General features: G+C 55.4%; 55 protein-coding genes and 4 pseudogenes. 22 read left to right on the top strand and 37 right to left on the bottom strand.

Annotation, left to right across the window (positions count from 1 at the left end; translation table 11 throughout):
* Positions 1-95 precede the first annotated feature (95 nt).
* Entirely contained in the window at positions 96-1,406 is a 1,311-nt protein-coding gene (locus L1047_RS08160; RefSeq protein WP_235278378.1) for a metallophosphoesterase family protein, read from the bottom strand.
* Between the two features lie 172 nt (positions 1,407-1,578).
* Here L1047_RS08160 and L1047_RS08155 point away from each other — a divergent pair, with 172 nt between their 5' ends.
* From L1047_RS08155 to L1047_RS08140, 4 genes are all read left to right on the top strand, one after another.
* Positions 1,579-2,661 carry a hypothetical protein gene (locus L1047_RS08155; RefSeq protein WP_235278377.1) on the top strand — a complete coding sequence of 361 codons (1,083 nt, stop codon included), beginning with the start codon at positions 1,579-1,581 and terminating at the stop codon, positions 2,659-2,661.
* A gap of 213 nt (positions 2,662-2,874) precedes the next feature.
* Positions 2,875-7,470, top strand: a complete 4,596-nt coding sequence (gene gltB, locus L1047_RS08150) for a glutamate synthase large subunit (protein WP_235278376.1) — start codon at positions 2,875-2,877, stop codon at positions 7,468-7,470.
* Between the two features lie 219 nt (positions 7,471-7,689).
* Positions 7,690-7,812 carry a helix-turn-helix domain-containing protein gene (locus L1047_RS08145; protein WP_235278375.1) on the top strand — a complete coding sequence of 41 codons (123 nt, stop codon included), beginning with the start codon at positions 7,690-7,692 and terminating at the stop codon, positions 7,810-7,812.
* 114 nt (positions 7,813-7,926) lie between these two features.
* The gene (locus L1047_RS08140) at positions 7,927-8,832 is read left to right on the top strand and encodes a transposase (RefSeq protein ID WP_328286061.1); all 906 of its coding nucleotides are present in this window, start codon (positions 7,927-7,929) and stop codon (positions 8,830-8,832) included.
* A 111-nt stretch (positions 8,833-8,943) separates the two neighbouring features.
* Here the strand turns inward: L1047_RS08140 and ndhI are convergent, their stop codons facing one another.
* From ndhI to L1047_RS08120, 4 genes are all read right to left on the bottom strand, one after another.
* Positions 8,944-9,570 carry an NAD(P)H-quinone oxidoreductase subunit I gene (gene ndhI / locus L1047_RS08135; protein ID WP_235278374.1) on the bottom strand — a complete coding sequence of 209 codons (627 nt, stop codon included), beginning with the start codon at positions 9,568-9,570 and terminating at the stop codon, positions 8,944-8,946.
* 42 nt (positions 9,571-9,612) lie between these two features.
* Positions 9,613-10,731, bottom strand: coding sequence for an NADH-quinone oxidoreductase subunit NuoH (nuoH, locus tag L1047_RS08130; protein ID WP_235278908.1), 1,119 nt, complete (start codon positions 10,729-10,731; stop codon positions 9,613-9,615).
* 73 nt (positions 10,732-10,804) lie between these two features.
* On the bottom strand, positions 10,805-11,008 hold the full coding sequence (locus tag L1047_RS08125; RefSeq protein WP_235278373.1) for a hypothetical protein: 204 nt from the start codon (positions 11,006-11,008) through the stop codon (positions 10,805-10,807).
* Between the two features lie 30 nt (positions 11,009-11,038).
* Complete coding sequence (locus L1047_RS08120; protein ID WP_235278907.1) at positions 11,039-12,223, bottom strand: NAD(P)H-quinone oxidoreductase subunit H; 1,185 nt, start codon at positions 12,221-12,223, stop codon at positions 11,039-11,041.
* Positions 12,224-12,408: 185 nt separating this feature from the next.
* Between L1047_RS08120 and L1047_RS08115 the strand changes: the two genes are divergently transcribed.
* Entirely contained in the window at positions 12,409-12,738 is a 330-nt protein-coding gene (locus tag L1047_RS08115) for a DUF3288 family protein (protein WP_235278372.1), read from the top strand.
* A 40-nt stretch (positions 12,739-12,778) separates the two neighbouring features.
* Here L1047_RS08115 and L1047_RS08110 read toward each other — a convergent pair whose 3' ends face one another.
* Together L1047_RS08110 and L1047_RS08105 are read right to left on the bottom strand one after the other, a co-directional pair.
* On the bottom strand, positions 12,779-13,336 hold the full coding sequence (locus tag L1047_RS08110; protein ID WP_235278371.1) for a carboxymuconolactone decarboxylase family protein: 558 nt from the start codon (positions 13,334-13,336) through the stop codon (positions 12,779-12,781).
* A 139-nt stretch (positions 13,337-13,475) separates the two neighbouring features.
* The gene (locus L1047_RS08105; RefSeq protein ID WP_235278370.1) at positions 13,476-13,730 is read right to left on the bottom strand and encodes a hypothetical protein; all 255 of its coding nucleotides are present in this window, start codon (positions 13,728-13,730) and stop codon (positions 13,476-13,478) included.
* A gap of 60 nt (positions 13,731-13,790) precedes the next feature.
* Between L1047_RS08105 and ureG the strand changes: the two genes are divergently transcribed.
* Both ureG and L1047_RS08095 read left to right on the top strand, forming a co-directional pair.
* Positions 13,791-14,453, top strand: a complete 663-nt coding sequence (ureG, locus tag L1047_RS08100) for an urease accessory protein UreG (RefSeq protein WP_235278369.1) — start codon at positions 13,791-13,793, stop codon at positions 14,451-14,453.
* Complete coding sequence (locus L1047_RS08095; RefSeq protein WP_235278368.1) at positions 14,450-15,235, top strand: urease accessory protein UreD; 786 nt, start codon at positions 14,450-14,452, stop codon at positions 15,233-15,235. The genes ureG and L1047_RS08095 overlap by 4 nt, the downstream gene beginning before the upstream one ends.
* Here L1047_RS08095 and L1047_RS08090 read toward each other — a convergent pair.
* Positions 15,232-15,450, bottom strand: coding sequence for a hypothetical protein (locus L1047_RS08090; RefSeq protein ID WP_235278367.1), 219 nt, complete (start codon positions 15,448-15,450; stop codon positions 15,232-15,234). The genes L1047_RS08095 and L1047_RS08090 overlap by 4 nt on opposite strands.
* Positions 15,451-15,467: 17 nt before the next feature.
* Complete coding sequence (locus L1047_RS08085) at positions 15,468-17,405, bottom strand: choice-of-anchor Q domain-containing protein (protein WP_235278366.1); 1,938 nt, start codon at positions 17,403-17,405, stop codon at positions 15,468-15,470.
* Between the two features lie 315 nt (positions 17,406-17,720).
* Here L1047_RS08085 and L1047_RS08080 point away from each other — a divergent pair, with 315 nt between their 5' ends.
* Together L1047_RS08080 and L1047_RS08075 are read left to right on the top strand one after the other, a co-directional pair.
* Positions 17,721-18,410, top strand: a complete 690-nt coding sequence (locus L1047_RS08080; RefSeq protein WP_235278365.1) for a hypothetical protein — start codon at positions 17,721-17,723, stop codon at positions 18,408-18,410.
* A gap of 282 nt (positions 18,411-18,692) precedes the next feature.
* Positions 18,693-20,006, top strand: a pseudogene (locus L1047_RS08075) (AAA family ATPase); the annotation flags it as partial.
* A 184-nt stretch (positions 20,007-20,190) separates the two neighbouring features.
* Here L1047_RS08075 and L1047_RS08070 read toward each other — a convergent pair.
* The 6 genes from L1047_RS08070 to ebsA form a co-directional block, all read right to left on the bottom strand.
* The gene (locus tag L1047_RS08070; protein WP_235278364.1) at positions 20,191-22,152 is read right to left on the bottom strand and encodes a DNA polymerase III subunit gamma/tau; all 1,962 of its coding nucleotides are present in this window, start codon (positions 22,150-22,152) and stop codon (positions 20,191-20,193) included.
* Between the two features lie 67 nt (positions 22,153-22,219).
* Complete coding sequence (locus L1047_RS08065; protein WP_235278363.1) at positions 22,220-22,663, bottom strand: hypothetical protein; 444 nt, start codon at positions 22,661-22,663, stop codon at positions 22,220-22,222.
* Between the two features lie 220 nt (positions 22,664-22,883).
* Positions 22,884-23,483, bottom strand: coding sequence for a dephospho-CoA kinase (gene coaE / locus L1047_RS08060; RefSeq protein ID WP_235278362.1), 600 nt, complete (start codon positions 23,481-23,483; stop codon positions 22,884-22,886).
* Between the two features lie 20 nt (positions 23,484-23,503).
* Positions 23,504-24,127 (bottom strand): ATP-dependent Clp endopeptidase proteolytic subunit ClpP, encoded by a 624-nt coding sequence (clpP, locus tag L1047_RS08055; RefSeq protein WP_235278906.1) that lies wholly within the window; start codon positions 24,125-24,127, stop codon positions 23,504-23,506.
* 209 nt (positions 24,128-24,336) lie between these two features.
* Positions 24,337-26,025: a citramalate synthase gene (gene cimA, locus L1047_RS08050; protein ID WP_235278361.1), complete on the bottom strand. Its 1,689-nt coding sequence runs from the start codon at positions 26,023-26,025 to the stop codon at positions 24,337-24,339.
* Complete coding sequence (ebsA, locus tag L1047_RS08045) at positions 26,015-26,386, bottom strand: type IV pilus biogenesis protein EbsA (protein ID WP_235278360.1); 372 nt, start codon at positions 26,384-26,386, stop codon at positions 26,015-26,017. Before ebsA ends, cimA begins: the two co-directional genes overlap by 11 nt.
* 343 nt (positions 26,387-26,729) lie before the next feature.
* On the opposite strand from ebsA, the gene larE reads away from it, so the two are divergent.
* The 3 genes and pseudogenes from larE to L1047_RS08030 all read left to right on the top strand — a co-directional run.
* A complete protein-coding gene (gene larE, locus L1047_RS08040) occupies positions 26,730-27,590 on the top strand; it encodes an ATP-dependent sacrificial sulfur transferase LarE (protein ID WP_268836208.1) in 861 nt (286 codons plus the stop codon).
* Positions 27,591-27,642: 52 nt separating this feature from the next.
* Positions 27,643-29,517 (top strand): DUF3769 domain-containing protein, encoded by a 1,875-nt coding sequence (locus L1047_RS08035; protein WP_235278359.1) that lies wholly within the window; start codon positions 27,643-27,645, stop codon positions 29,515-29,517.
* A 299-nt stretch (positions 29,518-29,816) separates the two neighbouring features.
* Positions 29,817-30,062 (top strand): annotated as a pseudogene (locus tag L1047_RS08030) (DUF1830 domain-containing protein); the annotation flags it as partial.
* Positions 30,063-30,106: 44 nt separating this feature from the next.
* Here the strand turns inward: L1047_RS08030 and L1047_RS08025 are convergent.
* The 5 genes from L1047_RS08025 to L1047_RS08005 form a co-directional block, all read right to left on the bottom strand.
* Positions 30,107-30,409 (bottom strand): hypothetical protein, encoded by a 303-nt coding sequence (locus L1047_RS08025; RefSeq protein ID WP_235278357.1) that lies wholly within the window; start codon positions 30,407-30,409, stop codon positions 30,107-30,109.
* A gap of 112 nt (positions 30,410-30,521) precedes the next feature.
* Positions 30,522-31,223: a hypothetical protein gene (locus tag L1047_RS08020; RefSeq protein WP_235278356.1), complete on the bottom strand. Its 702-nt coding sequence runs from the start codon at positions 31,221-31,223 to the stop codon at positions 30,522-30,524.
* 66 nt (positions 31,224-31,289) lie between these two features.
* Positions 31,290-31,844: a DUF3110 domain-containing protein gene (locus L1047_RS08015; RefSeq protein ID WP_235278355.1), complete on the bottom strand. Its 555-nt coding sequence runs from the start codon at positions 31,842-31,844 to the stop codon at positions 31,290-31,292.
* A gap of 165 nt (positions 31,845-32,009) precedes the next feature.
* Positions 32,010-32,231 carry a hypothetical protein gene (locus L1047_RS08010; protein WP_235278354.1) on the bottom strand — a complete coding sequence of 74 codons (222 nt, stop codon included), beginning with the start codon at positions 32,229-32,231 and terminating at the stop codon, positions 32,010-32,012.
* A gap of 108 nt (positions 32,232-32,339) precedes the next feature.
* Positions 32,340-34,058, bottom strand: a complete 1,719-nt coding sequence (locus L1047_RS08005) for an ABC transporter ATP-binding protein (protein ID WP_235278904.1) — start codon at positions 34,056-34,058, stop codon at positions 32,340-32,342.
* Between the two features lie 305 nt (positions 34,059-34,363).
* Between L1047_RS08005 and L1047_RS08000 the strand changes: the two genes are divergently transcribed.
* A complete protein-coding gene (locus L1047_RS08000; RefSeq protein ID WP_235278353.1) occupies positions 34,364-34,684 on the top strand; it encodes a hypothetical protein in 321 nt (106 codons plus the stop codon).
* On the opposite strand, the gene L1047_RS07995 is transcribed toward L1047_RS08000, so the two are convergent.
* The 6 genes and pseudogenes from L1047_RS07995 to L1047_RS07975 all read right to left on the bottom strand — a co-directional run bounded on the left by L1047_RS07995 (position 34,673) and on the right by L1047_RS07975 (position 37,503).
* Positions 34,673-34,960 carry an ATP-binding domain-containing protein gene (locus L1047_RS07995; protein WP_235278352.1) on the bottom strand — a complete coding sequence of 96 codons (288 nt, stop codon included), beginning with the start codon at positions 34,958-34,960 and terminating at the stop codon, positions 34,673-34,675. The two genes, L1047_RS08000 and L1047_RS07995, sit on opposite strands and share 12 nt — an antisense overlap.
* A 172-nt stretch (positions 34,961-35,132) precedes the next feature.
* Positions 35,133-35,344 (bottom strand): annotated as a pseudogene (locus tag L1047_RS16645) (helix-hairpin-helix domain-containing protein).
* Positions 35,345-35,351: 7 nt separating this feature from the next.
* Complete coding sequence (locus tag L1047_RS07985) at positions 35,352-35,510, bottom strand: helix-hairpin-helix domain-containing protein (protein ID WP_235278351.1); 159 nt, start codon at positions 35,508-35,510, stop codon at positions 35,352-35,354.
* 63 nt (positions 35,511-35,573) lie between these two features.
* Positions 35,574-35,699: pseudogene (locus tag L1047_RS16770) on the bottom strand (YrrC family ATP-dependent DNA helicase); the annotation flags it as partial.
* 99 nt (positions 35,700-35,798) lie between these two features.
* Entirely contained in the window at positions 35,799-37,172 is a 1,374-nt protein-coding gene (locus L1047_RS07980; RefSeq protein ID WP_235278902.1) for an MATE family efflux transporter, read from the bottom strand.
* The gene (locus L1047_RS07975; protein WP_235278350.1) at positions 37,165-37,503 is read right to left on the bottom strand and encodes an ArsR/SmtB family transcription factor; all 339 of its coding nucleotides are present in this window, start codon (positions 37,501-37,503) and stop codon (positions 37,165-37,167) included. Before L1047_RS07975 ends, L1047_RS07980 begins: the two co-directional genes overlap by 8 nt.
* Positions 37,504-37,611: 108 nt before the next feature.
* Between L1047_RS07975 and L1047_RS07970 the strand changes: the two genes are divergently transcribed.
* A complete protein-coding gene (locus L1047_RS07970) occupies positions 37,612-37,944 on the top strand; it encodes a ribbon-helix-helix domain-containing protein (protein ID WP_235278349.1) in 333 nt (110 codons plus the stop codon).
* Between the two features lie 57 nt (positions 37,945-38,001).
* On the opposite strand, the gene L1047_RS07965 is transcribed toward L1047_RS07970, so the two are convergent.
* From L1047_RS07965 to L1047_RS07940, 6 genes are all read right to left on the bottom strand, one after another.
* On the bottom strand, positions 38,002-38,277 hold the full coding sequence (locus L1047_RS07965) for a hypothetical protein (protein ID WP_235278348.1): 276 nt from the start codon (positions 38,275-38,277) through the stop codon (positions 38,002-38,004).
* An 87-nt stretch (positions 38,278-38,364) separates the two neighbouring features.
* Positions 38,365-40,959 (bottom strand): EAL domain-containing protein, encoded by a 2,595-nt coding sequence (locus L1047_RS07960; RefSeq protein ID WP_235278347.1) that lies wholly within the window; start codon positions 40,957-40,959, stop codon positions 38,365-38,367.
* A 273-nt stretch (positions 40,960-41,232) separates the two neighbouring features.
* Complete coding sequence (gene mutY / locus L1047_RS07955) at positions 41,233-42,363, bottom strand: A/G-specific adenine glycosylase (RefSeq protein WP_235278346.1); 1,131 nt, start codon at positions 42,361-42,363, stop codon at positions 41,233-41,235.
* A 14-nt stretch (positions 42,364-42,377) separates the two neighbouring features.
* Positions 42,378-42,515: a hypothetical protein gene (locus tag L1047_RS07950; protein WP_235278345.1), complete on the bottom strand. Its 138-nt coding sequence runs from the start codon at positions 42,513-42,515 to the stop codon at positions 42,378-42,380.
* Positions 42,516-42,734: 219 nt separating this feature from the next.
* Positions 42,735-43,151: a CHRD domain-containing protein gene (locus L1047_RS07945; RefSeq protein ID WP_235278344.1), complete on the bottom strand. Its 417-nt coding sequence runs from the start codon at positions 43,149-43,151 to the stop codon at positions 42,735-42,737.
* Between the two features lie 409 nt (positions 43,152-43,560).
* Positions 43,561-44,583 (bottom strand): ABC transporter permease, encoded by a 1,023-nt coding sequence (locus L1047_RS07940; protein ID WP_235278343.1) that lies wholly within the window; start codon positions 44,581-44,583, stop codon positions 43,561-43,563.
* 211 nt (positions 44,584-44,794) lie between these two features.
* On the opposite strand from L1047_RS07940, the gene L1047_RS07935 reads away from it, so the two are divergent.
* On the top strand, positions 44,795-45,751 hold the full coding sequence (locus L1047_RS07935) for an NAD-dependent epimerase/dehydratase family protein (protein ID WP_235278342.1): 957 nt from the start codon (positions 44,795-44,797) through the stop codon (positions 45,749-45,751).
* A 13-nt stretch (positions 45,752-45,764) separates the two neighbouring features.
* Here L1047_RS07935 and cobW read toward each other — a convergent pair whose 3' ends face one another.
* The 3 genes from cobW to psbD all read right to left on the bottom strand — a co-directional run bounded on the left by cobW (position 45,765) and on the right by psbD (position 49,643).
* Positions 45,765-46,814 (bottom strand): cobalamin biosynthesis protein CobW, encoded by a 1,050-nt coding sequence (gene cobW / locus L1047_RS07930; RefSeq protein WP_235278341.1) that lies wholly within the window; start codon positions 46,812-46,814, stop codon positions 45,765-45,767.
* 234 nt (positions 46,815-47,048) lie between these two features.
* Entirely contained in the window at positions 47,049-48,398 is a 1,350-nt protein-coding gene (gene psbC, locus L1047_RS07925) for a photosystem II reaction center protein CP43 (protein ID WP_235278901.1), read from the bottom strand.
* A 186-nt stretch (positions 48,399-48,584) separates the two neighbouring features.
* A complete protein-coding gene (psbD, locus tag L1047_RS07920; RefSeq protein WP_235278340.1) occupies positions 48,585-49,643 on the bottom strand; it encodes a photosystem II D2 protein (photosystem q(a) protein) in 1,059 nt (352 codons plus the stop codon).
* 149 nt (positions 49,644-49,792) lie between these two features.
* Between psbD and L1047_RS07915 the strand changes: the two genes are divergently transcribed.
* From L1047_RS07915 to L1047_RS07905, 3 genes are all read left to right on the top strand, one after another.
* On the top strand, positions 49,793-49,939 hold the full coding sequence (locus L1047_RS07915; protein WP_235278339.1) for a hypothetical protein: 147 nt from the start codon (positions 49,793-49,795) through the stop codon (positions 49,937-49,939).
* Positions 49,940-50,123: 184 nt separating this feature from the next.
* Complete coding sequence (gene petM / locus L1047_RS07910; RefSeq protein WP_235278338.1) at positions 50,124-50,234, top strand: cytochrome b6-f complex subunit PetM; 111 nt, start codon at positions 50,124-50,126, stop codon at positions 50,232-50,234.
* 109 nt (positions 50,235-50,343) lie between these two features.
* Positions 50,344-51,348, top strand: a complete 1,005-nt coding sequence (locus tag L1047_RS07905) for a ketopantoate reductase family protein (RefSeq protein WP_235278337.1) — start codon at positions 50,344-50,346, stop codon at positions 51,346-51,348.
* Positions 51,349-51,438: 90 nt separating this feature from the next.
* Here L1047_RS07905 and L1047_RS07900 read toward each other — a convergent pair whose 3' ends face one another.
* Together L1047_RS07900 and L1047_RS07895 are read right to left on the bottom strand one after the other, a co-directional pair.
* Complete coding sequence (locus L1047_RS07900; protein ID WP_235278336.1) at positions 51,439-52,956, bottom strand: putative bifunctional diguanylate cyclase/phosphodiesterase; 1,518 nt, start codon at positions 52,954-52,956, stop codon at positions 51,439-51,441.
* Positions 52,957-53,199, bottom strand: coding sequence for a response regulator (locus tag L1047_RS07895; RefSeq protein WP_235278335.1), 243 nt, complete (start codon positions 53,197-53,199; stop codon positions 52,957-52,959).
* A 224-nt stretch (positions 53,200-53,423) separates the two neighbouring features.
* Here L1047_RS07895 and L1047_RS07890 point away from each other — a divergent pair, with 224 nt between their 5' ends.
* The 4 genes from L1047_RS07890 to L1047_RS07875 all read left to right on the top strand — a co-directional run bounded on the left by L1047_RS07890 (position 53,424) and on the right by L1047_RS07875 (position 56,312).
* Positions 53,424-54,188, top strand: a complete 765-nt coding sequence (locus L1047_RS07890; protein WP_235278334.1) for an SDR family oxidoreductase — start codon at positions 53,424-53,426, stop codon at positions 54,186-54,188.
* A gap of 92 nt (positions 54,189-54,280) precedes the next feature.
* Complete coding sequence (locus tag L1047_RS07885) at positions 54,281-55,540, top strand: sensor histidine kinase (RefSeq protein WP_235278333.1); 1,260 nt, start codon at positions 54,281-54,283, stop codon at positions 55,538-55,540.
* Between the two features lie 140 nt (positions 55,541-55,680).
* Complete coding sequence (locus L1047_RS07880; protein WP_235278332.1) at positions 55,681-55,944, top strand: helix-turn-helix domain-containing protein; 264 nt, start codon at positions 55,681-55,683, stop codon at positions 55,942-55,944.
* A gap of 92 nt (positions 55,945-56,036) precedes the next feature.
* Complete coding sequence (locus L1047_RS07875; RefSeq protein ID WP_235278331.1) at positions 56,037-56,312, top strand: hypothetical protein; 276 nt, start codon at positions 56,037-56,039, stop codon at positions 56,310-56,312.
* Positions 56,313-56,360: the final 48 nt, after the last annotated feature.

The raw sequence follows: 56,360 nt of genomic DNA, 5'->3' as shown, positions 1-56,360 counted from the left end.
TGTGGATCCTCTTTCCTTTGAAGTGACCCGGATCACTTGGGGTCGACGGCATAAGCTGGAGTTGGGATGGTCAAGGATACTCTATCGGGATCCCTTCACAACAACCGCAACTGTTGCCCTTCCGGTTGAGTCTTTTCTTCCAACCTCTCCGAGCTGGGATCCCAATCCCATTCTTGTAAAGGATCCGCCGATTCTTCCAACAATTGACGGGCGGCGGCCAGCAGATCACTGCGCAAAGGGGCTAAGTCGCTGCGGCTAGCTAAGTATTGCTCCAGGGTGGTCAGGGGTTCCAGTTGGTTGGGATCTAACCCCGGCAGGCGGGGGCGCTGGGGGCCAATCACCTCTGGGGCAATGGTGTAGCTGAAGGCGGGGGCAAGAGCGTTGTGGAGGGCACGCTCATCGATGAGCTCCAGTTGGTTCGGACGGAGGCGATAAATCAATCGCAAAATGGATCCTGTCACCGGAGCTTTGGCGATGGCTGCCAAAATTTTGGCTTGAATATCTCTGCTTTCTGGGGACTCCGCGCTCAAATCCAAACGAATGGTGTGAAAGGTGCGGGTGGGCAGGGGCAAGAACTCGTAGCTAGCCCCGGCGGCGGTGACCTCCACCAATACACAGCCTTTTTCTTCCTTTTCCTCGCCGAAATCCACCCGGTCAATGCTGCCCGGATAGATCATCAAGGGATCCCGACACACCACCTGATGGCGATGCACATGTCCCAAGGCCACGTATTGAAAAGCAGGGCGGGCCAGCAGCGAGAGGGGCACCGTAAACCCCTTACCCACGGAAAGATGTCGTTCGGCCCCATAACGAGCCGTTTCCACCATCACATGGGCCAACAAAATCGCCGGGATCCCGGGCTGCAGGGTGCGGATCTCCCCTTCCAGAGCTAGATGCAGGCGCTGTAGCAGTTGATGGGCAAGGATCTCGGCATTAAGCCCCAGGCTCTCCTGTTGGGTGAGTAGGGTGGAGCGGTTCAGCCAGGGCAGAGTGGTCACCTGGACGGGGCCGCTGCGAGTCTCGATCAGATGGGTTTGCAGCCGGTCGCCCACAATAAACCCAGACACCCCCAAAGCCCGGTAGATGGCCAGACTGGTACCCTCCTGTCCCTGCCCGTACTGGTCATGGTTACCCACCAAAAGCACCGTCGGGATCCCGGCGTCGGCCAAGCGGCGAAATTGTTGGGCAAAGAGTTCTTGATGGAGGGGTGGGGGGGTGGCATCGGGAAAGGCATCTCCGCCAAACAGCACCAGATCCACCGCCCGCTCAAGGGCATGATCGATGCAACGACTCAGGGAACCCACAAAATCTTCCAAACGGGTATTTAGGCCGGTAGCCGGGTTAATGTAGCCGTGGGCTAGGCCACTGCCCAGATGAATATCGGAAAGGTGCAGCAGCTTAATCATAGGGGCAGCCCAAATTCACTCTCATCCTAGGCGGTTAGGGAAGCGATGGGAGCCAGACTTAGGCTCACGATATAGTGGGTCAGGTGGGGTCGCGGGTGGGTTCTCAACCCTCCTTAAAAGCAATCTGTCGGGTCAGACCGTCACCAGAGTGTCTGTTGTGGAGAGGAGATGAATGGTGAAGCAAAAGCGTGCCTTCCGGCCCGTGTTTCTATGCTGTGACGGCGCAGGCAATGGCATCAAGCAGTGGCAGCCGTTCGCGGCTTTGGCAACCTTAGTTTTGGGTTTGGCAGGGTGTGGTGAGGGAACCACTCCCCTGGCCCCCCTGGAAAATGTCTTTTTGCGGGCAGATGATTTTCAGATTACTGGCGGATCTACAGCAGCAGGCGCAGTGGGAGCCTACCTGGAGTTCAACATCCGCCGGCAACGAGACAATCAAATCCTGAATCGTCCCTTCAATGTCTATGTGGATAATCTTGGTCTGGCAGAAGAACAGGATCCCCTCCTGGACAATCAGAACCGTCCTATCCTGCTGCAGCGCTCGGTCGCCTTTTTGGGCAATGGCCTCGACCTGAACGGGGACGGCCAGCCAGATCTGCCCCCCAAAGAACCTCCCAGCTTTGAAAGTGGCTCCCTGCTGCCCTATGCTCCACCCAACAATTGGCAAGCCCGCGCTGCCCTGGCCTATGTACCTGATCAAACCAATATTCCTGGACGCGGCCCCAGCGATCGCTTTGGTCTTTATTTCTCCTCGATCCTGCCTTATACCGGCCGGCTTCGCTTCCGTGCCCGCGATGAACTGGGCAATGCCCTTGGTTCCACCTTTGAAGTCACCTATCCTCCTGCCGGTAGCCGGGCCAGTGTTACGGTGACCTTAGCCAACCTCACGGCCAGTGAACAAGAACCTGTCCTCATCGCCATTTGCAATCAACTAGGAGCTGCGGCTGTGGTTGGCCTCAGAAGTGGCAGTTTCACAGAGCTAGTGGATTTGTTGCCGGCTCCTGGGCTACAGGTGACTCCCGGCTTAAGCGGCCCGATCCGCTATGTGGCAGAAGCCTATCAATTCAATCGGGATCGCTCTGTGATTCGCGTTTCCCGCAATCCGGCTGACCCGAACCGTCTGAGCGTACCCCTCCTCGGAGCAGAAGGCGCAACGGGGCGAGCCGACCTGACGATGGTGGACTCCACAGGAGATCGACTCACCTGCTTTAACGATCTGCTCTCGGATTTACAAGACACCTTTTCCAACTTCTTCTGAGTAAGGCGAGGAAGAAAAACTCAAAAAATCTGTTCATAACGAGCATTTCCTTGCCTTTCTTTGGTTGTCTGGACATCCTGAAACATTTTGTTGCAATATCGGCGAAGTCCAGCCCTGACTTGGGGTTGTCCCCTTTTCCTGTCGGATTGGATTGAGATATGCTGGTTTTCCACATCTAAACGTGTGGGTTTATTCCAGACTGCTTCTACCCCTATGAATCCTCATCATTCCCAGATTACAGTTCCCATCCTGAACGAAAGCTGGCACTTTCAAGAGCGGGATGCCTGTGGGGTGGGTTTTTTGGTGGATCAGCAGGGAAGAGCCAGCCATGAGCTGTTGCAGAAAACTCTGACGGCCCTCACCTGCATGGAACATCGGGGCGGCTGTGGCGGTGATAACGAAACCGGGGATGGGGCAGGCATTACAACGGCGATCCCCTGGCCCTTGATTCAGGCGGAAGTGGGATCCCTGGATCCCGCCCACAGTGCGGTGGGCATGGTATTTTTGCCCCAAGAGGAGGGGGAATCCCGGGCAGTTCAGGATCTGATCGATGGCTATTTGGCCAACACCGAATGGCGACAGGTGGCTTGGCGACCGGTGCCGGTGGATCCCGCCCGGTTGGGGCCAATGGCCCGGCAGACCATGCCCTCGATTTGGCAGCTGATCCTCACCCACCCCAGCTTGAGGGGAGATGCTCTGGAGCACCAACTGTATCTGTTGCGGCGGCGCATTCGGCGACAGGTGGAGGCGCAGTTTGGCTTCTACTCCCTCTACTTTGCCTCTTTATCCTGCCGGGTGATCGTCTACAAGGGCATGGTGCAATCGGCGGTCTTGGGGCAGTTTTATCGGGATCTGCAAAACCCCCTCTACACCACCGCCTACGCCACTTATCATCGCCGCTTTAGCACCAATACCCTACCCCGCTGGCCCTTGGCCCAACCTTTTCGCTACCTCTGTCACAACGGCGAGATCAACACCTACCTGGGCAATGTCAACTGGATGGCGGCCCGTCAGCAAACCCTTTCCCACCCGATTTGGGGGGAGGAGGTGGAGGATCTGAAGCCGATTATTGACCCCGGCACCAGCGACTCGGCAGGGCTGGATGCGGTGTTTGAGCTGTTGATCGAATCGGGCTACTCCACCCAGCAGGCGATGATGGTGCTGATCCCGGAAGCCTACCGCCATCAGCCAGAACTGCAGGATCACCCGGAAGTGGTGGATTTCTACGAGTTCTTTGGGGGGCTGCAGGAACCTTGGGATGGCCCGGCGATGGTGGTGTTTTGCGATGGCAAAACAATCGGGGCCACCTTGGATCGCAATGGTCTGCGCCCGGCTCGCTATGCGGTGACCCGGGATGGGGTCATCGCCGTTGGCTCGGAAGCAGGGGTGGTGGATTTTCCAGAAGCGGAGATCCTGGAAAAAGGGCGGCTAGGCCCGGGGCAAATGCTGACGGTGGATCTGCAGAGCGGGCAGCTGTGCAAGAACTGGGGAATTAAAACGCAAGTGGCGGCCCAATATCCCTACGGCGACTGGCTAAAGGCCCATCGCGTCGAGCTCAGTGCCCAAGGGTTTGAAAATACCCCCCACCTCTTGGAGGAACAACTGCTACAGGCCCAAACCGCCTTCGGTTACTCCCTAGAAGATGTGGAGATGATCATCGAAGATATGGCGGCCACGGGCAAGGAGCCCACCTTCAGCATGGGAGATGATGCGCCCCTGGCGGTGCTCTCCACCCAACCTCATCCTCTCTACGACTACTTCAAACAACGCTTTGCCCAGGTCACCAACCCGGCTATTGACCCACTGCGGGAAAGTTTGGTGATGTCCTTGGATGTCTATCTAGGGGCTAAGGGCAACCTGCTGGAGATCCGCCCAGAAAATGCCCGCCTGCTACAGTTGCGTAGCCCGGTGCTCAACGAAGCTGAGCTAGAAGCCCTCAAGCACACACCTTTCCCCTGTGAAACCCTGGGGATTCTCTACCCAGTTGCCGATGGCCCACAAGGCTCAAGAGCTCGCCTTGGATCCCTGTGTGAGGAAGCCGTAGCGGCTGTACAGTCCGGGGCAGAAATTCTGATTCTCTCTGACCGAGGTTTGAATGCCGAGCAGGCTTTGATCCCGCCCTTATTGGCGGTAGGAGCGATCCATCATCATCTCATCCAGCAGGGCCTGCGTCTAAAAACCTCGCTGGTGGTGGAAACCGCCCAATGCTGGAGTACCCATCACTTTGCCTGTTTGATCGGCTACGGGGCCAGTGCCATTTGCCCCTATTTGGCCTATGAATCGGTGCGGCAGTGGTGGCACAAACCTAAAACCCAAACCCAGATGGGATCCGGCAAGTTGCCCCGGCTTTCTTTACCGGAGGTGCAACTGAAGTACCGAGCTGGGATCGAGGCGGGGTTGCTCAAGATTCTCTCCAAAATGGGCATTTCCCTGCTGTCTAGCTATCACGGGGCGCAGATCTTTGAAGCCATCGGCCTTAGCCAAGAGGTGATTGATATCGCTTTCCGAGGTACAGTGTCGCGGGTGGGGGGCATGACCCTGGCGGATTTAGCCCGAGAAGGGATGCTCAACCACCAGCGGGCTTTCCCGGAGTTGAGCCAGAAGAAGCTGGAAAACTTTGGCTTCATTCAAGCCCGACCCAAAGGGGAATACCATATCAACAGCCCGGAAATGGCCAAGCTGCTGCACAAAGCCATCGAATCCGGTCAGCCCGCCCACTACGAAACCTACAAGGCCCATTTGCGGAGCCGCACCCCCACCGCCCTGCGGGATCTGTTGGACTTTAAGAGCGACCGGGATCCCATTCCTCTGGAGGAGGTGGAGCCCGCTTCTGAAATTTTCAAACGCTTCGCTACAGGGGGTATGTCTTTGGGTGCCCTCAGCCGCGAGGCCCACGAAACCTTGGCTATTGCCATGAACCGCATCGGTGGTAAATCCAACTCCGGCGAGGGCGGCGAGGATCCGGAGCGGTATCTCACCATCACGGATGTCGTTGCCGACGGAACTTCCATTCGCTTTCCCCATCTGAAGGGCCTGAAGGCAGGGGACAACGCCAGTTCGGCCATCAAGCAGGTGGCTTCCGGTCGCTTCGGGGTGACGCCAGAATATCTGATCAATGCCCAGCAGATTGAAATCAAAGTGGCTCAGGGGGCTAAACCGGGGGAAGGGGGGCAACTGCCGGGCAAAAAGGTTAGCCCCTACATCGCCAAGCTGCGGCGCTCCAAACCGGGGGTGACCTTGATCTCGCCGCCACCCCACCACGATATTTATTCGATCGAGGATTTGGCCCAACTGATTTTTGATCTACACCAAGTGAATCCCCAGGCTAAAGTTTCGGTGAAGCTGGTCTCGGAAATTGGCATCGGTACGGTGGCTGCTGGGGTGGCCAAAGCCAACGCCGATATCATCCAAATCTCTGGGCATGAAGGGGGGACAGGCGCTTCACCCTTGAGTTCCATCAAGCATGCCGGGGTGCCCTGGGAGCTGGGTCTGGCAGAGGTTCACAGTGCGCTCCTAGAAAATGGCCTGCGGCATCGTTCGATTTTGCGGGTGGATGGCGGCATTCGCACCGGCTGGGAAGTGGTGATGGCGGCCATGCTGGGGGCGGAGGAGTTTGGCTTTGGCACCGTGGCCATGATCGCCGAAGGTTGCATTATGGCGCGAGTCTGCCACACCAACAATTGCCCCGTCGGGGTGACCAGCCAGAAAGAAGAGTTGCGCAAGCGCTTCCCCGGCACCCCAGAGCATGTGGTGACCTTCTTTGCCTTTGTTGCCGATGAGGTGCGCCAAATTTTGGCCCAACTGGGCTATCGCTCCCTGAAAGAGGTGATCGGGCGGGTGGAGCTGCTGTGCCCTCGGGCCGATGCGCGGCTGGAAAAAACGAATTCCTTGAATTTGGATTGTTTGCTTGGGATCCCTGTCACCGAGGCCAAAACCCTACCGGATTGGTTGGAACATGAGCCGGTACATTCCAACGGCCCAGTGCTGGATGACGAGCTCCTGGCAAAACCGGAGACCCAAAAGGCTTTAGAAACCTGTGGTACGGCGACTCTGGAAACCCCGATCGTCAACACGGATCGCTGTGTGGGCGGACGAATTGCCGGAGCCATAGCCCGCCTGCATGGCGATACAGGCTTTGCCCAGCAGGGAGGGCAGTTGGATCTGCGCTTTGTCGGCAGCGCTGGGCAGAGCTTTGGGGCCTTTACTCTAGCGGGAATGCGTCTTACCCTGACGGGGGAAGCCAACGACTACGTAGGCAAGAGCATGTGTGGGGGTGAGATCGTCCTCCTAGCCCCCGCCGCCGCGCAACGGGATCCCTCGCAAAACGTGATTTTGGGCAATACCTGTTTGTACGGGGCGACGGGGGGCTATCTGTTTGCCAACGGGCAAGCAGGGGAACGCTTTGGAGTGCGCAACTCGGGTGCCCAGGCGGTGATCGAGGGATCCGGCGATCATTGCTGCGAGTACATGACCGGCGGCGTGGTGGTGGTGCTGGGCCGGGTGGGTCGCAACCTGGGGGCTGGCATGACGGGGGGCTTGGCCTATGTGCTGGATGAACAGGGCAACTTCCCTGCCAAGGTGAATGGGGAGATTGTACGGATCCAACGGGTGCAGACGGCAGCGGCAGAGGCCCAACTGAAGGGACTCATTCAAGAGCACTATCGCCTCACCAATTCCCCGAAAGCGGAACGGATCCTGCAAGATTGGGAAACTTATCTACCTCAGTTCTGGCAAGTGATCCCGCCTTCAGAAGAGGGTACAGAATTGACGAATTTGACCCAAGCCAAGACGGTAGCCGTATCCTCTTGAGTGCCTGTGGCAGCCTTTTCCAAATCAGAGGAAAAGACCAAGAGGCCTATTTAGCTATTAAGCGGGTAGACCGCAGGTCGTTCCTAGCCCCGCACTGTACCTGAAAGGTCAGCGTCGGGATGAGAGCCGCATGACTGAGCGAAGCGAAGGAACAAACTATCCCTGCCTCTCAACAGATGATTCTTTATCACAATGCTAGGTTTGTGATGATATAGAGGTATGCTGAAAGCAATTAAGGTCAGAATTTATCCCACTGATGAGCAGTCCATCACGCTAGCCAAGCATTTTGGTTGTACGCGATGGCTGTGGAATCATTGCTTGTCTATCATGACGGAAACGTAAAAAACGACAGGTAAGGGAATCTCTGCTTTCAACATGAAGAAACAAATCTCAGTGCTGAAAGTTGAGCATGAATGGCTGAAAGAATCTTATTCACAGTGTTTACAGTGATCGGTACTGAATCTGTCTCAGGCATTCCAGAACTTCTTTGCAGGTAGGGCGAAGTATCCCAATTTCAAATCGAAGCATCATCGCCAGTCTGTTCAGTTTCCCCAAAACGTCACAGTAACTTCTGAGTCTGCGATTAAGTTCCCTGGTTCTCTGGGGGTTGTTGCAGCCAAGATTCACCGACCGATTGAGGGAGTATTGAAGACTGTCACGGTGTCAAAGATGCCAGATGGAAAATACTTTGCATCGCTACTGGTAGAGGACGGCATAGAAAAGTCTGAATCTTCCAGTGAGGGAAAAGCGATTGGGATTGACTTGGGGTTGACAGACTTTGCTGTTACTTCTGATGGTTCTAAGTTTGCCAATCCAAGGCATCTCAAGAAGCATGAGTGCAACCTGAAACGGAAGCAGCGCAAGCTGTCTAGAAAAAAGAAAGGTAGTCAAAATCTAAACAAAGCACGAATCAGAGTTGCTAAGGTTCATGCCAAAATTGCCAGAGCGAGAGAAGACTTTCATCACAAGCTATCCCGCAAGATAGTGAACGAAAACCAAGTGATTGTGGTGGAAGATCTAGCGGTTAAGAATAGGGTCAAGAATCACAACCTGGCCAAGTCAATCAAGGATGTTGGCTGGGGGCAGTTCTGCACCATGCTCAGATACAAAGCAGAGTTTGAAGGTAAAGTGTACCTGGAGGTTGGGCGATTCTTCCCAAGCTCTCATCTTTGCTCAAATACGCTGCTACCGCTAGAAAATATGGATTTATCGATGCGCTCGTTTGTCTGCCCTCACTGCCAAGAACGGCATGATAGGGACATCAACGCAGAGATTAATATCAGAAGAAATGAAGGCTTGCGGATTTCGGCCTCAGGAGGTGGGGCTGCTGCTCTAGGACGCGATGTAAGACCTAAGGCGTAAGTCTACCCTCTCCGAGGCTGTCGCGGTTGATCAGAGAAGCCCGCGCTGTAGGCAGAGCAACCCTGCGGGAAGCAAGCCATAGCGTCGGGTACTTCACACCTGTCTCCAGCACTATTTGACAGCAGCAGGCTTGGCTTCCTTTTCTTTTGCTGCTTTGGCGGCTCGCATTTCGGCCAAAATCTCTTCAGGTCGTCTGCCTGCCCGCTGGGATCCGGCGGGTAACTCGTGCGGATCGATCACCCCTTTGGGCAGATAGGCAAACTCGCGTAGTGGCGTGACCATCGGGTCTTCCGTCACCTTAGAGGGCAGCCGGCCCATCGCCGCCTGGTGATAGTTGAGGTCGTGGCGGTCGTAGGCAGCCAGCTCGTAATCTTCTGTCACCGAGAGACAGTTGGTGGGGCAAAATTCTACACAGTTGGCACAGAAAATGCACACCCCAAAGTCGATGCTGTAGCTGTAGAGCTCTTTCTTTTTCAGCTCCGGGTTAAAGGCCCAGTCCACCACGGGCAGATCGATCGGGCACACCCGCACGCAGATTTCGCAGGCGATACATTTGTCAAACTCGAAGTGAATACGCCCCCGGAAGCGCTCGGACGGGATCAGCTTCTCGAAGGGATACTGCACCGCCACCGGGCGCCGACCCATATGGTCAAAAACCACCCCCATACCCTGGCCAATGTATTTGGCGGCATTCACTGCATCGCCCACATAGTCACTGACGCGCTTCAAAAAAGTCATAGCCCTGTTCTCCTTCTCTCTCTTGCCTCTCTCACCCTTCATTCAACCACCGAAAAAGGCTGGGAAAGCCAGCTTCAGCCCTGCTGTCAACAGCAAGTTGACAAACGAAATCGGCAGCAAGAATTTCCAACCCAAATCCAGCAGTTGGTCAATCCGCACCCGTGGCAACGTCCAACGCACTAAGATGGCCAGAAACACGAAGATAAACGCTTTCACCATCGTCATGACAATGCCCAGGGCCGCCGCGCCAATCTGTAGAAAAGGGTTATCCAAAGGGATCCCTGCAACTCCAGCAAGGGTTTCCACCGGCACCACAAATGACCAGCCCCCCAGATACAACACCGCTGCAATCAAGGCCCCCAGCAGCAAGTTGGCATAGGATCCCAGGTAAAAGAGGGCGAATTTCATGCCGGAATACTCGGTTTGGTAGCCGGCCACCAATTCTTCTTCAGCCTCCGGCAAATCAAACGGGATCCGCTCCGTTTCCGCCAGAGCAGAGATCAAGAAAATCACAAAGCCAATCGGTTGCCGCCAAACGTTCCAGCTGAGAATGCCCAACCCACTCTGTTGCTCGACAATCCCTACCGTATCGAGGCCGTTGCTCATCAGCACCACCGCTAGCACTGACAAAGCCAGCGGTAGCTCATAGCTAATCGACTGGGCCGCCGCCCGCAACCCTCCCAACAGCGAGTACTTATTATTGGAGCCATACCCCGACATGAGCAAGCCAATCGGCTGCACGCTGGAGATGGCGATCAAGAAAAACACGCCGATGGCAATGTTAGAGATCAACAGGTTTTGGCCAAAGGGAACCACCAAGTAACACAAAAAGACCGGCAGGAATACCAGCACCGGCCCTAGGGTAAATAGGATCGGATCTGCCAAAATCGGCAGAACATCCTCTTTGGCGAGCAGCTTCAGGCCATCGGCAATCGGGATCAGCACCCCCTGAGGGCCGGCCATGTTCGGGCCAATGCGCTGTTGGGCTGCTGCTGAGATTTTCCTCTCCAGCCAAGTCATCACCATCACCCCTAAGGTGGCGGCGAGGATCAGCAGCAACATCGGCAAGGGCATCCAGAGAGCATGGGCCACACCGGCTCCCAAGCCCAAGTTCTGAAGGGCGGTCTCAAAGCCAAGTTGTAGGTCAATACCAGTGTTCATCATGCGGTTGGGTTGCTCCCTGGAAAATAGAAAATAGCAGTTGCAGAGGAGAGGTTAGGATCCCTTCAGGAGGTCATCTTTTCCCTTCCGGCTCCGAGTTTGGGGGACGACTTTGGCGGCGTAGCTCCTGCTGAATGATGGCATTAAGACGAGCATCAGAAAGCTGTTCAGCACGGCGGCGTCTTTCCTCTTGGTGCTTGGCCCATTGCTTCGGGCCGATAATGACTACCGCAGCAGCCACAATTAGTAGTGGCAAAACCAAGAGCGCCCAGACCATCGCGCTTATCCTCGCTTTCCTGGACTGATCTTAGCGATCCACCTCGCCCATAATAATGTCGATACTGCCCAGAATCGCGATCATATCCGCCACCTTCATCCCACGGATCAGCTGCGGCAATACCTGCAAATTGATAAAACCGGGCGGGCGAATTTTCCAGCGCCAAGGGCAGGGATTGTCATCCCCGACCATATAAATGCCTAGCTCCCCCTTGGCACTCTCTACCCGCACATAAGTCTCCCCCTTAGGAATCTTGAAGTTGGCGGAGGGCTTTTTGCTGATGAACTGGTAGTCGCCCTTGTTCCACTCGGATTTGGGCCCCTCCATCATCCGCTTCGCTTCTAGGTTTTCAAACGGGCCACCCGGCAGAGATCGCACCGCCTGCTGCACAATCTTGCAGGACTCGCGCATTTCTTTCATGCGTACCCGGTAGCGAGAGAGGCAGTCCCCTTCCGGCGAAACCGCTACCTCCCAGTCGAAGTCGTCGTAGCACTCGTAGTGATCCACCTTGCGCAGATCCCAGTTCACGCCGGATCCCCGTAGCATCGGGCCCGACAGCCCCCAGTTGATCGCATCTTGCTTGGAAATGACCCCTACCCCTTCCAGGCGCTTGCGGAAGATGGGGTTGTTAGTGACCAGCCGCTCGTACTCATCCACCTTGGGCAGGAAATACTCACAAAAATCTAGACATTTTTCTGTCCAACCGTAGGGCAGATCCACCGCCACACCGCCAACTCGGAAATAGTTGTTGTTGATCAGGCGCATGCCGGTGACGGCTTCAAATAGGTCAAGAATCCACTCCCGTTCCCGCATTGCATAGAGAAAGGGCGTTTGCGCGCCCAAATCCGCCAAAAAGGGGCCGAACCAAAGCAGGTGGTTGGTGATGCGAGTCAGCTCTAAGAGGATAACCCGCAGGTAGCTAGCCCGCTTCGGTACACTCACCCCGGCCAGTTTCTCGGTGGCATTGACGGTGATCGCCTCGTTGAACATGCCTGCGCCGTAGTCCCAACGGGAGACATAGGGCAGATATTGCACCACCGTCCGGTTCTCGGCGATTTTCTCCATACCCCGATGCAGGTAGCCGATGACAGGTTCGCAATCGACAATGTTTTCGCCATCGAGGGTAACCAGCAACCGCAAGACCCCGTGCATGGAGGGATGATGCGGCCCAAAGTTAAGCAACATCCGGTCGGCACGAGTCTCGATCATGGGCATGTGCATAGCCGCCGCCTCCGCAACTGAGAAAGTTCATGATCCGCAACATCTGTAGTATAACGGCTTTGGCTTCACTCCACTGACATCCGCAGGCATCAGGGATCCCAATCCTTGGTATCAGGGATCCACCTGGCTTGGGCTAACGTGGTTGGGCAAAGCGAAAACACAGCTACCTACAGCTACTTATGGCCGCATCCAGTTCGTCGTCGGGAAGCAGCAGCCCCTCCCTGCGCGACCAACAGCACCCGCAATATGCCACCGACCGCGATTTGCTCAATCAAGTGATGGCTCGTGCGCAGGAGCAGCCCCCTTCCGATTGGGTACTAGCGGAGGTGGCCCGTTTGCGCATCCGTTACCAAGGCTTTCCGGGGGCACGGGATCTGCAACGGGATCTAGATGAGATCCTGCAGCAGTGGGGCATGAGCGAAGAAGACCTGTTTGCTCAAACTCGCAAAATTCATGAGCGGGGACAGGTGTATGACCGCAGCTTTAGCAAACGAGATGACTGGGCCTAGGAGACTCAACAAGGGGATCCCTGCTGCGTACTAAGACTTACTAAGAACTATGCAACTGCTCGGCAAAAATCGGATCCAAAGGCACATCCAAGGCAGCGATCACCTTGGTCCAAAAGTTCATAAACCCGATCAGCGCCGACAACTCCACTAGATCCGCCTCTGACCAAATAGCTTTTAATTGGGCAAAGAAGCTGTCGGTTACCACCATGCTGGGCACCGTCATCCGTTCGGCGTACTCGATCGCCAGTTTTTCTGCCTCAGTGTAGAGAGTGCTAGTGCGGGACTGGGCAACCGCCGCAATTTTGGCAGGGGTAGCGCCGTATTTTTGTGCCTGTAGCGTGTGGTAGGGCAGGCAGTAGTGCCGACAGCCATTGATTTGAGAGATGCGAATACTGACCAGCTCTTTGAGCTCTTCTGGTAGGTTTGGGTTTTCTGCATGGAGCGCCCCATATAGGGTCATTACCGCCCGCATCAGTTGCGGCTTGTGGGCCATCACCTGCAGGGGGTTGAGGGCTGTGCCATAGACTTTTTCTAGGCTTTCGTAAACTTTTTGGAGCTGCTTATCAGCATCTGCTGGGGTGACAGGAGGGATCCGCATGAGCAATCAACACAATCGATTCAGGCATCCTTGACTTTAGCGCGTTTGGGGGATCCACCCAAGCCCAGTTGAACAGGATCTTCTGGACTTCATTACGAAAGCTGCCACACTGGCCCGAAACTCAGATAAAGGCTATGGGTCAAGGATTGCCGAGGGATTGCTCAATGGCTTCCACCTGCTGCTGGGTGCCACTGACGCTCTGGTTCAGGTTTTGCTGTAGCTGTTCACGAGATTGATAGATCTCCATCGGCGCACCCTGCGGGATCCCTTGTTGAGCGGCTTCCGGGCTGATTTGCTCTGGCCTTGGTTCGGAACTAAAGGGGTTGCGATAAAGGCGATTCACCACCACAAAACCGACCAATACCACTGCAGTTACCACCAAAAGCCTGACCATAGTGGGGATCCCTTGCGACCATCTGGTTCTAGAATGCCCTGAAAGAGCTTCAGGTGTCAGATGTCGGGTGAAATTGTGCAGCCTTTACAGCCGGTGCGGGTTGGCATTGGGGGCCCAGTGGGATCCGGGAAAACTGCCCTGGTGGAAAAGCTCTGTTTGGCGCTGCGGGATCGCTTATCTTTGGCGGTGGTCACCAACGATATTTATACCCGCGAGGATGCCGAGTTTTTGGTGCGGGCCAAGGCTCTAGAAACAGAGCGGATCATTGGTGTGGAGACCGGCGGCTGTCCCCATACTGCCATTCGCGAGGATGCCTCTTTGAACCTAGATGCCATTCAGGAACTGGAGCGGCGCTTTTGCGGGCTGGATTTAATCCTGGTGGAATCGGGGGGAGACAATCTGGCGGCTACCTTTAGCCCAGAGCTGGTGGATGCCTGCATTTACGTCATTGACGTGGCCGAAGGAGACAAAATCCCCCGCAAGGGGGGGCCGGGGATTACCCGCTCGGATCTGCTGGTGATTAACAAAATTGATCTGGCTCCCTATGTGGGTGCAGACTTGGGGGTAATGGAACGGGATGCACGCCGGATGCGGGGAGATAAACCGTTTGTATTCACCAATTTGCGTACCGGGGAGGGACTGGAGCAGATCATAAGTTGGCTAGAGCGCGAAGTGTTGTTTCGCTCCGTCGCTGCTGGATCCCCTTCTTTTAGCCTGCTGTGAACTTCGGCAGCGCCACCCTAAAAACGACTCGGCAGGGCGACTACACCCGAGTCTGGGAATATTCTCAGGCCCCTTTGCAATGGCTAGGTGGGCTAGGTCTTGGCCCGCGGGGATCCCCTGGGGATCCGCCAGTTTACTATTTACGCAACCCCAACGGCGGCTTGCTAGGAGGGGATCAACACCAAATTCATCTTGAAATTGGGGCTGCCTCTGCCCTGGAAATTCGCACCCAAGGGGCAACACGTCTGCACCCGGGCTTGATTGAGCAGCAGGTGAGCATAGACCTAGCTCCCGAAAGCGAGCTGATCTGGATCCCCCACCCTCTCATCCCCGGTGCTGGAGCCGACTTTCGCCAGCAAGTTCAGATTCACTTAGCCCCAAGTGCCCGTTTGGCCTATGCCGAGATTTGGACGGCAGGACGACTGGCCATGGGCGAATGCTGGCAATTTGAGCGGCTGCACAATTACCTACAAGTTTGGGTCACCTCCCTTGCCTCGCCACAAGACAAAATCCTGTGGCTACAAGAACAGATGGATCTCCGCTTTCCCCACGAGCAAATTGCTTCTGGATCCGTACTCGGATCCTATACCTGCTGGGGATCCCTGTATTTACTGGGGGATTGGCCAGAACCAGATTGGCCCTCTGATTCAGAACACTGGTTGGTGAAATCGCCGGATCCAGTCTGTCAAGGATGGATTTTGCGTCAGGTTGGCCAGCGAGCAGAAACCCTTTGGCAGACCTTTCAACGGTTGGGATCCCCTCCAGTGCACCTTTCCCCCTAATTGGTGCGCACCACCACCCGTACGGGCTCCGACAGACTTACCACAGGCGGATTGCTATAGCTGCTGCCTACCTGCAAAAAAACCGTGAAGGAAGCAGGCAAACTCGGCTGCTGAGTGGGCTCCTGCGGCAGAAGACTGACACCGTTGCTACTGCTCGACCCACAGCCAGCCAAAATCAGGCCTAATCCTAACCCAATTGCGAGCTTACTCATCATTAGCCTCACTATTAACTTCACTCCAACACGACTTGAAAACCGATTGACCCACTCACCCCCGCCGGGATCCCATCGGGCAGAGTCACCACCACCGCTCCGTTGCGATTGGTTCCCTGACAAGCGGCAGGAACGGGTTGCCCAGCCGGGATGAACTGTGTTGTGAAATCTCGGCTGGCCACCCCAGCGATTATCACTTGGGTACTCGCCTGCAGCGGCAGTTGCGGTGAGCTGAAGGCCAGTCCCTCCGGCACCAGCACACACACTTGCACCGGAACCCGAATTGGCCCACCCAAGTTGCGAAAATCAAAGACTACCCCCCGCAACTGGTTGGCCTGCACCTCCAAAGTCGGGATCCCCTCTTGCCGGGTTTCTTGCACAATCAACCGGGCAGGATCCCAAACCAAACGACCCGCCGGGGGACGGTTGGGGGATTCTGGGGTCGGGGTGGGAGTTGGTTCAGGGGTCGGGGTAGCTGTGGGTGTCGGGGTGGGAGTTGGTTCAGGGGTCGGGGTAGCTGTGGGCGTCGGTGTCGGGATTGGCGTGGGTGTGGGCTCGGGTGTCGGGGTGGGAGTTGGTTCAGGGGTCGGGGTAGCTGTGGGCGTCGGTGTCGGCTCGGGTTCTGTCAGAGCACTTTCAAAGGCCCCGATATCGCAGGTGGTGCTAGCCGGCTGGGGACGAGTCACCCCTCTTTGGTCGAGGTTATTGATAGGGGCTGCTGCACAGATACCAGGGTCTGCGGCCTCTAGGGCGGGGCTATTGGCTACCAAGGCCAGGGTCAGAACCGGTGTTCCCGGCAGAACCCCAGCAAAGATCGTGGTGCCATTGGCAGCTAGGGTGGTCTGCAGAACCGTGGAAATAGCCCCAGTTGGCACAATGTTCCCTGCCACGGGGCAACCACCAGCATTGCCACTGACGCCAAAGACATTCTTGCTGCCGCTGATGCTGCCGGAACATTCTTCATTGCCGGCAGAACCCGTGTTGCCAGCGATAATACTGTTGTTCACCGTTGCTGCGGTAACGGCACGGATCCCGCCGCCATCGAAGTTTGCGCTATTGCCACTCAGGGTGCTGTTGCTCACCGTCGCGGTACTGGCAAAGATCCCGCCGCCCCGAGTTCCTGCGCTATTGCCACTCAGGGTGCTGTTGCTCACCGTTGCGGTAACGGCACGGATCCCGCCGCCGCCAAAGTTTGCGCTATTGCCACTCAGGGTGCTGTTGCTCACCGTTGCGGTAACGGCACGGATCCCGCCGCCGCCAAAGTTTGCGCTATTGCCACTCAGGGTGCTGTTGCTCACCGTTGCGGTGTTAACGGCATAGATCCCGCCGCCATCACTGCCTGCGCTATTGCCACTCAGGGTGCTGTTGCTCACCGTTGCGGTGGTACTGGCAAAGATCCCGCCGCCGCCAAAGTTTGCGCTATTGCCACTCAGGGTGCTGTTGCTCACCGTTGCGGTAACGGCACGGATCCCGCCGCCCCGAGTTCCTGCGCTATTGCCACTCAGGGTGCTGTTGCTCACCGTCAGGGTGGTGCCGCTACCTGCCCGGATGCCACCACCGTCGCCAGCAGTGTTTCCATTGCTGATGGTCAGTCCCTCAATCTCTACACTGAGGTTATTCCCAATATCAAACACCCGAACTAAATTATTCCCACTTACCTCTAGGTCGGTTGCTCCTGGCCCGTCAATCACCACATCTTCAGTAATCGTCGGTAAGGCAGTGACCAGGGTAATGATTCCTGTGACGCTGAAATCGATGGTGTCAACAGTAGGAAGAGAATCCCCTGCTGTGCAGCCTTGCACTGCGGCATTGGTATTGGCCGCTTCGATGGCATCCCGCAGCGTACACTGCCCGGCTACAGAGCCTTGATCCAGGCTGTTCACCGTAATCGTTGCCGCCTCTGCTGCTCCTGCCCACAGTGCCAGTGTCGCCAGCGGGGATCCAAGCAGGAGCAACATTTTCCACCATCCGGCTGGCTGTCGCCGGTGAGACAGGGCTGGCCTGCCCGCAGAGAAAATCATTAGAACCACTCCTCACTCAGGGTTAAAATTTGGCAAAACTTTGCTGCCGCAACGTTTCACTGCCTCAAGATGAAGAGCATCTCTAGGTTTGTATTTCACAAGGAGCAACAAACTTGCCGTTTCAATTTGAACCTGAGGTGCAAAATATCAACAATTGGCTCATTTGGCAACCGGCACCCTCGACACCAATGTTGTACATAGAGTAAGAGACAGGTTGTTGTTGTATCTCGATTTTCGGAGGAATCCTGAATCATGAGCGCTGATCAGACCAGTGAACCCAGCCCAACCCCCAAAGAGCCTGAAAATCAACCGATCGGGCAAGTTTTAAAACAAGCAGGTCTTTTGAGTGAGGGACAGATCCAGGTGGCGCTGATGGATCAAAGTTATTCTGGGCTTTTGTTTGGTGAGATCTTGGTGGCTCGGGGGTGGATTAAACCAGAAACCATCACCTTTTTTCTCGATCACTTGATCTTGCCGCGTACCGGTGAAGGGCGCTCCCCCAATACAATCCCTCCCGTCACTCCACCGATAGACTTTCAGCCCAACCCCTCCCCAGGGGATCCCGCCGCTGTGCCTGAACCTCTCACCTCGGCAACAGAACCTCCTACCCCGTCCGATGAGGATTTATCCCGCTATGTCACCCGTTCGGGGCGGATCCCTTCCGTACCTGTCCGTGCCAACGCCCCCTCAGTGCAACGGCCTCCAGCAGCCATCCCTCCCCATTCTGAGCGCCGTACCCGCAACTGGTTGAATCCCTTCCGCCGGACAGCTCCTCCCACTCAATTTCCCCCTCCCACTCCATTTCAAGCCAAACCCAAAGAAACCTTCTTCTCCGGTGTAAAAGTAGATGGCTACTCCATCCAGGAGGAGTGGGATGCAGCCAGCGAGCACCTACTGGATGAGCTATTGGAAGATAACGATTTGCGGGAATTGCTTGAGTGAATTTAGCCACTCAAGTTGCAGCCCAAAGCGCTCAAGAACCTTGGCTAGGCCCCTCAAATCTCTCCTCGATATCTTGTCATTAGAAACTGAGGAGCATTCATTTCAAGATCGAAAATATCAACTACCTTTGTAACCTCAAAAATGAAGGTTTCACATTAAGTTTGCGTGACAGCCTTTTCCGACTTCATGGACGACACAAAGTTAAGAAGAGATTCTTGTCGGACAAAGGGTTGGTCTGCATCGGCTGTAGTATATATCGCTGGAAAAGGCTGTAGAGACATTATGGATTTGTTCGAGTATCAAGCTGCTCAGCAGCGGGAAAAGCAAGCCCCTCTAGCCGCGCGTATGCGCCCCTGTACCCTGGATGAATTTGTTGGTCAGGAAGCTATTTTGGGAGAAGGGCGGTTATTGCGACGCGCCATCCAGGCGGATCAACTTTCATCCCTGATTTTCTTTGGCCCGCCCGGAACTGGAAAAACGACTCTAGCTCAGATCATCGCTAACCAAACTCGCGCTCACTTCATCACCATCAACGCTGTCTTGGCCGGGATCAAAGACATTCGAGCTGCCATCGATGAAGCCCAAGAACGACTGCGGTTGTATGGTCAGCGCACCATTTTGTTTGTGGATGAGGTGCACCGCTTCAATACCTCGCAGCAGGATGCTCTGTTGCCTTGGGTGGAAAACGGTACGGTCATTTTAATTGGAGCGACTACCGAGAATCCTTATTTTGAAGTCAATGCTGCTTTGGTGAGTCGCTCCCGATTGTTTCAACTGAAAACCCTCACCCCCCAGGATCTGGCTCTCATTGCCCAACAGGCTCTCCGGGATCCGGAACGGGGTTATGGCGCACGTAAAGTACGGGTGGAATCTCCGGCCCTAGAGCATTGGGTGAATGTTGCCAATGGAGATGCCCGTGCTTTGCTCAATGCCCTAGAGCTCGCGGTAGAAACCACGGATCCTGACTCCGAAGGCGTGGTTCACATCACTTTGGCGGTAGCGGAAGATTCCATCCAACAACGGGCCTTATTATACGACCGTGATGGAGATACCCATTTTGATAGCATCAGCGCCTTCATCAAAAGTGTGCGCGGATCGGATCCTGATGCAGCTTTGTACTGGCTGGCGCGAATGATTCATGCGGGAGAAGATCCTCGCTTTTTGTTCCGTCGTATGGGGATTTTGGCCAGTGAAGATATAGGGTTAGCCGATCCACAGGCGATTGTGGTGGTGAATGCCTGCGCGGCTACGTTTGATCGGGTCGGTTTGCCGGAGGGGCATTATGCCTTGGCTCATGCGGCTCTCTACCTGGCCACTGCCCCGAAATCCAATAGTGTATTGGGCTTTTTCGAAGCGCTGCGGGCGGCCGAACAGAACTATTCTGATGAAGTGCCCCATCACCTGAAAGATGGCAACCGCGACAAAAAAGGCTTAGGCCATGGGGCGGGGTACCGCTACCCGCATGCTTTTCGAGAGCACTGGGTGCCTCAACAATACCTGCCGGACAATTTACAGGGATCCCATTTTTATCAACCTTCCGATCAGGGTTACGAAGGCAAACTTCGGGATCAGGTGTTGAAGCGACGAGAAGTTCAGTCTGAATAGTCTCTTTTTACGGCTTTTTCTAGTACCTCGCGTAGCGGGACGGAGTCCTTTCTTTATCGACTAAGTCCATATGGGCTAATTCCTGATCAGATCAGGATTCGATTAGGATTCTAGGCCACCTCAGCTCCTCCATAAACTCGGGAAAAGCCATATCTCAAAAACCCAAAACAAAATATCAAAAAGGGAGATCCTCCCCCTCTTCTGCTGTAGGGACTTGCACCCTTGATAAGGGGGGTACAACAGGAGCCAATGGCGGTTCGGCTACCTCTTCAGTGAACTCAGTTGGGGATCCCTCTGCTTCCACAGCTTCCAGGGGCTGAAGGTTTGGGGATCGCAGCACCCCCTCCAAATCCACCAAGCTGCCGTTGAAGTGTTCAGCAAAGCGGCGGGCCACCTCTTCTAGCTCATCCATTTCGGTTAGAGCGGCACGAGGGGGGGTGGGCAAGGGATCCGGCTGGGGCGAGTTTTGTGAGGGTGAGGGACGCTCAGATGGGGGATGATCCACCCGTTCTGGATGTTCTGAGCTAGAGACAGGTGGGGCTCCCTGGGTAGAAGATGCCGGGGCTGCATCACGACTGGATGTGGTGTGGATGGCTTCGCTAGACCGTTGCACGATCAAATGGAGTCGTACAGAACGCTGTAACAGGCTTTGCAACACGGAGTGCAGTTCCGATTCTTTGCCCCGGATTTTTTCTGCCAGTCCTTTGCTGGGAAAGGCTAGTGTGATTTCTTCTGGAGTCTCTTGGTGTAAATGGCCGGATCCCAGCAGGGCTTTGGTAATGGGAGAGAGCCGCTTCAAAAACTCATCCCAACGGGGCCGCAGCAGATTCACCGGGCTTTCCAGTGGTCTTGGTTCAGGGGGTGCTGTCGGATCCCCTTTTGGAGGGGGTGGCTCTGGAAGAGGGGGTGTAACAACAGGTGGTGCGGATACCGACTCTTTGACAATTGGTGGAGTTGCAATCGAGGCGGGGACAGCTTCGGATTTAGAGATCGGCAGACTAACAGAAGCCGCTTCTCCGCCCCTCATGCTCAGGTGACCCTGCCGCAGGCACAACAGATCCATCAGGGCAATTTCCAGCCATAGACGCGGTTGTCCACTCTGGCGAATTTGCGGCTCACACTGGCGCAGATGGCTCTGGGCCGACAGGAGCATCTCCACCGAGTAGTTGGGGGCACGCTGTCGCAAAGCTTCCCAGGTGGGATCTGTCAGGGTGACCAATTCTCGCTGTTGCGGTGCGGTTTTGATCAGCAGCAGATCCCGATAAAAGGCCACCAAGTTTTGCACCAAAACCAGAGGCTCTTTGCCATGTTCCAACAGTTGCCGAGCTTGAGTCAGCACCCCTTGAGCATCCTGAGCTGCTAGCGCATCGATCAAATCCAGCAGGTGGCGTTCGGGGATCGCCCCTACCAAATCCCAAACCGCCTCCGGTGTGATGGTTCCTTCCAATAGGCTGAGTTGATCCAATAAACTTTCCGCATCCCGCAGCCCCCCTTGAGACAGTTGGGCCACCAGTTGCAGAGCTGTAGGGGTGATCAGGATCCCTTCTTTGGCGGCAATTTCTCCCAGATGCGCCACCATATCGCTGAGGGGAATACGCCGATAATCGAAGCGCTGACATCGAGAAATGACGGTGGGCAGCACCCGCTGAGGATCGGTGGTCGCCAATACGAACACCACATGGGCGGGTGGCTCTTCAAGCGTTTTCAGCAAAGCATTAAAGGCCGCATTGCTGAGCATGTGGCATTCATCAATGACATAGACCTTGTAGCGGCTGTTCACCGGGGCAAACTGCGCCCGTTCGATCAACTCGCGGATGTTGTCTACACCGGTATTGCTCGCGGCGTCGATCTCAATCACATCCAGAGAAGATCCACCCGTGATGGCGCGGCACTGACTACAGACCTGACAGGGATCCGCTGTTGGCCCCCGTTCACAATTCAAAGACTTAGCCAAAATGCGAGCACTGGAGGTTTTGCCTGTACCGCGCGGCCCACAAAACAGATAGGCGGGAGCAATGCGACCCAAGCGGATGGCATTGGCCAGGGTTTGTACCACCGCCGCCTGGCCGACCACATCTGCAAAGCGCTGCGGGCGATATTTTAGATGGAGGGGTTCGTAGGCGTTGCTCCCAGCCATTCAAGAACTCCATCCCATGATGGTGAGCCGGTCTATCCAATTGTGCCAATTGTGGCCCAACCCAAACTCAGGAATGAGGCTGCAACTCCACCGTTGCCTCTGTGCCATGGGTCTGTACAGCAGGCAAAGCCAAGGGATCCCGGCGGCGTGGTGCAGCAAATTGGGGGAGTTTCACTTTCCATCCGGGGGAATCCATTTGATCCATGTGGTGTAGATGGTAGCTGAGGTGATAGAGATCCACCCGTAGTTGACGGTTTTCCGCTTGAATGGCGGCAATGCGCTCACGAATCGGTTGAATGCGGGCCTGAACCTGACGGCGATACATCTCCGGCAACTCCTGCATCATTTGCTCCAACACCTGTTTCTCTTGGTAAAGCTGCTCGATCTCCGCCTCATAGCTGCGAATTTGCTGGTGTTGTTTCTCTTGCCGCAGTTGCATCAGGTCGAGTTGGCCTTGCAAAATGCGGTTGCGTTCCCGTTCTGTGGCTAGCGCTTGGGCTTGCTCGACCATTTTCGGATCTGGCTGGATTGATTGGGGTTCGCGTATCCTCAACTGTTCCTGTAGGTAGGGATCCAGCTGCCTGAGAACTTCGGCGGCTATTTTCTGGACAAGAACCTCAAGGTTCTGATCCACGGATTCGGATCTAGCCTGTATCCGCTCAGTTTGCATAATCATTTTCTCAACCCACCCACAGATAGCGCAAAAGGGAGGGGATCCCTTATCCGTCACTCTATCCGACCCAGTGGGGCGGGGCAATCGTCAGAGCTTGCTGCACCTGTCTTTGCAGATCAGATAGGGATCCGGAATTATCCAGCACGACATGAGCCCGTTGTATTTTTTCAGTCAAGGGCCACTGGCTGGCAATGCGTGCCTCCATTTGATCGACGATCAGGGGATCCCGGTGCGAGAGGCGTTGTCGTTGTTGTTCGGGGGTACAGGTAACCACCCAAATTTCGCTCACCCAGTCTTCCATGCCTGCCTCAAACAAAAGAGGAATCATCAAGCAAACGGTAGGGGATCCCTGCTGAGCCTCTAGAAAATGATGCAATTCCGTTTTCACAAACGGGTGAATCTGCTCTTCCAACCACACCCTTTCGCTGGGATCTGCAAACACAATTTGCCCCAGCCGAACACGATCCAGCTCGCCCTCCTGGGTTTGAATGCTAGCTCCAAAGCGATGCAATACCCTTGCTCGAACTGGGGACCCTGGCACAAGGGCTTGTCGGGCCAACTGATCCGCATCCGCCACTGGGATCCCGTGCTGTTGCAAGATTTGGGCAACGGTGGACTTGCCTGTGCCCATTCCCCCGGTGAGGCCAATGATCCTCATGAGGCCATCGTCCAACCAGCTTACGAGTCAACCGCTTGGGTTCGCTTATCGGTGGGCAAAAACTGCCGCTCCAGTACCTTATCCACTAGGCCATAAGCTTTGGCTTCAGCAGCGCTCATGTAAAAGTCGCGGTCATTGTCGGCTTTGATCTTCTCGTAAGGTTGGCCGGTGCGCTCCGCCATGATTTTGTTGATCTGTTCATCAATAAACAACAGCTCTTTGGCTTGAATTTCAATATCCGTCGCTTGGCCTGCCGCCCGTCCAGAACTTTGGTGGGTCATGATGCGGGCATTGGGTAGGGCCATACGTTTGCCAGGAGCCCCAGCACAGAGCAAAAAGGCTGCCATACTGGCTGCTACCCCCATGCAGATGGTGCACACATCCGGCTGAATGTATTCCATCGTGTCGTATATGCCCATGCCGGAATAGACGGAGCCACCGGGGCTGTTGATGTAAAGATAAATATCGCGGGTGGGATCCTCCGCTTCCAAAAACAGCATCTGGGCGATCGCCAAGTTAGCGGCACTATCATCAATCGCCCGACCCAGAAAGACAATCCGATCCCGCAAAAGCCGAGAGTAGATGTCAAAGGCCTTTTCGCCACGGGAAGACTGCTCAATCACCGTCGGCACGACAATCCCCATAGGATTTTGACTGAGATGGGGTAGGAGTTGCGCAAAATCAGATATCGACATAGGGCTTGGGGGATCCAACCAAAAGGAGAAGTCTATGCTAGCCATCGCTTGCCTCGCACCACAAGACCAGCCCGACCTATGTCTAGAATGGCATCCCATTCTGCAGTCGACAGCCCAGTCGTTCGGGAAAGTTGAGGGTTAACTAAGCCTGGGGATCCTCAGGAAACCCTCGCTGCAGTCGCCGAGGAACGATAATCGGCAGAGGTTGGCAAGGGGGAGCTCGGGGGCAGCAGGCTATACTCCAGTCCCTCCACCAAGGCTCGACAGGAAGCCTCGATGATATTGGTGGAAACCCCTACCGTCGTCCAGCGGTGGTGACCGTCGCTAAACTCCACCAGCACCCGGGTTTTGGCCGAAGTGCCCGCCCGTCCATCCAAGATCCGTACTTTGTAATCCGATAGGTGAATCTGTTCAATCTGGGGATAAAACTCCTGCAAAGCTTTGCGCAAGGCCCCATCTAGAGCCGCTACAGGCCCGTTGCCTTCCGCCGCGCTGACCCGTGTCTGCCCCTGCACGGCAATTTTCACCGCCGCCAAGGATTGCACATCTGCTTCTTCCCCGGTGGGATCCCAATCTTTGCTGCTCCACCCCGACCGGGTGGTGGTGCTGATGTTAAAACTAAGCACCTCAAAAGGATGGGAACGCTGCCCCAATAGCCCCCGTACCAGCAGTTCAAAGCTGGCCTCGGCAGCTTCAAACTGATAGCCCTCTAGCTCTAGGGTTTTCAGCCGTTCCAAAATCGAGCGTGCTTGCGGATCCGATTTATCCAGTGGGATCCCAAATCCAGCCATTTTACTGAGGATGTTGCTCAGGCCCGCTTGCTCGGAAACCACCACCCGGCGGCGGTTGCCCACCCGTTCTGGCGCAATGTGCTCGTAGGTGAGGGGGTTCTTCTGGACGGCACTGACGTGGATCCCGCCCTTGTGGGCAAAGGCCGAGAGACCCACAAATGGAGCATGATCATCGGGGGCCAAGTTGACCACCTCGCTGATGGAACGGGAGATCTCCGTCAGGTATTGCAGCTTCTCTTCCGGTAGGCAGGGGTAGCCCAGCTTCAGTTGCAAGTTGGGGATTAGGCTACACAGGTCGGCATTGCCGCAGCGTTCGCCGTAGCCGTTGATCGTCCCCTGCACCATGCGGGAGCCCGCCTGCACCGAGGCAAGGGCATTGGCGACAGCAGTGCCGGAATCGTTGTGGGTGTGAATGCCTAAGGGCAGATGCCGTAGGTGGTGGGATTCCGCCAAAACTGCTGCCGTGCTCTGGGCGATCTCATGGGGTAAGGATCCGCCATTGGTATCACAAAGAACCAGCCACTCCGCTCCGGCCTCGGCAGCGGCCACCAGGGTTTGCAGAGCGTAGTCGGGGTTGTGGCGGTAGGCATCGAACCAGTGTTCGGCATCGTAGATCACCCGCCGCTGCTGGGATCCCAGATAGGTGATGGTATCTCGGATCATGGCCAGATTTTCTTCCAGGCTAGTGCCCAACCCCTGTGTGACGTGTAGATCCCAGGATTTGCCAAATACCGTCACATAGCGGGTGCCCGCCGCCAAAATGGCTTGCAGTATCGGATCTTCGGCGGCTCTGCGGCCGGGCTTGCGGGTGGCGCAAAAGGCCACCAACTCCGCCTGCGTCAGGGGTTCTTCCCGCAGTTGCCAGAAAAACTGCACATCCTTAGGATTTGCTCCCGGCCATCCCCCTTCAATGAAGGGGATCCCGAGCCGATCCAGCAGCTTGGCGATCTGCAATTTATCCTGCACCGATAGCGATAGTCCCTCCCGCTGTGCCCCATCCCGCAGGGTGGTGTCGTAGAGGGTAACCCCGCTTGGGCAACCTGGCTCACTCTTCATGTCGCATCAGTTTTTTATAAAAGGCAGTGGTAAAGTCTGGGGGCTGTCCCCGCTGCACCAGGGCGACCACATCGATTAGGTGATCCACAAACTCGTAGTTGGCAATCGAGAGCTGGTAGGTCAGATCAGCATCCTGGGCAAAAATCACTTGAACCACCGTCAGGTCAGAAGGCAATGGGGACATGCGCCAACTGGCCAAGAACTGGATTGGCTCCTCTCCCTCAACAGCTCGCTGTCCTTCTAGGCTAGCTTTTTTATACAGACCGACGGCGAGAGCCAAGTATTGTCGGCGCGCAACCGCGTAGTAGGGCTGATAGACGGCGACTTCCGGAAGACTTGCGGGTTCAAGTTGAAGGGCCATAGGGTGCCAAGACCAGGGAAAGTCAATATAAGCTGAAAAGCGACAGGGCCGAAGCAAGACGTTATCCCATTCTTACTGGTTCCAGCCTATTGCGCCAGCGGATCAGAGGCCTATGGGTAGGTTGCCCGATTGGCTATGTTCCGGGATCCAAATTGGCCAACCTCGCCTGGAGATGAGGGATCCCGCATCCAAAGCTGGGGGGAACCGTTGGAAAGTCAGGGAACTCTAGGAAACAATAGGAGAGAGATGGGGTAGGCTGCACGCCCCATCTGGATCGCGATCAACGAGCTTAACCACCCTCCTAGTCCCCAAGACTTTAAGACTTAAGGAATCCTTGGCCCCAATGAACAGTCCCCAAGCCCCATTCGCCCCCTCTTTGGATTCGTTGGATCCCGCTTTGGGGAAAAAGCTTGAGCAGGCTACCCAGATCTTCGCCGAGATGGAGCAGGTGTTGGTGGCCTATTCCGGAGGAATTGATAGTACGTTGGTGGCCAAGTTGGCTTGGGATCAGCTGGGAGAGCGGGCTTTAGCGGTGACGGCGGCCTCTCCTTCGCTGCTGCCGGAGGATTTGGAGGAGGCCATCGAGCAAGCTCAACAAATGGGGATCCGTCATGAGATTGTGCAAACCCACGAGTTGGAGGATCCCAACTACGCCGCCAACCCCATCAACCGCTGCTATTTCTGCAAGAGCGAACTGCACGATACGCTGCGCCCATTGGCCCAGAGTCGGGGGTATGGCTACGTGGTGGATGGCCTCAATGCCGATGATCTGTCGGATTATCGACCGGGGGTACAGGCAGCTTTGGAGCGGGGGGTACGCTCTCCCTTGGCGGAGGTGGGGATCAGCAAGCTAGAGGTACGGCAGTTATCTCGCCATCTGGGTTTGCCCTGGTGGGACAAACCAGCTCAGCCCTGTCTTAGTTCCCGGTTTCCCTATGGAGAGGGGATTACGGCTGAGAAATTGCGTCGGGTGGGAGCAGCTGAACGCTATTTGCGGAGTTTGGGTTGGCGACAGGTGCGGGTACGCTCCGAAAAAGATACCGCCCGTATTGAATTGCCCCCCCAGCACATCCAGGAATTTATCCTGAAAACAGACTTAGAGGCACTGGTAAAAGCCTTTCAAGCAGCGGGTTATCTCTACGTCAGCCTGGATCTGGAAGGTTACCAAAGTGGCAAGCTCAACCGGGTGCTCAATCAGGTTTAAGCAACGGCGGGCCAAGACCAAAAGGGTGCTGGGGTGTGGGTGCTGTGTGGGTATGAAAGGCGTTCTGTTGTTATCGCTTGGTTTGTGGTCGCTGTCGCTGGGGTTATGGGCAGCCGCCGATGAAGCCGTTGTGCCTCCAGAGATCTCCCAAATACCCAATTCGGTTGTGCCTTCTCCGGGATCCCTTGACTCCGCCACTCTGAGTGCCCTTTCCGCGCGCACCTTGCAACTGCGCTCTGACCGCCAAACCTTTGACCAACGGGCCGAGATTTTTGAGGCAGAAGGCAATGTGGAGATGCGCTTGGGCCGTTCCATTCTGCGGGCGGATCGGATGCGGATCGAGCTGCGGCAACGGCGAGCGGTGGCGGAGGGCAATGTCTCGATTGAGCTGGATCAGCAGCGCATTCAGGGATCCCGGCTGGAATATGACTTTGAGCAAGAGCAGGGATCCCTGTCAGAGGCCTTCGGACAGGTGGATATTCGCACTCTGGGTGCATCCAGCTCCCAACGGCAGGGAGCAGCCGCTCTTGGCCCGGAGCGGTTGGTACGGTTTCGGGCCGATCAGATTCGTTTTGATGCCAACAATTGGGAAGGGGATAACGTTCGGCTGACCAACGATCCTCTGGATCCGCCCGAGCTGGAGATCCGCAGTCCACGGGTCACCTCCAACCTGCAAGCGGATGGTTCCAGCCTGCTGATTGCTGAGTCTGGCCAGTTGGTCTTCGACCAGGCCTTTTTCCTGCCCCTGCCGATTCGGCTGCGCTTCGATCAATTCAACCGTCAACCTCCGGTCAGCATCTTCTACGATGACTTCGACCGAGAAGAGTTGCGGCGCGGTCTGATCCTGCAACCCAATTTTGAGCTGCTGCGGGATCCCAATCTCAGCTTGGTGCTTTCCCCCCAGCTTTATCCGCAACGCCTCTGGGGGAGTGATCAGGGGGTGTTGGATGGGATCGGGCTGCGCACCGATTTTCGCTGGCTACAACCGGAGCAGAGGGCGCAAACCTCCCTGTTTGTGGAGTTGCGGGGGATCGTCTTCGAAGAGTTTGCCAGACGGCTGCGGGCACAGGTGGAGCACCGGGTTACCACTGGCGATGGGGGCCAAGTCACGTATACCTACGCCTACCGGGAACGCTTCTTCAGTGGGCGGTTGGGCTTTCAGATTGTGGAAAATCGCCTTGGAGCCAGCTACAGCTCACCGACGATTCGCTTGGGCAGTACGGGGTTGGATCTCAGCTACCGCTTGGCCACCGACTACATTGATGCCCTAGGACAGCCTGATGAAATCGATACGGATCCTGACTTGGCTCTGCAAAATGCCACCGAACGCATCCAGCTGGCCCGACTGCAACTAGGAGCCACCCTGAATCGCTCCTTTGCCCTATGGAGTCCCCCCTCGACCGAAGGGGATCATCCGCCCCCCCGCTTTTCTGCTTTACCGATTGAGCAAGGGGTATGGCTCAATACTGGCGTCAGCAGCAGCCAGTCCCTTTACTCCAATGGCCGCGCCCAGAGCTATACCGCCGGCAGTGTCGGTATTGATGCAGTGATCGGGGCTTTTGTGGCCGATACGTTCGACTACACCAACTTGAGCGTGACCTACTCCAATGGTTTTTTGGCAGGGGCCTCACCTTTTCTGTTCGATCGCATCACCACACGAGAGCAATTGATCCTGGGCTTTTTGCAACAACTGTACGGGCCGGTGCGGGTGGGGGCGGAAACCACCGTTGATTTGCAATCCGGCCAGCAGGTCGATACTACCTATCGCTTAGGCTATGACCGGCGCACTTATGGCTTCAGCCTACAGTACAATCCCGTGCGTCAGTCGGGGGCTTTGGAGCTGCGGGTGGAGGGTCTGAACTGGGATCCCGGTTCCACCCCCTCAGAGGAAAGACCTCCATCGGGAACGGGCCTCGGCGACCCTTGAACCTTACATCTAAAAGGGATGCGAAAGGATGCAAAAAAGTGTGATTTTGCTTACGGTTTACCAAGAATTTCTACAGCAACAAATTGGGGCAGTTGACCATCGGATCCCAACCTAATTCTGGCTCTCTAAGCAGGGAAATTATCGAAAACGATGGAATGGTAAGTTAGAATACAAAATCAGATTTTTTGGAATTTATTTTTGTCAATCGGGATCGTCGTATCGCAGACTACCACAGTGATCCCCAGCCGGTGTTAGGGTAGATGATAGGCTGAGCAAAGTGGGCTGGTGACCCGATTATGCAAACACTGGATGCGATCCCTGATAAAAAACGGTTAGAGCGATTAACCTGTAGCTACATCAATGCGACCAGCTCGATTCAAGTGGCTCGCATCACCAATATTGAAAATTGGTATTTTGAACGAGTGGTTTTTCCAGGCCAGCGATTGATGTTTGAGGCGGTGCCCGAAGCCAAGCTAGAAATACATACGGGCATGATGGCCAGTTCCATTCTGGCGGATACAATCCCCTGTGAAAAACTGCGTGTGCGAGAAACCGAGTCTGTAACTGTGGTAGCCTAGGTCGGCTTGGTTTAGCTTTCTTTCTCCTCTTCGGTGGTGCCACTGGGGGAGGGCTGAGGTCGTTGACTCTCAGAGGAGCGGGGTCGCTCTGGCAAGGAGATTTGTAGAAAACGGGCGCTGAGACCGACAAGGCTAGTTTCCTGCCGTTGAGGGGGCCAAGGGATTTGTAGCCAACGGGCACTCAACTCCAGCAAAGTGGGGGCGGGTGTTGGGGTTGGGGTAGGCGGTGGCGTGGGAGTCGGGTAAAGGTCAGTACGCGGTGGACGGGGGGTGCTGACTCGGAAGGCATCCTGGGGTGGTTGGGTTAAGGGCACGTTCGGATCCCCGCATCCCATTAGTCCCAGTCCTCCGAAGAGCAGCAGGAGCCACAGTCTTCCCATTCCCCTATGTCCCATGAACCTACAACTGAACATCCCTAACAGGGTATCACCGGGATCCTAAAGCCTGAAGCTGGGTTTGCAGGTCTGCTTCTAAGTTGGAGAGTTCCCGCACCATGATGACGTAGCGGTTGGCCGTCATATTTTTGGCGGTAAATTGACTCAGCAACTGTTGATCCCGTGAGACCAATTGCTTGAAGTGGTGCTCTATCGGAGCACGAGGGTTCTCGATCAACCGTCTGCATAGTTGCAAAGCAATCACCAGCTGAGCCCGCACTTGTAGAAACACTGTTTGAATATACTTTTGCTCCCCAGCGTTGAGTTGTCGAAAATCTCGCCAATACTGTCCCCCCTGCATAGACTGCTGCAGCTCCTCCACCCAATGGTTGTAGTCTTTCACCTTGCGGGCCAAGTCGGTGGCAAACTTCATCATCTCGGGATCGCTATTGAGCAGATTGGCCTCCTGCCAGCGCTGACGAATGCGATGCAGATCTCGCTCCAACCGCAGATTGGCCCGCAGGATCACCAGCAAGACAATCAATAGGATCCCGGTAGCCCCAATGTAAAGTATCCAAAGGGCGGGATCCCGAATCACCAAGAACACCGTCAGAGCGATTGCCAACAGACAAAAGACCGCCGCACCCCAAAACCGTAGCCGTTGTTGTTTCAAACGCAGGTACTCTACCCGCAGATCAAATGCCTCACAGCAGGCCTCCAGATCGGCAGCCATGAGCTGGCGAAACTCGTTCACGGAGATCTGTTCAGCCCCAATCATTGAGCGCACCAGTGAACACAAGTGGATGTGGGTTGAGTCGCATCAGGGCCTACCTTGCCAATCTTGAGCAGATTCTGTGCTTTCCTCTAGGGGCTCTAGCGCTTCATTGGCCGGAACGACCATTAAGCCATATCCTCCCCCGCGACAAAAATCGACGATCTCCTCTGTATCAAAGCGCTCTGGCACAGGCTTAGACAATCCCTGCTGGGCCAATCTCTGGGCATATTTTCGTGCCCCAAATGAACTTTCAAAGGCAAGGACGATATCCTGTCCCCCGACTTGGCGCGTACAGATCCCTTCCTGTCCGTTTGTCTGGTAAAGCAGCACGATCACCTGCGCGGGTAGGTCTTCGGGGCTGACCAATGACAATACGTTCTCCGGCTGGGATCCCCGAGGTTGGGCCGCCCTGAGCAGCACATCCCGAGCCTCATTCAGCCGCGCCAGTTGCACCTCAAACAGGAGCCGTTGCCGCTCATCTTCCAATTCTGTCAGGGCGGTGCTGAGGGTTTGATATTCCTGAAATAGTCGCCCTCGGATCTCCCGTTCGCTCGCACCCGCAGGAAGATTGAGCATTTCAAGGGCTTCGGCAGTGTTCATTAACAAGCTCTGATCTCAGCTTTGATCTCAATAGCATGGACTATTCAGAATCATGGCCTAGACTAACCGCTCTAGGAACCCTGAGGGAGGAATTCTTTCGGGTATTCGACCGTTTTAGGTTTTTTGCTGGCCTTTGTCCCCCATTTTGGCATAGAGGGGCAAGCTTCACTGGGCATGGTGAGGATCCCCATGGGGTGGCTCAGCACGGGGATCCAACATCGATTGGCAGGAGGAAGCAGGCAAAGCAAAGCCCAGCTCAAGAGCCTCTCGTGCCAGCAAAGCCAGCAGCGTCGGATCCGACTGGGCGTGTGCCACCCGTTTTTTGAGGCGGTTCCATAGGTGCGTCCGGTGAATGCGTTCTAACTCCTCTTCCTGTTCGTATATCATGTTGCCTCCCCCTATCCTGTATCGATCTTAACTAGAGGTACGGGATCCGCTGTCAGAGAACGTTGATGGACTTCAAGGGGGACAACACCCAAGGAACACAAGCGGGAATCAGGAGCGAATGCCGGTTTGTACCCGCCAGAGGGCTGCATAGAGGCCATTTTTCGCCAGCAATGTATCGTGATCCCCATATTCAGCAATCCGTCCCTGCTCCATCACATAGATTTGATCCGCATCTCGAATCGTGGAGAGGCGATGGGCGATGGCAATGGTGGTGCGGTTGCGGGTGATCTTCTCTAGCGAGCGTTGAATGGCCGCTTCCGTTTCGTTGTCCACAGCGCTGGTGGCCTCATCCAAGATTAAAATGGGCGGGTTCTTGAGAATGGCACGGGCAATGGCCAGGCGTTGCCGTTGACCTCCTGAGAGCTTTTGTCCCCGTTCTCCCACGATCGTGTCATACCCTCTGGGCAAGGACTCAATAAACTCGTGGGCTTCTGCCAGTTGGGCGGCTCGCACAATCTCCTCAGGTGTAGCCTCAGGGCTACCGTAGGCAATATTTTCCGCCACAGTACCGTGAAACAAAAACACATCTTGACTAACCCAACCCATGGCTCGTCGCAGATCCCGCAGTTGCAGTTGGCGAATATCGATGCCATCCAGAGTAATCACACCGGAACGAATTTCGTAAAGGCGCAACAGCAGCTTCACCAGCGTGCTCTTCCCAGAACCGGTGGCTCCGACAATGGCGATGGTTTGTCCTGCCGGGATTCGTAACTGTAATCGCTCGAGAATGGGTCGGCGGTCGTGATAGGCAAAGGTGACATCCTGTAACACGATCTCCCCTTGCACCTTTTCCTTAACGAGAGGAGTGGTGCCCGATTGGATCTGGATCGGGGTATCCAACAAATCCAGGACACGATTCGTAGAGGCCATGGCCCGTTGATATTGATCCATGGTTTCTCCCAGGCGGGTGAGGGGCCAGAGCAGTCGTTGGATCAAAAACACCATCATGCTGTAGACCCCCACTGACATCAGGCCATCAGCGGTTTGGAAGCCGCCAAACAGCAAGGTCGCCGCAAAGCCCAGCAAGATTACATTGCGAATCAGGGGAATAAAGGCAGCACTGAGGGCGATGGCCCGAAAATTACTTTGGCGGTAGGCTTCGCTATCAGCCCGTAGGCGCTCAATTTCGTAGTCTTCTGTTACAAAGCTCTTGATGGTGGTCATACCCCCCAGGTTGTTGGCCAAGCGGCCACTGAGGAGGCTCACCTTGCTCCGCACCTCCGCATAGCGGGGCGCCAAATACCGCTGAAAGATCAGGGATCCCCAAATTACGAAAGGCATGGGCAAGACGGCCGTCCAAGCAATGCCGGGAGCTAGTAGCACAAAGGCGATGGAGATGATGACAATGGTGGCGGCGACGTGGATCAGCTCATTGGCGCCCATATCCAAAAAACGCTCCAGTTGGTTAATGTCATCATTCAGAATGGCCATCAGGCCGCCCGTGCTGCGCTCCTCAAAGTAGGCGGTCTCTAGCTCCTGGACGTGGCGATAAGCATCTAGGCGCAAATCATGTTCGATGTTTTGGGCCAGGTTCCGCCACAGCCGCGCATAGGCATACTCGAAGGCTGACTCCAACCACCAGATCAAAAAGCTAAGACCGGTCAAGATCAAAAACTGGGTGCGCAAGTCCCCCAAATCCCCGATTGTGAACCAGTTGATCAGGCGACTTTCCCGTTGGGCCACGATGTCGATGGCCGCACCAATGATAAAGGGGGGAGCCAAGTCAAAGAATTGGTTCAAGACCGAGCAGAGGGTGGCCAGCCCCATTTGCCGGTGGTAGGCCCGTCCGTAGCTGAGCAGCCGCAAGAGGGGGTGGGGTTTGCGAGCCGGAGGCGGGGATCCCTGCTGGGCTGCTGTGGGGGCAGCCGGGGAGGATAGGCGAATGGTGTCGGTCATGACCAGAGAAAGAATTTGAAATCTGAGCTAAAGCTTAAGTCAGCCTAGCAGACTCTTTTGGGCCTGTGTTGTTCAGGTGCGTGATGTTTGAGTTAAATGGGTTTGCACCTGTGGATCCCTGTCAGTGGGAGACAGGAGAGAATAGAGGCAAGCCAAACCTGAGCTGACGGACGCCGATGAGCAACCCCGCAGAACCCACCCTTTTGGATGTTTTGAACGAAGTGCGCCTGATTCGGGCAGATGTGGCGCGAGACATTGCCCGCTTGGATGAGCGAGTGAGCCAGTTGGATCATCGTGTGGGTCAACTGGATGAGCGGGTCGGTCAACTGGATGAGCGCATGACTCAGAACGACGAACGGCTGCGGCAGGAGGTGCAGCGCTGGGATGAGCGATTTTTCAAATTTGCCGAAGACTCTGCCAACCGTGCCAATACCCTGATTGCGGGGGCCACCATCAGCGTGATTGCGGGGGTGATTTTGCTCTTGTTACGGCAGTAAATTGGCAGGGGTGGGGTGCAACCGTTGCGCCAAATGGGTATAACGTCGTTGGGCATTCACTTGCCGCATGGCAATGGCTGTTGAGGTGCCCACCAGCCAGGCCTGTTGCTTGGCACGGGTAAGGCCGGTATAGAGCAGGTTGCGGCTCAACATTGGAAAATGCTGGATGTGAATGGGCAGAATGACGACGGGATATTCGGAGCCTTGAGCGCGGTGAATGGTGATGGCATAGGCCAGGGCTAGAGAGGGGTGGGTGATAGCAGGCTGCCAGGCCATTGGGCAGTTTCTCTGCTTTGATCTGATCTTGCTGTACCAACTGGCGGGCGTTTTCCCGCAGGCGTTCCAGGATCCCGGCTTGGTCGGTTAATCCCAACAGGGCGGCGGCTTGAGCCATTAAGGTATCAATCGGCAAATAGCAATGGCCTTCTTCGGTGGCGGTGAGCAGAGCCTAGCTAAGGCCGGCTTGGAGCCTCGCATCGCTGTCGGCAGGGATCCCTAGGTTTTGGGCGATCTGGTCGGTGGTTTTGCAGCCAATGCCCCAAATATCCTGGGACAGTTGATAAGGGTTGTGTTTACCGTGGCGATGGCGGTATCCCCGTAGATTTTGAAGATTTTGACGGCATGGGGGGTACTCACCCGATGGGACTGCAAAAACAGCATCACCTCTTTAAATAGATTTTTGTTCCTGCCAAGCTTGCTCGATGCGTTGCACCCGGTAGGATCCCACCCCTGGCACTTCCCGCAAACGGCTAGTTTCCTGTTCGATCACCTGTAAGGTTTCTAGGCCAAAGTGCTGCACAATCCGCTTGGCTGTGGCGGGCCCCACCCCTTTGATCAGCCCTGAACCGAGATATTTTTCAATACCAGTCAAGGTTGCCGGTTGGGTTTCCTGAAAACGGTCGGCGCTGAGTTGGGATCCATACTGCGGATGCTCCTTCCAGGATCCCCAAAGTTTTAGGGTTTGCCCCGGCTGGATTTGCGGAAAATAGCCACCACCTAGATCTTCATCTGATATGGCAGATTCAGGTCAATCCCTTGCTCCATAGGGTTTTTGACCTAGCTCAAGGGCCTGTGTGCAGTCGGAAAAGGCTGTATGCTCTGTGTCACCTGGCGTTCAGCGCGTTAATTGGGCAAATCTCACGGTCAAGATAACAGCAGCCACCGTCAGCCCCAGTGCCAAGCCCCACCAGAGGCCAAACCCGCCCATCCCCAGCCCAAACCCCAGCCAGTAGCCGCTCGGCAAGCCCACCCCCCAATAGGCGAGGATCCCGATCAAAAATGGGATCCGCGTATCTTTTAATCCCCGCAACGCTCCCGCCGCAATCACCTGGCCCCCATCCACCCATTGAAAGACCGCTGCCACCCCCAATAACCGGCAGGTGTACTCCACCACCGGCTGATTGGCCGCATCTCTAATATCCAAGAACAGCGCCACGATCCCTTCGGGGAAGAACCAAAACCCCGCCGCCACCCCCAGCATGAATACAGAACCTAGAGCCAATGCTGCCCACCCTGCCGCACGAGTTCCAGGCCGGTTGGCGGCTCCCCGCTGCTGCCCCACCTGCACCGTAGCCCCGTAGGAAATGCCCCTAACCACCGCAAAGGCCACCGCTGCCGTCTGAATCGCCATTTGATGGGCAGCCAAAGGGGTTGTGCCCAAAGTGCCCATGAGCAAGGCCGTGGCCGCAAACATGCCAAACTCCACCGCCACTAGCCCGCCCACCGGCAGGCCAATCCGCAGCAAATCCCCCCAATGGGATCCCTGACCCCCTTGAACAGGCCAGAAAATCTGAAACCCTTGAAACTGAGGCTGCCGCAGCACGTACAGGCCCATCGCCACAGCCAGCGCCCCAAAAGAGAAGGTGCTTGACCAGCCGATCCCCGCCAAGCCCAGCTCCGGGAAGCCGAACCAACCAAACATCAGCACCGCGTTCCCCACGCTATTGAGGAGAGTGCCCCCCAGCATCACCAGCATCACCGGGCGCGGACGCGACAGAGCCGTCACCAAGTTTTTCAACACCGCAAAGGCCAGAGCTGGCACCAACCCCCAACTGATCGCCCGCAGATAGGTAGAAGCCAGCGCTGCAGTGGATCCCGACTGTCCCAAGGCCAGCAGGAGCGGTTCTCCGTACCACAGCGGGATCCACCCCAAAATCCCCAACAGAATGGCCAACCCTAACGTTTGCCGCGTCAGGGATCCCATCTGATTCAGCTTTCGAGCCCCATAGGCCATGGCGACCAGAGGGCTGAGGGCGCTGACAATGCCACTGCTGACGGTGATCACAAAATGAACCAGCACCGTTCCCAAAGCCCCAGCCGCCAAGGTCTCTTCCCCCAGCCAACCCATCATCATGGCGTCAATAAACGTCGTGGCAGTTTGGGCCATTTCAGCCGCTGCCAAGGGGGCCGATAAGCGCCAACAGGCCCTTAAGGCCGATAGCCACTCAGATCCCAGCTCCTCAGGGATCCCCTGTCGGTCTTTAGGCATCTTCTGCACAGGGAGCCGCGATTTGGGGAGTGTCCGCTTGCCCTAGCTGATCCAAAAAGTGCTGCAAGAGCTGAAAGCGGGGAGGATTAAGACTGTAGTAAATCCAACGTCCTTGCTGGCGAGCATTGACCAACTCGGCATCTCGCAAGGTTTTTAGGTGAAAAGACAACTTCGACTGACTGACCTCTAAAATCTCACACAGATCACAAACGCACAATTCCCGACCCTGCAACAGGTGCAGCACCTGCAGGCGAATCGGATCCGAGAGGGCATGAAACCCCCCCTGCACCTGTTCAGCAGTGACAGGGTGTTCAGCAAGAAAAGAAACCATGGCTCAAAGGCATTTTGCCTCACCATCATAGGATAAGACTCCCGTCCACAGGGGTGAAGGGAAGTTATACTACAGGAGTAATACACGCTTTCTCAGGAGGATCCCTTCATGATCGCTGCTACCGCACCTCGCATTCCCACCACCGAAATGGAGGTCACCAGCATTCGACTGGAACGGGAACTTAAGGATCGGCTCAAATCGCTGGCCGGAGATCAGGGCTATCAGGCTTTGGTACGAGAAATTCTTTGGAACTACGTACACCGTCATTCCGGAGAGAGCCTGACACTCAACCCCACCGATATTCAAGCCAGCTTCCCTGTCACGGCCCATCAAGCTCAGCGCTGTGCCCTCACTGGCCAACCCATTCAACCGCAGGAACCCATGTTGCTAGGGTGGACTACTGACGGCAACCTCGTCGCCCTCAGCCCCTCCAGTCTTTAAATTTCTTGTAGGTTTCCCGTAGGGGATCCGAATCCACACCCAACTATACCGGATCCCCTAGGTGCCGCGAATTTCCCGATATTTTCTGGCCCGTTCTTCGGCAGGATCTGGGGCTTGGGCTTTGGCGATTGCTTCTTCTAGTTGCACCATCACGGTTTCTGCCGGCTCAGCAGAGCGAACGACGTAGAACATCATATTGACAGCTTCAGTGGAGGTCAGCTTCAAGGTTTCTTTGTCCTTGGGCACCAGGGCAATCTTGCCATCAGTGGTAGTAATGGCTATGTGGGATCCCTTGGCAAGAATCTCCCCAGCTTTTTCCAGAGTGATGAGCATATCCGTGGCTCACGGAAGCAGAACATCCTTTATCCTACCGGATGTCTTGGGGGAACAGGGCTAGCTCCATCTAGACCATTTGGCGGATTATGCATGTTCACGTAATTGCTGCAAAAAATCCGTGGCTGTGACGGGATGCCCCAACAGAAACCCTTGCACCTCATCGCACTTTAAGTTTTGCAAAATATCCAATTGTGAGAGGGTCTCTACCCCTTCAGCGGCCACCCGTAAATTGAGGCTATGGCCCAGGTCGATGATGGCAGCCACCACAGCAATATCACTTTTTTCGTAGCGACTCAGGGGCACCATCGTCGTGTTCAAATCCCGGACGAAGGACTGATCGATCTTGAGCTTGTGCAAGGGGAATCGCTTCAGGTAGTTAATCGAAGAATAGCCGGTACCAAAATCGTCGATGGCCAACTTCACCCCCAGATGGTAAAGCCGGCGCAGAATCTCGAGGGTTTGGTCAAAATCTTTAGCGGCGGTGGTTTCGGTAATCTCCAGTTCCAGAGCGGCGGCGGGTAGTTGGGTTTCCGCCAAAATGCTTTTCAGCCGTGTCACCATATCTTGCTGTTGGAACTGTCGCATCGATAGGTTAACCGCCACGGTGATCTCCGGCCAACCTTGGGTGCGCCAACTTTGGGCGGCGGCACAGGCCCGCCGCAATACCGATTCCCCCAGGGGCAAAATCAACCCGGTTTCTTCCGCTAAGGGGATAAATTGGTCCGGCGAGAAAGATTCTGGGCTCAGGGGATCCCAGCGCACCAGGGCTTCCGCCCCGACAATTTTTTGCCCATCGATATCCCACTGGGGCTGGTAGAATACCTGCATCTGATCCTGCTCGATGGCGCGGCGCAGACGGCTTTCTAAGGTGAGACGACTGAGTGCCTCGGGTTGGGGGTCGGAATGATGAACCTGATAACTGTTGCGGGACTGGGCTTTGGCTCGGTACATGGCGGCGTCGGCATACTGCACCAGGCTGTCTAGGTCAGTGGCATCCTGTGGGTAAAAGCTGATGCCAATGCTGCCGCTCACGTAGAGCTCATGGTTATCCAACAAAATCGGCTGGTCAAAGGTATCCAGCAGAGACTGGGCCAGATTGAGGGCCTGCTTGGGGTTGTCTAGGTGAGTCAGAATAAATGTGAACTCATCCCCCCCCATGCGAGCCATCAGATCCCCAGCCGGCACCTGCTCCTGCAACCGCTGGGCAATCTGTTGTAGAACCCGATCCCCAGCACTATGGCCGAGGCTATCGTTGATGGTTTTGAAATCATCCAGATCCAAAAACAACACCGCCAAGGGATGGGGTTGCTGTAAGAATTCCTGCAACCGGCGCTGAAATAGGGTGCGGTTGGGCAGTTGTGTCAAAGGATCGTAATGGGCCAAATGCTCCAGCCGGGCTTCTGCTTCTTTGCGCTTGCTGATGTCGATGGCAATGCCGATTACCCCTTCGTGGTTGGGCAACAGATCTACCCGGCACTCGTAGGTGATCCCGGCTACTTTGGCTTCATAGGCACAAGGGATCCCTTCTAGGGCCATGCGATGATGCCGACTGTGCCAGCCATCCCCAGATTCCCCATACACCTCCGCTAGAGTTCTGCCCAGGGCCACTTGTGGGTCGATGCCAAACTGATGCAGATTGGCCCCGGAGAAGTAGGTATAGCGCAAATCCCGATCCACCAACCAAATGACAGCAGGCATGTGAGCCAAAATGGCGTGACGCAGACTTTCGCTTTTGCGCAACGCTTCTTCTGCCCAACGGCGTTTGAACTGATCCAATGCAACCAATTCTGGATGGAAGTGCGGGGATATCGGTCTATCCTCAGTTTGGCCCAGAAATTCTTCGGGTAATTCCTCGGCTTCTTCACCCCTACGATGACTGAGAAACAATTGCTCGGGCAGCAGAATGTGCAACAGCTGTTGAGGGCCTACCCATCCCGTAACTTGCGCCTGACGATCCACCACCAACAGTTTCCGACTCGGCTCCTGTAGCAAGCGTTCGTAGACCGACCCCAAATTTTCGGAAGCATCCAGAGGGGTTCCATAGGGGAGGCAATGGCTTTGGGCAGGTATGGATTGCCAATCGGGAGTGTCTTGAGCAATCTGCAACACCTGTTCAGCCTGGATCCAACCGATGGGGGTGTGGCGTTGGGGATCCCGTAACAACACCGATTCCGCCCGATGTTGCACCAGTAAAGGCAGTAAAGAACCCAGGAGCAGATCAGCAGGCGCTTGCAGGGGCAAAGGCTGTACCCAAAAGCCCACAGCATGATGCCGAAGCAACTTCAAGGGTTTTAGGGCTTGTAAGAGGCTCAGAGGGGTGAGGATCCCTTTCAGATGGCCCTTGGCATCCAAAACTGGCAAGGCTTCTGTTTTCTGTTGCGTCAAAAGACGAGCTGCATCCAGTAAAAAGCTCAGCTCCCGTTCGACGGCTGGCTTGGGCCAAGGGATCCCCTGCGGGTTTGCCCAAGTCAGATCTTGGACAGAAGTTTGGGGTGGGAGCCCGGGATGAAGCACTTGCAGCAGATCCAGCGCAGAGAGATATCCCAGGAAGTGCTTACCCCGTTGTACCCAGACAACGGCCGGGAGCTCGGGATCCCTTTGAGCCATGCGGTGTATGGCCTCTAGCACTGGAGTATCCGGCGCTACTGAGAACCAATAGCGCAAAAGAGCAGTTCGCAAGAGTGGCACACGCAAAAGAGAGAAAAAAGAAAATTTGGTTAAGAAAACTGTAAGCTAGGCAACGGGAAAACCACGCAGCAGATACCAAATGGATCAATTAGTATACAACTAACATATCAACTACCTTACAGCCTTCTCGTGAACTTATTGCAACAGTGCTTGTGTTCCCTGCTTGTGGGACTGGGATGTTCGACTGATCCCCGTTGGAGATGGCCGGAGCGGGCGCTGGACTGACCGATCTGGCTCGGAGATAACCTATTCGGGGATCCGACTTTACTCGGCATCCCAGGTTTCTCTTTGTTCGGCTAGCCAGGCATGCAGGTAGGGAAACAACTTTTGATTGGCCCCCGGAAAGGGAAACTCCGACAGCGCTGCTGGACTAACCCAACGCACTTCGGTACATTGCAGAGCCTGGGCTTCTCCACCCAAATAGCGACAGATAAAGGCAATCAGAGTAATGGTGAAGTGGGTATAGGCATGTTCAATCGTGGCCAGCTCCGTGACCACCTCAATATCGATGCCGATCTCTTCTTTCACCTCCCGCACCACACATTCAGCCGCCGTTTCCCCCGGTTCAATTTTCCCCCCCGGAAACTCCCACAATCCGCTCAGCATCGAGGTTTCTAGTCGTTGGTCAATGAGGATTTCTTTTCCTCGCAGAACGATGGCCACTGCAATTTGCTTGTGGGGACGGGTAGCACGGGGCACAGACATAGGCAACTGGTGGTGTTGACCTCGATTGTAGGCGCTGCAATCCGCTTGCCAAGGGCATTCTCCACAGCGAGGCTGCTTGGGGCGGCAAACCGTTGCTCCCAAATCCATCAGGGCTTGATTAAAATTCCGCGGCTGTACGGGATCCAATACTTGTTCCGAAAGCTGCCACAAGAGGGGCAAACACTGGGCAGGAGGGTGTTGCAAAGCAACTAGACGAGCCAAAACCCGCTTCACGTTGCCATCCAAAATCGGCACAGGTTGATTAAAGGCTGCGCTGAGGATGCCTCCGGCAGTGGTGCGCCCAATCCCTGGCAACGCCAGAACCCTGTTCAGATCCCTAGGAAATTCGCCATTCTGCTCCCGCATTAGGATCTGGGCAGCTCTACGCAGATTCAGGGCCCGCCGGTAATAGCCCATTCCTTCCCAAAGTTTGAGCACCTGGTGTTGGGGCGCAGCCGCCAAGTCCGAGATCCGGGGTAACGCCTGCATCCAACGCTGGAAATAGGGGATCACCGTCGCCACTTGCGTCTGCTGCAACATCACCTCCGAAACCCAAATGGCATAGGGATCCTGAGTGTGTCGCCAAGGCAGATCTCGGCCCTGGGTACAGAACCAATCCTGGAGAGACCGCTGCAAACGCAGCAGGTGCTTCCGATCCCAACCGGGAAGGGACAGAGACTCAGTGGTCAAGGCTAGCTCAGCATTCAAACAGCATAGGCGAAATGTAGAGCCCACCAGATCAAGGCCGAAACCACACCGGCCACAACAGCTGCCGAGATCAAAATGACCATTGGGCTATCCGCCCCGTTGAACTTCATGATGCCGCGATTGTAGTCAGCCACCGTTTCCTCCCACCAGCTCTGGCATTGGGGTTGTCATGGGTACTGTTTGGGTCAGGATTTGCCAAAACCATCCACAGGATAGCCAATTTCTCCGGGATCCGATCCTCTTCTGGTGACGGAGGAGCTGATTTTTGACAACAACCGGTTGCATCCGCGGCTCCCCCAAAAAAAGGATCCCAGCCGGGATCCCTGGCCTCCATCGGTTGGCATTTCAAGCTTCTAGAGCGGGAAAACTACCTGGGCACGCAATTCTCCGGGTGGATTGGCTTCGGTATGGATGTTGATGTAGTAGGCACCCGCCAAGAAACTGGATACTTGCTCGGGGGTGAGGCTGGTTTCCAGTTGGAAGTTCCCCGACTGATTCCCCGGATTTGGCAACATATTCAAGACAAAAATCACCGGCCCTGTGGCCTGCGTGAAGGATTGTCCTGCCGCAGGTTGGGCAATGTGAATGTGTCCGGGGCCAAAATCAGCGATGGGACGAAGAGGGGTGGTTAGGTTGGTGAAATTCCCCTGAACCCTCAGGGTACGGGCGGTTTGGTTAAGGGTGACTACCGCACTGCCACTGGCAGCACTAGGCACCGTTACAGGAGGCACCTCAACATCAGGAGAAAGGGTTAAGGCGGCGGTAGACACCACATCCCCAGGAGGCGGAGGCAGAAGAGTAGTCCCTGAGTTACTACTGCTACCACAACCACTGAGAAATAACAAAGCCGCCAAGCACAAACCACAAAAAAGCTTGAAAACCCGGCGGGGCTGAACATCAGAGACACCGAACAACATGGAAAAATAGCTCCTCAAGTAGGGGACAGTTCAAGTTGGATACGAACCCAACCACAGTTCAGATTCCGTTGAGTTTAAACTCCAGCAAAATAGAACGACAGCTTGGAGCGCTGCAACCCAACAGAGCCTAAGCATGGGTGTCAACAGATTCTCAACCGTGCCCCGCTTGGGGAGAACCCATCTCTACTCTGCTTGCAGCAGTCCTGTCAGAGCAAGCGAGTTCCTAGAACCAAGAATCCCCGGTTGTTGGGCGCGGGGAGTGTCAGAAGAGAGAATCCCGCCGAATACGGGGATCCACCCATTGCAACAACAGATCTGCCAGTAAATTGCCCAGAATTAGCATCACTGCCCCCAGCAAAAGCCCTGCCATCACCACATTGATATCGAAGCTCTGCACCGCCTCGAGCAGCAGCTTGCCCAGCCCCGGCCAATTAAAGAAAAACTCGGCAATAAAGGAACCACTAAGCAGATTGGCAAACTCAAAGCCCAAAAGGGTCACCAAAGGGTTAATGGCATTGCGGAGAGCGTGTAGACCGATGACCCGCCATTCGGGAATGCCCCGTGCCCGTGCCGCCTGAATGTATTCCTGTCGCAGCACATCCAAGAAGTTACCGCGTGTGATCCGTTGCAGTCCGGCGAAGCTGGTGATGCTGAGCACCAAAGTCGGCAACAGTAGGTGGCGGCCCAAATCCAGTAGTTTTTCCCCCAGGTTCAGCTCAGCGAAGTACACACTGGTCATGCCTCCCACCGGTAGCCAACCCACATTTTGGGCCAAAATCAGTAGCAAAATCGCCAGCACAAAGCTGGGCATGGCCTGTCCCAAGTAGCTGAGCAGCTGTAGAGCTCGATCCAGAGCGGTATTTTGCCGCAGGGCTCCCAGGATCCCCAGTGGAACAGCGATCATCCAGGTCAGCAAAATGGAGGCAGCCGCCAACAGCAGGGTAGCCCCAGCGCGGGAGGCGATCAGCCCCAACACCGGAATGCGGTAGGTGTAGCTCAGGCCAAAATCTCCCCGCAGCAGGTTTCCCAACCAGATGAGGTATTGCCAGACCAAGGGCTGATCCAACCCCAGGCGAGCCTCTTCTTGAGCGATAAACTCTTGACTAATATTGGGATCCGCCCGCAACTGATCCAGAAAGTCCCCTGGGGCCAACTGCAACAACAAAAAGCTGAGCACCGTAATCAACAGCAGCACCGGCAGAGCTTGGGTCAGCCGTCCTACAACCAAGGCCAAGGGTGGCCAGAGGTTCAGAGCACGTGGGCGGGAGGAGGAGGAGGTCGTCACAACAAACTTCGCGGGGAACCAAGGTTGCAACCATGCTTACATCCTTGTCCGTCAATTGCCAGCCTTGTCTGCACATAGCCTGAACAGGTCTTCCCCCACTCCGCTGGGGATCCCTGATCTTCCCAAGCCCAGCAAAAGGGAACCAAGACGATACACTAGTCAGAAGCTTTTTTGATCAAGTTCCCGTTGGTGATGGCGGGCCGGAGACCTTTTGCGGAACCTGTTTCTTACTGGCGCTAGCGGCTGCTTGGGGCACTACGTTTTGGAACGCTTGGCCCAGCAGATGGATCCCGCCCATCCCACCCAGCCGGCCTACCATTTGTATGTGCTGATCCGCGAGCCCACCCGTCTACGGCTGCCGATAGAACGTTTCCCCGCCCCAATTACCTTGGTGCCTGGAGATTTAATGCGTATCGGCGAACAGGCCACCTTACTTCGGCAAATGGATGGGTTGATTCACATGGCGGCCGCTTGGGGGGATCCCATAGCCGCTTGGGGGGTCAACGTCACCCATACATTAGAGTTGCTGAGTTTGCTGGATCCGGATCGCTGTCAGCAGGTGATCTACTTTTCCACCGCCAGCCTCCTGAACCATGCCCTCGAACCTTTGGCTGTAGCAGGACGGGCTGGAACCGACTATATCCGCAGCAAGTACGAGATGTTGATGCGCCGACCGGAAAGCTGCTTCTGGCCGGATCGTATCCTGACTCTGTACCCAACATTGTTGTTTGGGGGCAGCCCTCACCATCCTTACTCCCATATCACCAGCGGTCTCAAGGACGTGTTCCGCTGGTTGGATCTGATCCGCTTTTTGAGGGTTGATGCCAGCTTTCACTTTATCCATGCTGCCGATATTGCCCAGATGGTGGCCCATTGGGTCGCCCATCCGCCTGGAGGTGGCGATTGGGTGCTCGGCAATCCCCCTTTGTCCCTCAATCAATGTGTGGAGCAGGTGTGTGCCTACTACAAAAAAACCATCTATTTTCGGGTACCGCTGCCGGTGCGTTTGTTTCGGTCATTGGCCTTTTTGTTTCGGGTACAGCTTTCGGAATGGGATGAGTATTGCTTGCACCATCGACATTTTGTCTATCCGGCAGCTTGTCCGGAAAGTTTGGGCATGGTTTCCCAGTTTCCGACGGTGGCTACGTTACTGGATGCCTACCTCTGAAGGGATGAATCTCTCAACCGGTGGGCATGGGTTGAAGCTGAGCTTGAATCCACTTCCGGTCAAGATGTTGCCCAATCAACACCAAGCGAGTTTGCCGCAGCTCGTCTGTACGCCAGGGGCGGTCGTAGTAGGTTTCGAATCGGGATCCCACCCCCTGTAGCACCATCCGCATGGATTTGTCGGTCACCGCAACAAAGCCCTTGACGCGGTACAAGCATTCTTTTTCTACCAGTTGCCGCAGTTGGGCGATTAAAGATCCTGGATCCGAGATCGGGGGCAGGGTGAGATGCAGGGAGTCGAAGGCTTCGTGGTCGTGATCTCCTTCGTGGTCGTGATGGCTGGGGCGTTGGTCTAACTGGTCTTCTACAGCCGCACTAAAGCCCAGCAGCACTGCCGCCGCAATCTGGCCCTGTTGGCAAGGGATCACCTGGATCCCGGTGGGTAGTTCTTGGCGCAGCCAGTTTTCCACTTGGAACCGTTCGGTAGGGCTGACCTGATCTACCTTGGTCAACAACACCAGATCCGCACAACTCAGCTGATCCTCAAACAGCTCCTCAATCGGCGTTTCATGGTCTAGGCTGGTATCCACTTGCCGTTGGGCTTCTAGAGCCGCCAAATTGCTGACATATTCCCCCCGGGCTAGGGCCTGACAATCCACCACCGTGATCACTCCATCTACGGTTGCCCCGGTGCGAAGCGTAGGCCAGCGGAAGGCCTGTACCAAGGGTTTGGGCAGTGCTAAGCCAGAGGTTTCGATCACAATACAGTCAAGATCTTCCCGTCGTTGCAGCAGTTCCTCCATGGTGGGCAAAAACTCTTCTTGTACCGTGCAGCAAAGACAGCCATTGGCCAGTTCCAAAATCGGTGCGGGGGCGGTTGGGGATCCCCCTTCTTCGCAGATTTGGCAATCCTGTAGCAGCTCACCATCAATCCCCATCTCGCCAAACTCATTGACAATCACAGCGATACGACGGCCCTCAGGGTTGCGCAATAGGTGACGGATCAGGGTGGTTTTGCCGGATCCCAAAAATCCGGTGATCACAGTAACTGGGATCTTGTGCATGGGCCATCGCAGAAAATATAGCGCTCCTCAGTCTACTGCAACCCCTACTCCTGCGAAATGCCCCAGCCAGGGATCCCTTTGTCGGCAGCAGCCCATAAAAAAAGCCCCCGTAGGGGCCGAAATGATCTTTTTAATCAGCTCTGATCTGAGATCTGAGCTCTACTGATCTTTACTTAAGGTCAAAACTTAAGGATCTAAAGATACTCGAATGTTTGTTCAGAGCAGTAGAGCAAATTAACGCAAAGGCTTCATTTTGTAGACTGGTTCGCTTTCGCGATCCAAGCCTTTCTCAAAGCCAGCGGCCGCCGCCCGAGCACGACCAGCATGCCAGAGGTGACCGACAAAGAACAAGAAGCCCAGAATGAAGTTGTGAGCCGCCAACCAAGTCCGCGGACTGGTGAAGTTCACGGTGTTGATCTCGGTCGCCACACCGCCCACGGAGTTCAAGGATCCCAGTGGAGCATGGGTCATGTATTCCACGGCGCGGCGAGCTTGCCAGGGCTGAATATCATTCTTGAGCTTATCCAGGTCAAGGCCGTTCGGGCCGAGCAGAGGCTCTTTCCAGGGAGCGCGCACATCCCAGAAGCGCATGGTCTCACCCCCGAAGATGATCTCACCCGTGGGAGAGCGCATCAGGTACTTACCCAAACCGGTGGGGCCTTGGGCCTGACTGATGTTGGCCCCCAAGCGCTGGTCCCGTACCACGAAGGTGAGAGCTTGAGCTTGAGAAGCTTCCGGGCCGGTGGGGCCGTAGAACTCGCTCGGGTAAACGGTGTTGTTGAACCAAATAAAGCAGGTGGCGATGAAGCTCATCAAGGAAACCGCCGCCAAGCTGTAGGAAAGGTAGGCTTCCCCAGACCAAATGAAGGCGCGACGAGCCCAGCCGAAGGGCTTGGTCAGGATGTGCCAGATCCCACCGGCAATGCAGATGATGCCAAGGTAGATGTGGCCGCCGATCACGTCTTCCATGTTGTCAACGCTAACAATCCAGCCTTCGCCACCAAAGGGAGATTTGACCAAATAGCCGAAGATCACCGCCGGGTTCAAAGTCGGGTTGGTGATCACCCGCACATCGCCACCGCCGGGAGCCCAGGTATCGTAAACGCCACCGAACCAGACGGCTTTAGCCACCAACAGGAACGCACCCAAGCCCAGCAGGATCAGGTGGATGCCGATGATGGTGGTCATCTTGTTCTTGTCTTTCCAGTCATAGCCAAAGAACGGAGAAGATTGCTCCAGAGTTTCCGGGCCACGCACCGCGTGATAGATGCCACCCAACCCCAGCACGGCGCTGGAGATCAGGTGCAACACACCCACCACAAAGAAAGGAAACGTATTGACAATTTCGCCGCCAGGGCCAACGCCCCAGCCTAAGGTTGCCACATGGGGCATCAGGATCAAGCCCTGCTCGTACATGGGCCGATCCGGGGTGAAGTGAGCCACTTCAAACAGCAGCATCGCTCCTGCCCAGAAGACGATCAGGCCAGCATGGGCCACATGGGCACCCAAAAGCCGACCGGACAGATTGATCAAGCGAGCATTCCCGGCCCACCAGGCAAATCCACCCTGGGTACGATCCTGCATCGCTGCGGAACTAAACGTCGTTGAGGTCACTGAGGCCAGCCTCCCAAAACTGCGACAGTTAATACAAAAGGGTTTGGTTATCGGCGAGCGCTCACCCATCAAAGCCAACAAGCAAGCGCCCGATCTTCAACACTAATGCAAGGGATCCAGAAAAACCCAAGCGTTTACACCAGAAGCACCACCCAATTACAGGGCATTACCGCGGGGGAGCACCTCTTCAGGGAACTCAAAGTGCTCATGGGGCTGGTCTTGCGGCGCCATCCAGGCCCGGATCCCCTCATTCAAGAGAATGTTCTTGGTGTAGAACGTCTCAAACTCAGGATCCTCCGCCGCCCGCGTCTCCTGACTGATGAAGTCATACGCCCGCAGGTTCAGCGCCAACCCCACAATCCCGATGCTGGCCATCCACAGCCCCGTCACCGGCACAAACAACATGAAAAAGTGCAGCCACCGCTTGTTGGAAAAAGCAATCCCAAAAATCTGGCTCCAAAACCGGTTCGCCGTCACCATCGAATAGGTCTCTTCCGCTTGCGTCGGCTCAAACGCCCGGAAGGTGTTCGCCCCTTCCCCATCCTGGAACAAGGTGTTCTCCACCGTCGCCCCATGAATGGCACACAGCAAGGCCCCTCCCAGCACACCCGCCACACCCATCATGTGGAACGGGTTCAAGGTCCAGTTGTGGAACCCTTGCAAAAACAGCAGAAACCGGAAGATCCCCGCTACCCCAAAGCTGGGGGCGAAAAACCAGCTGCTCTGCCCCAACGGGTACATCAAAAATACGCTCACAAACACTGCAATCGGCGCGCTGAAGGCGATGGCGTTGTAAGGGCGTACCCCCACCAAGCGAGCAATCTCAAACTGCCGCAGCATGAAGCCAATCAACCCAAAGGCCCCGTGCAAGGCAACAAACGTCCACAACCCCCCGATTTGGCACCAGCGGGTGAAGTCCCCTTGCGCTTCTGGCCCCCACAACAGCAACAGGCTGTGCCCCATGCTGTCGGCAGGCGAGGAAACCGCCACTGTCAGAAAGTTCGCCCCTTCCAAGTAGGAGCTGGCCAACCCGTGGGTGTACCAAGAGGTGACAAAGGTGGTGCCGGTCAGCCAGCCGCCCAAGGCCAAGAAGGCGCAGGGGAACAGCAACAGGCCGGACCAGCCGATAAAGACAAATCTGTCGCGTTTGAGCCAGTCGTCGACGATGTCGAACCATCCTCGCTCCTGACGCACGCGTCCTACCGCTATGGTCATCTGGACTACTCCTAAAAACATCTAAATGATGAGGACGTTAATGAAACTACAAAGTTTGCTTCATCAAAGCAAGACCGGAGCCTAGGTATAAAGACTCAACTCAAGGATCCTCTGCCTCAGTTTTCTGAACTTCCATCCGGGAAAGGGCCTTGCAGGAGCGCCTTGGACTAAGGATCCTGACTTATGCGGCTCTCACCCGACAGGGATCCAGAACTCGCAATGGCCAAGTGGGCCACCTTGAACTTACTAAGCAGGCTCTACAGGTTCAGGCATTACAATTCAGCCTACGCCAGTAAAGACTTGTAAATTGCTTTCATTATAGGGGGCATCCGCCAGATTCCATCAACTCTGGGGTAAGGAAGTCGTTTCTCCTGGAGGACGGGGTTTGGGGTTATGCAGGCGATCCGAATGCGCTAGCCTCAAGATCCGATATTCTGAGAAGGCACCGTAAGATTGCTCATTTAAGGATTTAAGGAAGCTATGGCCAGCGAGATCTTCACCACTGCCGGACTTTGCATTGTGCTGACCCTGGTGGGCTTGGCGCTGGGATATGGGATCCTGCGGGTGACCCAGGGTGGGGCCGAGGAATAACCGAGGAATAAGAGAAATCAACAGGGTGGATCCTTATTAGGGTGGATCCTTTTTGGATTTGGTTGTCTTCCTGTTGGCCCCGTGTCTCCCCTAAGGCGATAATAGCTCCATGAAGATTTGCATTGTTGGTGCTGGAGCAGTAGGGGGCTACCTAGCCATTCGTTTGGCTCAAGCAGGGTTGACCGTCAGCTTGGTGGCAAGGGGATCCCATCTCCAAGCGATCCGCACCCAGGGATTGAAATTGATCAGCAGCTATGGCCAAGAGGGATCCCAGCAAACTTGGGTTGAACGCCTAACAGCCACTGACGATCTGACGACACTAGGCCTGCAGGATTGGGTGATTGTCACCGTTAAGGCCCATAGTTTGCCAGAGCTTGCCCCCCAGTTGGGATCCCTGTGTGGGCCGGAGACTCCCATCGTGATCGCCCAGAATGGCATTCCCTGGTGGTATTTCCGTCGACATGGGGGTGAGTTTGAAGGGCATCCGCTGGCAGCCGTGGATCCGGATGGGGTGATTGCTGCCCATCTGCCGATCGAACGTGTGATTGGCTGTGTAGTGTACATCGCCGTGCAGTTGGTGGAGCCAGGGATGCTCCTGCATACGGGGGGAGGACGCTACATTCTCGGTGAACCGGATGGATCCCTGTCCGGGCGCTTGAGGATGCTGGCCCAACTCTTTGAACAAGCGCAGCTCCACACAACCCTCACTTCCCAAATTCGCACCGAGATCTGGCAGAAACTGTGGGGCAACTCTGCCTTCAACCCGATCAGTGCTCTCACCCGTGCCGCCCAAGATGAGATGGCCCACTACCCCCCCACCCGCAACTTGATCCGAGCGGTGATGCAAGAAACAGAGACGGTGGCAAAGGCCCTCGGGATCCGCTTGCCCATGTCTTTGGATGAGCGGTTGGGGAATGCCACCCGGGTGGGATCCCATCGCACCTCCATGCTGCAGGATATCGAGCTGGGGCGACCAACGGAGATCGAAACGATTGTGGGGGCCATCACAGAGTTAGGCCGTTTGGTGGCGGTGCCTACCCCCCATTTGGATACCTTGTATGCCTGTGTGAAATTGCTGGAGCGTTCTGGCGAAAAAGCAACCCAAGGATCCTGATTCAGAGCAATCCGGCTCTTACCAACAGGGATCCCGCTCTAGTAATGCCCAAGCCTGTTCAGGGGTCAGCGGAGGGCTGAAATAATAGCCTTAACCGTATTCGCAGTTCAAAGCTTGCAGAACTTCCACCTGCAGGGGTGAATCGATTCCCTCCGCAATCACCGACATCCCCAAGGCATGGCCCAGCTCGATGACAGCAGTTGCGATCTGAGCATTTTCTCCATTGGGCCCCATGTCTTTGACAAAGGAACGGTCAATCTTCACGCTATCCACCGGGAAGTGTTGTAAATAGCTGAGGGAAGAGTAGCCCGTACCAAAGTCGTCGAGACTGATGTGGATGCGACGGGCCTGCAGTTGTTCCACCAATCGTTGGGCAGCTTGCGTGTTCTCCATAATCACGCTTTCGGTGATCTCCAGCTTCAGATAACCGGGATCCAATCCACTGCGAGAGAGCACCCGATCCACATCCTCCAGCAGAGTTGGGTAGCTGAACTGACAGATGGAGAGATTGACGCTGATCACCAAGGGATCCGCCCCTCTGGCTGCCCAAAGCGTCTCCAGTTGCCGTTGCCATCGCCAAACCTGGCTACAGGCCATGTGCAACACTTGCAAACCCACTGGAATAATCAGACCGGTTTCTTCCATGCAGGGAATGAACTCTGTCGGCGAGACCCAACCGCGCTCAGGGTGTTGCCAGCGGATCAAGGCTTCAAAGGCGGCGATTCTGCCCTGTTTCAGGTTGACGATCGGCTGATAAAACACCTGAAACTCCTGCCGATCCAGCGCCCGCCGCAGATCATTTTCTAGGCGTAACCGCTGAATCGCTGCCGTGTGCAACCCCGGATCGAACAGATGAAAGCTCCCTCGGCCAGAGTGTTTGGCTTGCCGCAACGCGGTATCGGCATCGCGCAGCAAATCTTGGGGCTGGGCATAGAGAGAATCGCCGAGGACAATGCCAATGCTGGCGGTCAGATACACTTCATAGAGGTCGATCTGAAAGGGATCCCGCAGCAGCCTCAACACTGCCCTAGCTTGTGCCTCTGCCTCCTGAGGGGAGGAGATCTGATTCAAGAGCAGACAAAAATCATCTTCTCCGAAGCGGGCGACAAACCCCTGCTGAGTTTGCGCAAACTGGCTTAGCCGTTGTCCAATAGCTGAGAGCATCTGGTCCCCCAACCCATAGCCCAAGGAACTGTTGATCAGGCCGAAGCGATCACAGTCCAGCAGCAGCAGGGCGAATCTTACCTCAGGTTGAGAGCGCAAACGTTCTAGGGCTTCCTGCAACTGCCCTATCAGATTCTCACGGCTGGGTAACCCGGTCAGGGTATCAAAGAGAATGCGGTGACGCAGTTGGGCGGTTCGCTCTCGTACTCGGTCTTCGAGAAAGCCATTGATCTCCAACAGATCCTGGTGGGCTCTCTCCAGGTGGCGACGTAACTGCAATAACGTCAATTGAGTTCGTACCCGCGCTAGCACCTCTGCTTCCTGGAAGGGTTTGGTGATGTAGTCCACACCACCAACGGCAAAGGCTTGTAACTTGTCTTCTAGGGCATCGAGAGCACTGATGAAGATAATCGGGATCCCAGCGGTACGGGGATGGGACTTCAACTATTGACACACTGTATAGCCGTCCAGGCCTGGCATCCTCACATCCAGGAGGATCAAATCCGGAAGTTCTGCTTCAATGCCCATCAGGGCCATCTGCCCATTCAGTGCCTGCCGGACTTCGTAGCCCTCTGCCTCCAGCATCGCCGACAAGATCTGCAAATTTTCCAACACATCATCCACCAGCAGAATGTCTCCCTGATTCAGGGGGGGATCCTGCCATTCCGATTGGGTGAGGGCCAGCATACTCTAGAGTTCCCCGTGAGATGGGCTAAATGCTGCTATGTTCTGCCCCATTGTTTGAAGCATCGTTGCCTTGGTTATATCACCCTCTCGCTGTTGGGTAGCATTTTGACTTGGCTCAAGATGAGAAAGACAACCAGAACCGCTTTTGGTCAGTACAAGTCAGCGCAAGAGTGAATCGGATTCTTTCTCGTAAGATTGGCCATGTGAATGCTTTGCGAGGACTCATGAGTTCAACCCCTGTCATCCTGATTACTGGAGCCAGCAGTGGCATCGGGGCAGCCTGTGCCACCCTCTTTGCCCGTTCCGGAGCCAGACTCATTCTGGCGGCGCGTCGCCAAGATCGGTTGCAGGAGTTGGCCTTAGATTTGGAGCAAGCCTTCGGGAACCCACCCTACCTATTGGCTCTGGATGTGCGGGATCGTGCAGAGGTACAGCGGGCCGTACAGACGTTGCCACCGGAATGGGCTGCCATTGACATCTTGATCAATAATGCTGGCTTGAGTCGTGGCCTGGATAAGTTGCACAAAGGGGTGATACAAGACTGGGAAGAGATGATCGATACCAACCTGAAGGGCCTGCTCTACGTCACCCGGGCTGTGTTGCCGGGCATGGTGGAACGGGGCCGGGGCCATGTAGTCAATATTGGCTCCATTGCCGGGCGGCAAACCTATCCTGGCGGCAATGTGTACTGTGCTTCCAAAGCGGCGGTGCGGGCCATTTCAGAAGGCTTAAAACTGGACCTATTGGGCACCCCGATTCGCGTCACCGAGATCCAGCCGGGCATGGTGGAAACCGAGTTTAGCGAAGTGAGGTTTCATGGCGACTCATCCCGAGCTGCTGCCGTATACCAAGGTGTCACTCCCCTTACGGCGATGGATGTGGCGGAAGTAGTGGTATTTGCGGCAACCCGCCCCCCACACGTAAATATCAGCGAGGTTCTGCTCCTGCCCACCGATCAGGCCAGTACCACGTTGGTGCATCGGCACTAACTGCAGCATTTTTCCGCACCATTTTTAAGTGCGATTCAGTACCTATTCCCGCCGGCCTAAGCGACAATGGCGGCAAAGAGAGTTGAGTGCGGATGGGATTAGCAACCGGGATCCTGATCGGAGTGGGAGTCGGGCTGCTGTGCGCTCTGCTCCTGCTTTGGCAAAGTCATCGCCGCTTCAGACGGGAATTGCAACGGCTGGGATCCCTGGTCAGCAACCCCCTGCCGGTTCATTCTTCAGAGGAAATGCTCAGTTTGCTCAGTCGCCAGCTCCGCCAACAGCAACTGGATTGGGCTGGTCAAAACCAGCAACTGCAAGATTGGCAATATCTAAGTCAGCGCCTGCCCTGGGGATATCTACGGGTAGATGAGAACAACGTGGTGCTCGAGTGTAACCCTGCGGCCCAGCGTCTTTTACGCATCAACCAATGGCAACCGGGCATCAAGTTGCTCCTGGAATGGGTGCGTTCCTACGAATTGGATCAGCTGATCGAAACCACCCGTCGGCAGGAGGCCGACAGGCCCACCCAAAGCCGTGAGTGGATTTTTTATCCTTCGGGGGGGGATGGCAAACCAATTCCGCTCCGAGGTTGGGGTCTGCCGTTGCCCCAGTCTCAGGTGGCCATTTTTTTGGAGGATCGGCTAGAAGCGAAAATGCTGACTCAACAACGGGATCGCTGGGCTTCGGATGTGGCCCACGAGCTCAAAACCCCCCTGACCTCGATTCGCTTGCTGGCGGAAACCCTACAGAGCCGAGTCGATGCAGCCCAAGCGGTTTGGGTCGAACGCCTTCTCAACGAAACGCTGCGCCTCAGTAGCTTAGTGCAAGATTTATTGGAACTGAGTGCTCTCAACTTGGGGGCGGGATCCCGATTGCAACTGCGCTCGGTAGATCTGGCTTTTCTGGTTCGAAAAGCTTGGCAAAGCCTGGAACCTCTAGCCAAACCCCGCCAGCAAGAACTACATCTGACTGGGACAACACAAGCCTGCCTCTGGGGTGATGAACAACGCCTGTATCGACTGCTTTTGAATCTGCTGGACAACGCCATTAAATACGGCAGGCCGGGATCCCCGGTGCACGTGGTTTTGGCCGAGGAGGGATCTGCAGTCGGCCTGGAGGTGTACGATCATGGATCAGGGTTGGCGGCAGATCAGTTTGAGTTGGTATTTCAACCCTTCTACCGTACCGATACGGCACGCGCTCGCAGCAAGGGAGGCACCGGACTGGGGCTGGCGATTGTGCGACAAATTGTTGAGGCTCATGAGGGCACCATTCGATTATGTAATCATCCCCAAACAGGTGGGCTATGGGTTCGGGTGCAACTGCCGCAAAAACGACTGGATCCCTTGTGAATTTGTCTAACTAAAAACATGGGGACGGGATCCCGTTGAAAATTGCCCGGGATCTGTTGCCTTTAGGGCTATCCATCTCGCGGGGGATCCCCTAGAATTGGAATAGGTAATCCTTACAATCTACACTACAGGCATCCGGAATGGGCACCGACTATCATTCCGCAGATTTGTTGTCAGAACGGGAATTGCAAGTCATCGAGTTGATCGCGGCGGGCATGACCAATCAAGACATTGCGGAACATTTAGAAATTAGTAAACGCACCGTTGATAACCACATCAGCAATATCTTAAGCAAAACCCGAACAGCTAACCGGGTTGCTTTGGTGCGCTGGGCCCTGCAATGGGGGAAAGTCTGTCTAGATGAAGTGAATTGCTGCACCTTAGCGGATGGCAAAATCGCTTAAGTCATGCTTTCTCCTGAGCAAATGCCTCAATAGCTAACTCTTTTTCGGGGTTTCTCCTGGCTAGAGAATGATGTTTTGCGTTACTCTTTACCATGTCTGTGTCCCTCGCTGACTTGAAGCATTACGCAGTTCGTTTCGATGCCATGCCCCTAATGGTTTATCGGGAGTTGGCTGCTCATCTGGCTTGTGTTGCAGGAATAGAAACCGAGTTTGAATGGGAAAAAGGATCTACCTTTCGGTACCAAGATAGCCAAGTTGAAGCATTGCTTATTCATCAATCCCTTGATGCAGACTCTGAGCAGATCAAGCGCATTCTTGATCATTATGGAGCCTGGCAACACAGTCCTTTAGATCCGTCTTCTCGGTAAACTCTGTAGGGATTGGAGCAGTTGACTGTCATCTCAGAAATGAAATGG

Origin of the sequence: Synechococcus sp. Nb3U1, assembly GCF_021533835.1 — a bacterium.
GTDB lineage: Bacteria > Cyanobacteriota > Cyanobacteriia > Thermostichales > Thermostichaceae > Thermostichus.
The sequence above is the reverse complement of the archived record's forward strand: the minus strand, read 5'-3'. Positions and strand labels throughout refer to the sequence as shown.

Bases quoted from the DNA above. Each gene is read 5' to 3' on its own strand.
- L1047_RS07980 (WP_235278902.1), bottom strand. From the start codon at position 37,172: ATGCCTAAAGACCGACAGGGGATCCCTGAGGAGCTGGGATCTGAGTGG.
- nuoH (WP_235278908.1), bottom strand. From the start codon at position 10,731: ATGAACACTGGTATTGACCTACAACTTGGCTTTGAGACCGCCCTTCAG.
- ndhI (WP_235278374.1), bottom strand. From the start codon at position 9,570: ATGACTTTTTTGAAGCGCGTCAGTGACTATGTGGGCGATGCAGTGAAT.
- ureG (WP_235278369.1), top strand. From the start codon at position 13,791: ATGTCGGGTGAAATTGTGCAGCCTTTACAGCCGGTGCGGGTTGGCATT.
- gltB (WP_235278376.1), top strand. From the start codon at position 2,875: ATGAATCCTCATCATTCCCAGATTACAGTTCCCATCCTGAACGAAAGC.
- L1047_RS08005 (WP_235278904.1), bottom strand. From the start codon at position 34,058: ATGGGGCTGGCCACCCTCTGCTCGGTCTTGAACCAATTCTTTGACTTG.
- L1047_RS08035 (WP_235278359.1), top strand. From the start codon at position 27,643: ATGAAAGGCGTTCTGTTGTTATCGCTTGGTTTGTGGTCGCTGTCGCTG.
- L1047_RS08000 (WP_235278353.1), top strand. From the start codon at position 34,364: ATGAGCAACCCCGCAGAACCCACCCTTTTGGATGTTTTGAACGAAGTG.
- L1047_RS08080 (WP_235278365.1), top strand. From the start codon at position 17,721: ATGAGCGCTGATCAGACCAGTGAACCCAGCCCAACCCCCAAAGAGCCT.
- cobW (WP_235278341.1), bottom strand. From the start codon at position 46,814: ATGCACAAGATCCCAGTTACTGTGATCACCGGATTTTTGGGATCCGGC.
- L1047_RS08145 (WP_235278375.1), top strand. From the start codon at position 7,690: ATGCTGAAAGCAATTAAGGTCAGAATTTATCCCACTGATGAGCAGTCC.
- petM (WP_235278338.1), top strand. From the start codon at position 50,124: ATGGCCAGCGAGATCTTCACCACTGCCGGACTTTGCATTGTGCTGACC.
- L1047_RS07890 (WP_235278334.1), top strand. From the start codon at position 53,424: ATGAGTTCAACCCCTGTCATCCTGATTACTGGAGCCAGCAGTGGCATC.
- psbD (WP_235278340.1), bottom strand. From the start codon at position 49,643: ATGACCATAGCGGTAGGACGCGTGCGTCAGGAGCGAGGATGGTTCGAC.
- L1047_RS08120 (WP_235278907.1), bottom strand. From the start codon at position 12,223: ATGCCCATGATCGAGACTCGTGCCGACCGGATGTTGCTTAACTTTGGG.
- L1047_RS07975 (WP_235278350.1), bottom strand. From the start codon at position 37,503: ATGGTTTCTTTTCTTGCTGAACACCCTGTCACTGCTGAACAGGTGCAG.
- L1047_RS08070 (WP_235278364.1), bottom strand. From the start codon at position 22,152: ATGGCTGGGAGCAACGCCTACGAACCCCTCCATCTAAAATATCGCCCG.
- L1047_RS07995 (WP_235278352.1), bottom strand. From the start codon at position 34,960: ATGGCCTGGCAGCCTGCTATCACCCACCCCTCTCTAGCCCTGGCCTAT.
- L1047_RS08125 (WP_235278373.1), bottom strand. From the start codon at position 11,008: ATGGTCTGGGCGCTCTTGGTTTTGCCACTACTAATTGTGGCTGCTGCG.
- L1047_RS08105 (WP_235278370.1), bottom strand. From the start codon at position 13,730: ATGGTCAGGCTTTTGGTGGTAACTGCAGTGGTATTGGTCGGTTTTGTG.
- L1047_RS08110 (WP_235278371.1), bottom strand. From the start codon at position 13,336: ATGCGGATCCCTCCTGTCACCCCAGCAGATGCTGATAAGCAGCTCCAA.
- L1047_RS08065 (WP_235278363.1), bottom strand. From the start codon at position 22,663: ATGGTCGAGCAAGCCCAAGCGCTAGCCACAGAACGGGAACGCAACCGC.
- psbC (WP_235278901.1), bottom strand. From the start codon at position 48,398: ATGCAGGATCGTACCCAGGGTGGATTTGCCTGGTGGGCCGGGAATGCT.
- coaE (WP_235278362.1), bottom strand. From the start codon at position 23,483: ATGAGGATCATTGGCCTCACCGGGGGAATGGGCACAGGCAAGTCCACC.
- L1047_RS08155 (WP_235278377.1), top strand. From the start codon at position 1,579: ATGGTGAAGCAAAAGCGTGCCTTCCGGCCCGTGTTTCTATGCTGTGAC.
- L1047_RS08160 (WP_235278378.1), bottom strand. From the start codon at position 1,406: ATGATTAAGCTGCTGCACCTTTCCGATATTCATCTGGGCAGTGGCCTA.
- L1047_RS07875 (WP_235278331.1), top strand. From the start codon at position 56,037: ATGTCTGTGTCCCTCGCTGACTTGAAGCATTACGCAGTTCGTTTCGAT.
- L1047_RS07885 (WP_235278333.1), top strand. From the start codon at position 54,281: ATGGGATTAGCAACCGGGATCCTGATCGGAGTGGGAGTCGGGCTGCTG.
- L1047_RS07880 (WP_235278332.1), top strand. From the start codon at position 55,681: ATGGGCACCGACTATCATTCCGCAGATTTGTTGTCAGAACGGGAATTG.
- cimA (WP_235278361.1), bottom strand. From the start codon at position 26,025: ATGAAGAGTGAGCCAGGTTGCCCAAGCGGGGTTACCCTCTACGACACC.
- L1047_RS08085 (WP_235278366.1), bottom strand. From the start codon at position 17,405: ATGTTGCTCCTGCTTGGATCCCCGCTGGCGACACTGGCACTGTGGGCA.
- L1047_RS07965 (WP_235278348.1), bottom strand. From the start codon at position 38,277: ATGCTCATCACTCTGGAAAAAGCTGGGGAGATTCTTGCCAAGGGATCC.
- L1047_RS08115 (WP_235278372.1), top strand. From the start codon at position 12,409: ATGGCCGCATCCAGTTCGTCGTCGGGAAGCAGCAGCCCCTCCCTGCGC.
- L1047_RS07905 (WP_235278337.1), top strand. From the start codon at position 50,344: ATGAAGATTTGCATTGTTGGTGCTGGAGCAGTAGGGGGCTACCTAGCC.
- L1047_RS08010 (WP_235278354.1), bottom strand. From the start codon at position 32,231: ATGATATACGAACAGGAAGAGGAGTTAGAACGCATTCACCGGACGCAC.
- L1047_RS07970 (WP_235278349.1), top strand. From the start codon at position 37,612: ATGATCGCTGCTACCGCACCTCGCATTCCCACCACCGAAATGGAGGTC.
- L1047_RS08015 (WP_235278355.1), bottom strand. From the start codon at position 31,844: ATGAACACTGCCGAAGCCCTTGAAATGCTCAATCTTCCTGCGGGTGCG.
- clpP (WP_235278906.1), bottom strand. From the start codon at position 24,127: ATGGGGATTGTCGTGCCGACGGTGATTGAGCAGTCTTCCCGTGGCGAA.
- larE (WP_268836208.1), top strand. From the start codon at position 26,730: ATGAACAGTCCCCAAGCCCCATTCGCCCCCTCTTTGGATTCGTTGGAT.
- ebsA (WP_235278360.1), bottom strand. From the start codon at position 26,386: ATGGCCCTTCAACTTGAACCCGCAAGTCTTCCGGAAGTCGCCGTCTAT.
- L1047_RS08090 (WP_235278367.1), bottom strand. From the start codon at position 15,450: ATGATGAGTAAGCTCGCAATTGGGTTAGGATTAGGCCTGATTTTGGCT.
- L1047_RS07895 (WP_235278335.1), bottom strand. From the start codon at position 53,199: ATGCTGGCCCTCACCCAATCGGAATGGCAGGATCCCCCCCTGAATCAG.